Origin of the sequence: Phenylobacterium sp., from assembly GCF_025934275.1 — a bacterium.
In the GTDB taxonomy this organism is placed as follows: domain Bacteria; phylum Pseudomonadota; class Alphaproteobacteria; order Caulobacterales; family Caulobacteraceae; genus Phenylobacterium.
On the sequence record NZ_JAICYI010000007.1, the window covers coordinates 1 to 54,304 of the forward strand.

A 54,304-nucleotide genomic window follows, 5' to 3' on the forward strand; every position below is an offset into this window, starting at 1 on the left:
GCCGCCGGCTCGGCAGGCGTCCGTGCGGCGGGCTCGACCGGCGCCGGCCCGTCCTTGCTGGTGTCGATGTAGAGCGAGTCCTTCCTGGAGCAGGCGCCCACGAGCACCAGCCCCAGGAGGCTCGCCGCAAGGATCCGCCCCCGCATCCTCAAAGCTCCGTCCCGAGTCTCAAATCGTAGCAGAATTCAGGCGTCGCGCCACCGGAACGCGCCAGCTCGACGGATCGAGGAAGCCGAGAAAATGCGCCGGCCCGATCACCCGGACGCCGGCCGCGGCCTGCTGGCCGGCGATTTCGGCGCGCAGCCTGGCCATCTCGGTCCAGTGCTGCTTGGGTCGGTAGTGGTGCTCGGCGTGATAGCCGTTGTTGAGGAACAGGAGGTTGTAGACCGGCTCGTAGGTCGAGACCCCGGTCGCCAGCGGGTTCGAGGGCTCCGCGCCGAGGTGCTCGTAATAGGCGATCAGGAAGGAGAGCGACTGGCCGAGATAGTAGAACGGCGCCAGCACCAGCACGAACTCCCAGCGCAGGACGAGCAGCACCGCATAGACGCCGACCATGGCCCAGAACTCGTGCAGCGCCCGCTTCGCCTCGGCCGGCCGCTTCCTGCCGATCTCGCGCGCCACGGTGAACGGATCGTCGTCGCGCCAGAAGCCCATCAGGACATAGGACAGCATCGGCTCGGCCCGGCCGCCCGCGCCGTTGCGGTAGATCGAGATCGGATCGATCGTCCGGCCGCCGGCGTCTGGCCGGTCGGAGTTGCCGGCGTGGTGGCGCATGTGGACGTAGGCGTACATCGTCTGCGGCACGCCGTTCTCCAGCGTCAGCGCAAACTCGGTGATCCGGTTGGCGAGCTTCGAGGTGAAGAACGGGTTGTGGATGAAGTTGTGGCTGACCGAATCCTGGTTCCAGCCGATGGCGAAGGCGTAGAGCCCGGCGCCCAGGAGCCGCGCCGCCCAGGAGAGCTGCGGCCAGGCGAGGAAGAAGGCGACAAGCAGGCCAAGGTGCAGATAGACCAGCGCCGCGGGAATCGCGTCCCAGGCCGAATAGCGGAAGATCCGCCCGCCCGCCTTGCGCCTCGCCCGTGATCCGCCGGCCGCCATGGTGTTCCGATCCTAGGCCGCGAACGCCATGGAGACGTTCAGACCCCCGAACGCGAAGGCGTTGACCAGCGCATGCCGGGCGCCGATCGGCCTGACCTGCCCGACCACCACGTCCACGCCGTCGCACTCGGGATCGGGGGTGTTGTAGTTCAGCACCGGCGGCGCGAGCCCGGCCTTCAGCGCCTGCAGCGCGATCACCGCCTGCAGGGCGGCCGAGCCGCCGATCAGGTGGCCGTGGGCGCTCTTGGTGGCGATCACCGGATGGCGCGTCGCCCGCTCGCCGAACACCGCCCTGATCGAGGCCGCCTCGTTCTTGTCGTTGAGCGGCGTGCCGGTGCCGTGCGCCGAGATCAGCACCTCCTCGGCCTCGGCCAGTCCCGCCGCCGCCACCGCCTGGCGCATCGCGCCCGAAGTGCCTGCCAGGGACGGTTGGGTGAGATGGAAGGCGTCGGAGGTCATGCCGGCCCCCAGGTACTCGCCGAGGATCGGCGCGCCCCGCGCCTCGGCGTGGCGCATGTCCTCCAGGATCAGCGCCGCCCCGCCGTCGCCCATCACCATGCCGTCGCGGTCCCTGGAGAACGGCCGGCAGGTCTCGCCCGCGAGCGCCTGGATCGCCTGCCAGCCGGACATGCAGCCCGGCGTCGCGATCGCCTCGGAGCCGCCGACCACGGCCACGTCCGCCTGGCCCGAGGCGATCAGCCCCGCACCCTGCACGATGGCGTGCGCCGAGGAGGCGCAGGCCGAGGAGGTGGCGAACACCGGCCCGTGGACGCCGAACTGCATGGCGACCGCGCTGACCCCGCCGGAAACCATGATCTTCGGCACCGTGGCCGGATGCACCCGCGGGCTCTTCAGGCCGAAGAACCGCTCGTAGCTCTTCTCCAGCGTCTCCTGGCCGCCCTGGCCGTGGCCCAGCACGACGGCGGTCCGCTGGTCGAGCACGGGGCTGTCCAACAGGTCCGCCGCCTCCAGCGCCTCGGCCGCCGCGCAGAGCGCGATCAGCGCGAAGCGGTCCAGGAGACCCGAGACTTTGCGGCCGTGCTTGGCCTCGAAGGCGGCCTGGAAACCATCCGGCGTCAGCGCCGCGGGCAGGCTCACCGGCTCCGGCCCATGCTGGCCGCCGTCGAACAGGTGAGGGCCGATCGCCGAGCGGCCCTCGCGCGCGGCGTCCCAGTTGGCCGCGGCCGTGGTCCCCAGCGCGGAGACCGCGCCCAGGCCGGTGATGGCGATGCGTCGGCCCATCAGGCGGCCGCCTCGGCGTTGATCCGCGACAACAGGAAGTCGAGCATCTCGCCGAGCGTGCTCATCTGCGGCATGTCGCCTTCCTCGATGACCACGCCGTAGGTCTCCTCGAGCTCGAACAGCATGGAGATCACGTCCAGCGAGGAGATGCCGAGGTCTTCCAGCGTCGCGTCGCGCGTCAGCTTCTCGCGGTCGATGATGGCCTCCTTGGAGATCAGGTCGAGGAGGTCGGATTCGGTGGCTTTCATCTAAGGGGTCCTGCGGACGCGACGCCGGGCTCGCCCGGCGATCGGGAAAAAAGCGCATAGCGCGCGGGCGCACCGCGCGCCACGGGCGCGGCGGATTGAAGGCGCGGATGAGCGGCCGATCGCCTCATGCGTCGGCCTCCGGCTCGCCCTCGCCCAGGAGCCAGACGCCGGCCAGTATGGCGGCGCCGCCGAGCGCCTCGGCCAGCGTGACCGGTTCGCCGAACGCCGTCCAGCCGAGCGCGATCACCAGGATGTAGCCCAGCGCGGTCATCGGGAAGGCGGCGCTCAGGGTTAGGTTCGAGAGCACGATCATCCAGGCCGAGAAGGTGACGATCTCGCAGCCGATCCAGGCCTCGACCCAGGGCGAGCGGATCGCCGCAGCGAGCCAGGAGAGGCCGAACGCCCGGCCCATCAGCGCCTGCGCCGTGCGCTCGGCCAGGTACTGGTTGACCGCCCCCATCAGCGGCATGACCAGCCACAGGAGCGGCCGCACGGCGCGCGGCAACGGCAGGCTCCGGTGGGCCGCCGCGACGGTCATGCCGCCCCCCGGACCGGAACGGGATCCTCGGCCAGCAGCGGCGCGGCCCAGGCCAGCGCGCGGTTCACCAGCGGCCGGCGATGGCGGAAGTACATGTCCGCCCCGACCAGCCGCGAGCCCAGCCTGAGCTTGCTCTCATAGCCCGCCTGGCCGCTCTGGTAGCGGACGAGGCCGCGCTCCAGGCAGAGCCGCACATTGGTGAACCAGCTCACGAAGTAGAGGTTGAACGCCGGGCCACGGGCGCTCTCCATGCAGAAGAATTTGTCGAGCAGGGTCGTCCCGTCGGTCAGCAGCAGGTTGAAGCCGATCAGCGCCTCGCCCGCCCAGTAGAGGACGCAGAGCGCCCGCTCGCCCATCTGCCGCAGGACGCCGCTGAAATAGCCGGCGGTCAGGTCCTCGAACTGCAGGTCGGAACGCGCGCGGGTCTGGCGGTAGAGCTCGAGGATCCGCGGCTCGAGGCCCGCGAGGTCGTGCGCCACCTCGATGCGCAGCCGCGGCAGCACCTTCAGCTTGCGACGCATGTCCTTGCGCGTGGCCGGGCTGAGGCCGGCGAGATAGCCGTCGAGGTCGGGGAAAGCGATCGCCAGCTCGGCGGTGGGCATCCCCGGCGCCGGCTGATAGCCGATCGCGCCGGTCGCAGCCCGCCAGAGGCCGCGCTCGGCGGCCGGCGCGTCCTTGATCGCCAGCAGCCAGCCGCCCTCCTGCGCCGCCGCGGCCTCGAAGGCCTGCAGCAGGGCGAGCAGGACCTGCGCTCGGCCCTCGGCGGCCAGCTCCGGCGCAAAGCCCAGGCCCACGTCCTCCGTGCACGGCGAGCCGAGGCAGGCCATCCGCACGGTGAACGCCCGCGAGGCGACCTTGCGCGTGGCCGCCACCAGCCCGCGCCCGAGGCCCGACAGCGTGGTGTCCAAAGAGTAGTCGGTGAAGAACCCCGGGACGGTCGCGACCACGCGCCCGCCCTGCTCGGCGAGGACGTAGCGCCAGTCGAACCCCGCCAGTCCCGCCGCCTCCACCGCCGCCAGGTAGTCGAAGCCCTCCAGCGCGCCGGCGTGGCAGGCCCCCCAGGCCTCGCGGCCGATCTCGTGGATCGAGCGGACGACGCGCGCCTCAAGACCGGGTTCAGGCATCGGCGGCCTCGCGCAGCGGCCGGGGATCGCGCCGCGGCGCCGGCGGCGCGCCGCAGAAGTCGGCGGTGAGCTCGCCCACCAGGTCCCGTTGCCGATCGACGTGGATCATGTGGTAGCAGTCGTCCAGCAGGTGCAGCCGGACCGGGCCGCCCAGCACCTTCCGCAGCCGGTAGGCGTTGCGCGGATGGCTCATGTCGTCGTCGCGCGCGTGCAGGATCAGCGTCGGCTGGTGGATCAGAGGCCCCACCGCGTCGAGGTGGTCGGCGAGCCAGTGCATCTCGGCCATGGCGCCCAGCGGCACGCGGTCCAGCGCGCCCGGGATCACCGCGCCCTGCGCCGCGGCCATGCCGTCGCGCAGCCGCTCGTCCTTCAGGCCGAACGGATAGGGCTCGACGAAGCTCAGCCGGCGCACCAGCGGCAAGCCCGCGAACGGCTCCACGAGCGGCCGGACGCCGGAATACCAGCGCTTCATGTTCCAGCCGTCGTACTTGTAGGTCATCGAATAGACCGCCACGCCGGCGACCGACGGGTCCTCGGCCGCCAGCGCCAGGCCGAGCGCGCCGCCCACGCAGATGCCGGCGATGAACACCTCGTCGTGGTCGGCCCTCAACCCGCGGTAGGCCGCGCGCACCGAGCCCAGCCAGTCCTGCCAGGTGGTCTGCAGCAGGGTGGGTTCGTCCACCCCGTGGCCGGCGAGCAGCGGGGCGGCCACCGACAGCCCCCGCCGGTGCAGCCGCTTGGCCAGGAACTTCATCTCGCCGGGCGCGCCGGTCATCCCGTGCACCAGCAGCACGGCCTTGCCGAGTCCGCCCGTCAGCCGGAAGCTCAGGTCGCGGGTCGGGAGCTTGAAGTGCGTCATGCGCCTAGGCTCCCGAGACGCCGACGCAGATGACGCCGCCGAAGATCAGCAGCGCGCCCAGCTTTTGCCGCGGCGTCATCTTCTCCTTGAGCAGGACGAGCCCCGCGAGCGGCACGGTCGCGTAGGTCGCGGTCATCACCGGATAGGCCATGCTGAGCGGCGCCCGCTGCAGGACGTGAACCCAGGCGATGCTCTCGACCGCCCACAGCACGAGGCCCAGCCAGATCAGCGGCTGCAGCGCCACCCCGCGGACGAACCCGGGCGCGGCCTCCGCGCGGGCCGTCCCCGCCTTGAAGGCGAGCTGCTGCACGGTCTCGGCCGCGATGCAGAACGCCAGCAGCGCGAGCGCCGTGGGGACCAGCCTCGCCGCCGTCACGAGGGCAGCTCCGTGAAGAACGCCAGCAGCCTGAGATTCACCGCCTCGTTGATCGCCCGCGCGCCGGCCGCCGCGGGCCGGCGCCAGGGCTGGTCGATGAGCGCCTCGCCCTGTTTCAGCAGATACGCCGCCGGCCCGCCACCATAGACCGCCTTCGACCAGTCGCCGACCACGTCGGCCCCGATCAGCCTGCGCCCGGCCGCCGCGCAGGCGATGGCGGTCATCACGAACTCGAGGCTGGCCTGGCCCTGGTCCCAGTTGGTGACCGCCTCGGCCGGCCGCAGCACGTCCTTGTCGATCGTCACGTAGATCGCCCGGGTCGGGATCGCCGCCTCCAGCCGGGTGAAGAACGCCCGCTCGCCAAGCGCGGCGATCGTCGGCCAGGCGCGGCCTTCCAGCGCCACCTCCGCAGCCCCGTCCGGCGCGGTCCAGGCGAACAGGTCGAGGCGGTCCTCGGCGATCAGCGCCAGGTCGCCCTCGCGCGAGCGGGCGCGGCCGATGTCGGGGCTTGTGACGCCGATTGTGACCACGCGAGCCACGCCCGGCAGCCGCGCGGCGCGGCCGACCCACGAGCCGCAGTGGCGGCCCTGGGCGAAGCGCACCCAGTCCGGGTGGTTGTCGAAGTGCAGAACCGTCACCGGCTCGTCGGCCACGGCCGCGGCCCGCGCCAGCAGCAGCGGCGTCACATGGTGGAAGTCGCCGGAGCCGGCGAACACCACCTCCGCCTCGCCGCGCGGCGCAAGCTCCGAGGCGAGCCGGTCGCGCAGCGCCTCCAGCGTCGCCTCGCGGCCCCAAAGCCTCAGCGGCGGCCCCAGCTCGCGGGCCGCCAGAACGCGCCCGCCCGCCGCCAGCACCTGGGCGGTCAGCTCCGGCTGGTTCTCCAGCGCATCGTCGAGTTGCAGGAGGGCGGCGCGCATGCTGGCGATCAGGCTGCGCAGCGCCTCAGAAGGTGGTCGAGCAGGCGCAGGCCCAGGTCGATCTCTTCCTTGGTGATGTGCAGCGAGGGCGCGAGCGTGATGACGTTCTTGTGGTAGCCGCCGACGTCGAGCACCAGGCCGCAGGTCTTGCCGCCGCCGGCGTCGAGGTCGCCCTTCATCCCCTCCTCGGCCATCCGGTCGAGCAGCGCCTTGGCCGGCGTCCAGCCGTCCGCCTCGCAGATCTCGGCGCGCAGGGCGAGCCCCAGCCCGTCGACGTCGCCGATCTGCGGCCACCGGCTCTGCAGCTCCTTCAGCCCGTCCAGGAAATAGGCGCCCTTCTCCGCCACCGAGGTCGCGTAGTCGCCCTCGGCCAGCATCTTCATCACCTCCAGCCCCACGGCGGTGCCCATCGGATTGGAGTTGAAGGTCGAGTGCGTCGAGCCCGGCGGGAACACCTCGGGATTGATCAGCGCCTCGCGCGCCCAGAGGCCCGACAGCGGGTTGAGCCCGTTGGTGAGCGCCTTGCCGAACACCAGCACGTCCGGCTCGACACCGAAGTGCTCGATGGACCAGAGCTTGCCGGTCCGGAAGAAGCCCATCTGGATCTCGTCGACGACCAGCAGGATGCCGTAGCGGTCCAGCACCTTCTTCAGCTCGACGAAGAAGTTCTTCGGCGGCACGACGTAGCCGCCCGTGCCCTGGATCGGCTCGACGTAGAAGGCCGCGAACTCCGCCTGGCCGGTCTTGGTGTCCAAGACGCCGTTGTACTCGGTCTCGAACAGCCGGGCGAACTTGGCCACGCAGTGCGCGCCGTACTCCTCCTTGCTCATGCCCTTGGGCCCGCGGAAGTGGTACGGGAACTCGATGAACTGGGCCCGCTCGCCGAAGTGGCCGTAGCGGCGCCGGTAGCGGTAGGACGAGGTGATCGCCGAGGCGCCCAGGGTGCGGCCGTGGTAGCCGCCCTCGAAGGCGAACATCAGGCTCTTCCCGCCGCAGGCGTTGCGCACCAGCTTGAGCGAGTCCTCGACCGCCTGGGCGCCGCCGACGTTGAAGTGCACGCGGCCCTTGGCCCCGAACTTCCGCTCGGCGTCCTGGGCGATGATCGCGGCGAGCTCGACCTTCTCGCGATGCAGGTACTGGGAGGCGACCTGCGGCAGGGTGTCGAGCTGGCGCTTGGCGACCGCATTCAGCCGCGGATTGCGGTAGCCGAAGTTGACCGCCGAGTACCACATCTGCAGGTCGAGGAACTCGCGGCCCTCGGCGTCGTACAGATAGGAGCCGTCGCAGCCGGCGAAGAACTTGGGTTCGGGCAGGTAGTGCACCGTGTCGCCGAAGGAGCAGTAGGTCTCCTCCAGGCGTCGCAGTTCGGCTTCGTCCGCGGCGGGGGCGAGCGGCGCGTCGTACATGCTGTCGGAACTCCTTAGAGCGCGGTCGCGCGACGGGCCTCGACGAGGCCGCTCAAGGTCGCGGTGATGTCGTGGAAGGTCTCGAACGGGTGGTGGGTCTCGCCGCGTCCGGCGGCGTAGTCGGCGAGCGCCCCCTTGGCGAACAGGATGTCGGCGCGGTGGCTGACGCAGAAGTCGCTCCGCCCGTCGCCGATATAGACCAGCGTCTGGGCGGGCCCCATGCGGCCGGCCGCCGCCTCGCACTTGCAGACCCCGGCCCCGGCCGCGCAGCCCGCGCGCCGGTGCGGCTGGGCGAGCCGCCGGGCGTCCGGATCGCCCGCGAGCTCATTGGAGACGATCGGCAGGCCGGCCAAGCCGTGCCGGTCCAGGATGCGGCGGATGAAGCGGTCCACGCCGTCGGAGACGATGGTCAGCGGAACGGCGTGGTCGGCGCACCAGGCGGCGAAGGCGGGGAAGCCCGGATCGATCTCGACGGCGTCCAGCACCGCCTCGAGCTCGGCGTCGGAGCCCCGGATCAGCGCGATCTGGCCGCGCATGCAGGCCGCCGCGTCGATGCGCCCGGCGAGCCAGTCGGCCTCCAGCGCCTCCCACTCGGGCGCCGCGAGCCGGCTCAGGACGCGGTCGGTCGTGTCGACGACCGAGACGGTCCCGTCGAAATCGCAGAACACTTGCATACGCGGCGACGTCCTTCCCCCGGACATCAGCCCTATATTTCAAACCTGACGCGAACCTGACGCGGCGTTTCCCTCACGGGGACAGACCGCCGCAGCTCGCGCTCGCTCAAACACCTCGCCGGAGTAACAACCCCCCTCCTCCTCGATGGAGGAGGAAGGGTCTGTTTGGATGTCATCTCTGGTCCCCCCTCAGCGCCTCGGGCACCTCGACCTCGACGCGCAGGCCGGGCGCGCCGTCCTCGCGCTCGCCCAGCTGCAGGCGGCCGTTCAGGAGGCGCACCGCCTCGCCGACGATCGACAGCCCCAGCCCCGCCCCGCTCGGCGAGGCGGCCGGGCCGCGGTGGAACCGCTCCAGCACCTTGTCGCGCTCTCCTGGCGGGATTCCGGGCCCCGCGTCGGTGACCACCAGCCGGTGGCGCCCGGCGGCGCTCGACAGCCGCACCGCCACCTCCGAGCGTTCGGGGGCATGGTTGATCGCGTTCTCCACGAGGTTGGTGGCGATCAGCCGCAGCAGGTCCGGGTCGCCGCTGGTGAAGGCGCCGCGGCCCTCGAACGAGAGCTCCACCTTTCGGCGCGCCGCCACCGGCGCGAGGTCGGCCAGCGCCGCCACCGTCTCCTCGCGCAGGTCGCCGGCCTTGCCGGAGGGCGCGCGGCTCGCCTCCAGGCGGGCAAGCGTCAGCAGCCGGTCGGTGAGCGCCGAGGCGCGGTCGACGCTTTCCACCAGCTGGGCGGTCATCGCCTGGCGCTCGGCGGGATCGGCCTCGCCGGCGATCAACTGGGTCTGCAGCTTCACCGCCGCCAGCGGGGTGCGCAGCTGGTGGGCGGCGTCGTCGAGGAACCGGCGCTCGTGCTGCAGCGAGCGATCAATGCGCTCGAACAGCCGGTTGATAGAGCGGACCAGCGGGTGCAGGTCGCGCGGCCAGGGCTCGAGCGGCAGGGGCGAGAGGTCGCGCAGCGTCCGCCGCCCGATCTCCGCGATCAGCGTGCGCAGCGCCTGCAGCCCGTCGCTCAGGGAGAGCCAGATCAGCACGCCCGCGGTCGGGATGAGCAGCAGCAGCGGCAGCGCCAGGCCGAGCGCGATGCCCTGCACGAGCACCAGGCGGATGCCGCTGCGCTCGCCCACCTGCACCACGACGTTCTGCCTGGCGACGCGCAGCGAATAGACGCGCCAACGGTGCTTCGGACCGGCGATCTCGGAGAACCCGCTCTGCACTGGCGGGGCGACGAGCGGCGGTCCGGTGTCGGAGCGCATGACCAGCCGGCCGTCGCGCCAGATGCGGAACATCCGCCAGTCGGCGTAGGCGTCGAACGCCTGGCGTTCGTCGGGGCTGAGGATGGCGCTGTCCTCGACGCTGAGCTCCGAAAGGTTCTTGGCCTCGGCAGCTTCGGAGACCTCCTCGTCCACCAGGGCGCGCAGGACGTTGGCCCCGATGATCAGCTGGCCGTCATAGATCTCGTTGATCCGCTTCTGGGCGGTGAAGAAGGCGATCGAGCCCACCGCCAGCACGATCAGCAGGAACAGCAGCCCGATGCGGCCGAACAGCGCCGCCAGCAGCGAGGTCGAGCGTGCCAGCGGCCGGCGGGTCATGCTTCCTTCGGGATCGTGTAGCCGAGGCCGCGGGCGGTGACGATCAGCCCGGGGCCGAGCTTGCGCCTGAGGCCATAGACCGCGACCTCGATGGTGTTGCTCTCGACATCGGCGGTGTCGTCGTAGAGCGCGCCTTCCAGCTCCTCCTTGGAGACGAACTGGCCCATCCGCCGCATCAGAGCGGCGAGCACCTTGAACTCCTTGGCGGTGACGGCGACCGGCCCGCCGGCGTTGGCAACGGTGCGGGCGGCGAGGTCGACGCTGACGCCGTGGGCGGCGAGCGCATCCGACGTGCGCTGCTCGCGGCGGCGGATCTGGGCGCGGATGCGGGCCAGAAGCTCGTCGAGATCGAACGGCTTGACCACATAGTCGTCGGCGCCGGCGTCGAGACCCTCCACCTTCTGCTCCGGCCGGTCGCGGGCGGTGACGATGATCACCGGCGTCGCGTCGCGGCGGCCGCGGATGGTCTTCAGCGCCTGCAGTCCGGAGACGGTGGGAAGCCCGAGGTCCAGCAGGATCAGGGCGTAGGGGTTGGCCCGCGCCGCGGCGATCGCATCCTCGCCGGCGCCCACCACATCGACGGTGTAGCCCGCCCGCTGCAGGGCGCGCCGCAGGCCCTGCGCCAGCATCGGGTCGTCCTCGGCGATCAGCAGCCGCATGGGGCTTCAAGGCTTCCGCTCGTCCCGGCGAAGGCCGGGATCCAGATCTCGAACGCTCAGGCTAACCGGAGCGCCTCCGCGCATCCAGAACCCAGTCTCGGTCGACCCATCTGGGTCGCGGCCGGAGTTTATCCTCGCGCCGGCCGTGCGGCCGGACCCGGGGGCCGGGATGAGCGATACGCGAGCAAACGAAAGGGCGCCCCGCCGCGAAGCGGAGCGCCCTGCCGATGGGGTAGGCTTAGTCTCTAGAAGCGGTACTGAAGCTCGATGCCGTAGGTGCGGGGCGGCGTGATCAGGTAGCTGGTCGCGATCCCCTGGTCGGCCCCGGTGTTGAAGGGGCTGCCGCGTGACAGGACCGGCGTCGCGGTCAGGCCGTTCTGGCCGACCACATAGGCCGGAACGACGCCCGCCTGGCGCCCCGCCCCCGCGCCGCCTTCGAAGCCCACGTCGTTGAAGATGTTCTTCACGAAGGCGATGATGGTGTAGCGGTTGTCGCGGTCCTTCCAGGTCAGGCGCGCGTCCCACTGGTCGTAGGAGGGCGCCTCGTAATAGGACCGGTCGAAGATCGAGCCGAACTGCTTGTCGCGCCACACGTAATTGACGGAGCCGATCAGCGATCCGGGGCCGAAATCGAGCGTGTAGTTCACGTCGATGGCGACCTTGTTCTTCGGAGCCTGCGGGAGGTGGCTGCCCACGATGCTCTGTGGACGCTGGAAGCCCCCGTTGCCGGCCCCGATCACGCTCTGGACCGGAACGAAGCTGCCGTCCGGGTTGATGAAGAAGGCCCCGGCCCCGGTGAATATGTCGGCGGAGCAGGCGTTCGCCGTGCCCACCGCCGCCTGGCATTGCGCGAAGCTGATGTCCGGCTTGGCGTGCGAGTCGAGCGCGGCCGGGTCGGCCGGATCAACCACCCCGTCGCCCCGGGTCACGTGGGCGTCCAGGTAGGAGTAGTTCGCCAGGATCTGCAGGTGCTCGATCGGTTGCCAGACCGTCTCGAACTCGATGCCCTGCGACACAGCCTGTGGAATGTTGAAGAAGATGCTCTGCGGCTGGCCGAGGCCGCCGGCGGTCTGGGCGACCGTGAGCGGGATCTGGTCGTTGTTGTACTTGTAGTAGAAGGCCGCGATGTTCGCTTGGAAGGTCCGGCCGAAGTCCTTCTTCAGGCCGATTTCGAAGGCGTCGGCGTGCTCGGGATTGGTGATCGGCCGGGCGCCGAGCACCGTGTCGATGCCGATGCGGAAGCCGCCGGCCTTGTAACCGCGGCTGTAACGGAAGTAGGCCATGGTGCCGGGTTCCGGATCCCACTGCAGGCCCAAAGTCCCGGTGGTGGCCGACCACTTGGCCGCATAGTGGCGCGTGGCGAATCCGGTGGCGGGATCGACGACGCTGAGGGAGCTGACGCCCTGCGCGCCAGGCGCTCCCGGCGCGCCCGGGCCGCCCGGAACGAGGCCGCTGACCACGCTGGGCAGCTGCGTCAGGTCGATGAGGAAGTTGCCGACCACCTCCGGTCCGAAGCCGCCGGAGCACGCCGCCACGTCGGCGCAGAGCAGCCTAAGCGACTCGGAGCCGAATTTCCTGTCCCAGGTGTACCGAATGCCGACCGTCGTCTTCCAGTGCTCGGCGAAGTTCCAGTCGATCTGGCCGAACACGGCCTTCGACTGCGTCGTGAGCTCCGGCCGGTCGTCATAGATCCGGTTGTTGCCCGCCGGGAGCGGGCATTGGCCGGTGAACGCGCAGGTGTTGGCCAGGAAGGGCCCGCTGGTGATCGGCGCGCCCATGTCCATCAGCTGCGTGGAAACCGGCTGGACGTAGTGCTCGTCGTAATAATAGGCGCCCGCCAGCCACTGCAGCGGCCCCTTGTCCGTCGAGGCGATGTTGATCTCGTGGCTGATCCAGTTCAGCGCCTCGTGATAGGTGAAGGCATAGCGCGGGAACACGGTCGCGCCCGGGGACACGCCGGCACGTGTGAACAGCGGATATTGGAACGACAGCAGCGGCGCCTGCTGCACGGGCGTGGGGCCCGTCAAACCGTAGTTATAGTGCGTGCCGCCGGCGATGTATTTGATGTCGAAGGTGTCGAAGTGGTAGTTCCACTCGCTCGCGAACACCATCGTGCCGGTGAGCTTCACCTGATACGGCACGTCCGAGGTGAACTTGCGCGCATCGTCCAGGCCCGCGTTATGGCAGGCCTGCGCGACGGTGAGGCCGCCAGGCGCGGAGATGTTGCTGACCAGCGTCTGCGAGGTGGGCAGGCAGCCGTAGCCGGAGTTCGGCGCGATCCCGCCGCTGCTCGCCTCATAGACCGGGAAGAACGACGGATACCAGGTGCTGCGCGAACCGGGTCCGCCGCCCTGGTTGTGCCAGTCCTGCCAGGCCAGCTTCATCCAGCCGTCGAAGCGGTCGTTGAATTTGAACTTCAGCTGGCCCTCGACATACTTGGTGTCGATGATGTTGCCTTCGTCGGGCTGGCCGGGAATGGAGTTCTCGAACCAGCCGTCTTCCTGCTTGGTCCAGTTGAAGCCGACGCGGAAGTCGACGCCCGGGATCGCGGTCGGGCCCGAGGCGGCCCCTTCCAGGACGTGATAGTTGAAGCTCTGGTACTGGCCGCGGACCTCGGCGTACCAGTCGTCGGTGGGTCGCTTGGAGATCACGTTGATCGCCCCGCCGATGGCGTTGCGGCCGTAGAGCGTGCCCTGCGGGCCGCGCAGCACCTCGATGCGGTCGACGAACAGCGGCGTCTTGCCGGCTTCCGTCGTCGAGGAGGTGTAGATGCCGTCGGAATAGATGGCGACGGAGCCTTCGGCCGCGTGAACGTTGGTGTTCCGTCCGACGCCCCGCAGCGTGTTGCGGTCGTTCTGGACGTTGTACTCCAGGCCCGGCGTGAAGTTGGTCAGGTCGGTGATGGTGTTGACGCCGATCAGGTCGCGCTTCTCCGAGGTGAAGGCGGAGACGGCGACAGGGACGTCCTGCAGGCTCTGCTCGCGCTTCTCGGCGGTGACCACCAGCTCTTCGATGGTGTTCGACGCTGCGGCGGTCGCGCCGGTGCGGGTCTGGGCATGCGCCGTCGTCGCCAGCGCAGCAGCCACGACTGCGCCGGACGCCAGCAAGTGACGCTTCCACTGCATTGGAATTAGCCTCCCCAAGTGCGGTTGAGCGCTTGTTGTGTCGCGCTTCGGCAACGAGGCTGCGGCGCCTCGCCAACGCCGTCAACACATCCGTATGTTATCAATGTTCTGCAATAGAACGCGCGCAGGTTGTATGCCGCGGCCGAGCGAGAACTGCGCCTGCCCGACGTTTCGCCGCTCCGGCGCCACGCTCCTGTCCCAATCGGCGCGCCGCGCGTCGGCGCGGAAACCTGCGGGCGACGCCCGCGGCGCCGCTTGCGCGGCCCGCTCGCGCCCTGCGCTGCGCCCATGCGCGGCGCCTGTCGCCGACGCGCCTCGGCCCGGCCGAAGAGCGGCGCTGGGCGAGCGCAGCTTGCGGTAGAGCTAGCCCCGCGGACCCCAGACGCGGCGCTTCGCCGCCGTCGCACGCGGACCGCCCGCCGTGGCTTGCAGGTCACGCTTGGCCTCCGCGGCGGCCCCCCGCCCATTGCGGAGCCGCGCGGCTTTGGGCAAAGCTCGCCGGCGTATTCGGGCGGAGGCCGATTCCTATGTTTTCGCACATCATGGTCGGGACCAACGACCTGGACCGCGCCAAGTCGTTCTACGACCAGGTCCTGGGCACGCTGGGCGTGCCGCCCGGCCGGGTCGACCGTCACCGGGTGTTCTACATGACCTCGACCGGCGTCTTCGCCGTCACCCTGCCGATCGACGGCCAGCCCGCGACCCACGCCAACGGCGGCACCGTCGGCTTCGCCGCCGCCTCGCCCGCCCAGGCCGACGCCTGGCACGCCGCCGGCGTCGCCAACGGCGGGACCTCGATCGAGGACCCGCCCGGCGTGCGCGAGGGTCCGACCGGCAAGCTCTACCTCGCCTACCTGCGCGACCCGGACGGCAACAAGATCTGCGCCCTGCACCGCATCCCCGCCTGACGCGCGGATGACCGATGCCGTCGCCCCGACCCTGCAGGCGACCCTCGGCCAGGTGCGGGTGATCAGTTCCGAGCCCGGCCGCTCGGTGATCGAGTACCAGGTGGGACCGCAGATGTGCCATTCCGGCGGGGTGGCGCAAGGCGGCTTTGTCTGCGGCTGGATCGACGCGGCCATGGCGCATGCGTCGATCTCGCTGATGCCTGACATGACGCCGATGTCGCTGGAGCTGAAGGTGAGCTACTTCGCCCCGGCCCGGCCCGGCCCGGTCGTCGCCGAGGGCTGGATCGAGCGGCGAGGCCGGGCGACCTGCTTCGCCGAGGGCCGCCTCGTCGACGCCGAGGGCAAGGTGCTGGCCAAGGCCAGCTCGACCATCCGCCTGATCCCGCGCGAGGCCGTCGAGGCGAGCGCACGCCGCGCGATCGGCTGAGCCGCGTTCGCCCGCCATGCGGCGTTGTCAGGGCGCCGACCGGGGACTATCCTAGGTTTAGGCATCGGGGGGCCAGGACGGGACGCACGCCATGGAAGAATGGGCGCGGCTGCAGAACATCCGGCACTTCGAACGCGATCTCGAGCAGGAAACCGACCCGGAGAAGCGCCGCCGCCTGGCGCAGTTCATCGCCGACGAGCGCGCCCGCCTCGCCGAGGCCAAGCGCGGCAACCGCGCCAAGCCGGCCGCCGAGGACGTGAAGCCGGCCCCCTGACGCGACAACGCCTGCCGGGGTGGGCAGGCGTTCCGCGCCGCGAGGGAGGTCCGCGGCCAGTGGGACTTGCGGCTTGGCGGCCGCAGGCGGGTGGCGCCGAGGCGCCGCCCCTGCTGCCTGGCGGCCGCGAAGGTCGAACCCTCCGCTGCCTCGGCGGCCGCAGCCCTCGGGGAAAGGCCGCGGCCTGTCAGCCGCAATTCCAGTCTGTCTTCCGGTCGGCGGCTCGAGGTTGAGAGGAGAGAGGGGAGCAGGCCGGCGACAGGATCGGTTCTAGCCCCGCGGGGATGGCGCGGCCATTCCGGTCATCTCCTTACGGGCTTCTACCTAGGGAATCCGGCCCCGCGGCGCCCGAGCGCGGCCGCCCGCTCAGCGGATCGCGCCGACCATCGCGACCATCCCCACCAGCAGCGCGCCCAGGATCCAGGCGCCGGCCTTCCAGGCAAACGCCTCCTCCGGATAGTCGGCCATCCGCCTGCGGAGCTGCCGCAGCCACTCGCGCGCCACCTGGCCGGCGTCGTCCATGTCGAGCTCACGCCCGGCGCCGAACGCCGGCGGGACCAGGTCGAGCCGTTCGGCCAGCCGATGCGCGGCCAGGAGGATCCGCCGGGCGGCCCGCGCGGAGCTGCGGGCGACCCTCTCGCGGAGGCTGCGATCCTCCAGCACCTCGTCGTAAGGCATCAGGATCGGGATCGGCATGGCGCTGGCCCGCGCGCGCGGGCTCCCTGGCTTGACCTCCCGTCCGCAAGCCTCAACCCGCCAAGCGCCGCCGCTGTTCCGCCGCTCCGCCGGGCGCCTTAGAACGAGGCGCCATGACCACCTACGCCATCGCCCGCGCGGCCGATCCGGTCCGCGCCCACGAAGCCATCTGGGCCCACCTGCTGGCCTTCAACCAGGCCGCCGTGGGCGACGCCGAGGGGGCGCCGTTCGCCCTGGAGATCACCGCCGACGGCGACCCGGCCGTGCGCGGCGGGCTCTGGGCGGCCTCGCTGTGGGGCTCGTTCTACATCGGCCTGGTGATCACGCCGGCCGAGGCGCGCGGCCACGGGCTCGGCCGCGAGCTGATGCGACGCGCCGAGGCCGAGGCCCGCGCCCGCGGCTGCCGCCAGATGTGGCTCGACACCTTCGCCTTCCAGGCGCGGCCGTTCTACGAGCAGCTGGGCTTCACGCTGTTCGGCCAGATCGACGGCCCGCCGCCGATCTTCCCGCGCTACTTCATGCAGAAGCTGCTGGACTGACCCCGCCTCGCGGGCCTGGATTGCATCGGCGACCCGCCTCGCTCATCATCCGGGGCCGAACAGCAACGGGCGGGGGTGCGTTGTGGGAAGCGATCCAGGTCATCTGTCGAGCGGCGCGCTGGTCAGCGTCGTGATCGTGGCGGGGTTGATGCTGTGGCGGGTGGCGCGGATGGGCGCGCTCACCGGCCAGACGCGGCCGCTGGACATGGGCCGGCTGTGGATCGGGCCGCTGCTCTACATCGGCCTGGGCGCCCTGGTCATCGCCGCCCAGCCGCCGCAGGGCCTCGAGTGGCTGTGGCTGATCGCCGGCGCGGCCATCGGCGGCATGCTCGGCTGGTGGCGCGGCAAGACCATCGAGATCATCGTCCACCCGGGCCTGGGGACGCTCAGCGCCCGCACCTCGTCGGCCGGCGCGGTGTTCCTGATCGGCCTCATCGCGCTGCGCTACGGCCTTCGCTACCTGCTGGTGGGCGAGGCCGGTGCGCTGCACCTGACGGTCAAGGTGGTGACCAGCCTGTTCCTGGCCTTCGCGCTCGGACTGATGGTCATGCAGCGAGTGGAGATGACGCTCCGCGCCAACCGCCTGCTGACCGAGGCCACGGCCGCCGCAGGCCCGGGCGCGCTCCAGTCGGCCGCCCCGAACGTCCCGGCGGGCGGCCCCGACGGCGCGCCGGCCGCGGCGGCGACGGCGCGGGCCGGCATGTCGAGCCTGCAGCTCATCCTCATGGCCGCGGCGGTCTTCGCGGCCGTCGTCATCATCGGCCTCACCCTGCCCCGCTGAGCCTACGGCTCGCCGCGATCAGCGACGCCGCAGTCTCCACCGTGCCGATCCTTAACTGGCCCGGGCCTGCGTGGCGTGATCCCCCTGCGCGTGGGAGGTGACGCATGGGGGCGACATCGGTCCTGGCGGCAGGCGCAAGGCGCAGGCCCCCGCACCTCGCGGCCTGGGCCTGGCTGATCGCGGCGCTGGCGGCGCTCGCGGAGCGCCGCGCCGACGCCTTCGGCGTCCACGTCGCGGGCAGCGGCACGGCCGCCGCCGCCATGATCGCCCGCTCGGACGCCTGCGCCCACGCCCGCCCGCCTGCGGGCCGGCTCGAGACCCTCTACCGGCTAAACCACCCCACCACCGCCGAGCGCATCGCTGCGCTGCGCGCCATGGGCGGGCTGAGCCGCATCCTCCCTCGCTCATCCCCACGCAAGCGGGGACACAGGCAGCGGGACAGTGGAGATTCCGATCATCTTCCGGCTGCGGCGGTAGCTGCGGCAGTGCGGAAATGCGGCGTCAATGGAGGGCCGGCGCCTATGCTCAATCGGGGAGCGACCGCTCAATGCCCCCCCGCCGCGGCGCGCGCCCGCGATTCCTCGTACCGGGCGCCGGCGAGCTCATTGGCGAGCGAGTAGTTGCCTTCATGGCAGGCGTGCTCGTGCACCGGCTGGTCGGTCCGGTACCAGGAGAACTCCGCCAGCCACGGCGCGGCGTAGGTCTTCGGGTCGACCACCGTGAACTGGTAGAGGAGCTCGCGCTCCGAGATGGGCGTCAGGCGCTCGATCACCGTCGCCGAGCCCGGAACCAGGTAGTTCGGGAACCCGCGCTTGCGCTCGGAGTCGGGCAGGCCGACCGTCTCGATGACCAGGGTCGGGCCGTCCCAGTGGCCGACCGAGTCCCCCAGGCTCCAGGCGACCGCCTTCGGGCGGTGCGGACCGCGCAGCGGCACGATCCGCACCTCGTCGCCATACTCGGTGTGCAGCACCACGAAGCCGGGCGTGATCAGGATCTGCAGCGCGTTCTCGAAGACGAAGCTGGTGAGCGGCGGCACGCCGAGGCCGAACAGGCACCGCTCGTCGGGCGAGCGGTCCTCCGGATTGTCGAAGCTCCTGGGCTTGGCGTGCGCGGTCAGCTCGGCGCGCCCGGCGGCGGTCAGCGGCAGCTTGCCGTCGGCCGGCAGCACCACGGCGCGCGTGCGCCGCTGGCCGCGCACGATCGGCAGGCCGTCGCTGGCGGCGATGTCGGCCGGGGCTTCCGGGTCGAGGGTCGCCTCGAAGATCTTCGATATCTTCCCGCCCACGCTTGCCGCGATCTTCTTCGCCTCGGCCTCGGAGACGACCAGATCCGGCGTTTCGGGCGTCGATTCCATCGAGAGGATGATGTTCGCCGTCCAGGTTCCTTCCAGGCTGGGGCGGCCCCGGCTGGGCGGATAGGCATGGGTTGGGGGCCCGGCGGCGGCGGCCGGCGCATGCGCCACCGCGCAGGCCAGCAGCAATCCGGCGACGGCCAGTCTCATCCGCATGAAGGCTCCCCCGGCGCCGTCTGCCGATACCGATGTTCTAGGGCGGCGCCGCGGCCGTGTCGATCAACCGGCGCGGGCGTCCAGGAGCGGACATTCCGCCCGGCGCCAGACATTTGGGGAGCGCCGAACGTCCGATACGGCGGAGCTGGGTGCGTCGTGTTGAAGCCCTCATATGCATGACGACGCCGTCGCCAGGCGACGGGATGTGAGCCGTGAGGACGCGCAATGACCCATGAATACGGCGAGTCGATCAACCCGGAAGTGATCGAGGCCGCGGTCGTGATGACGCTCAAGCTACGGAGGGAAGCGCCAGGGGTCGCCCTGGAGACTCAGGTCGATCAAGCGGTCCACCTGTCCTTCTGCGCCTGCGTCATCGACGATGAGGATGCGATCGAGAAGGGCCTCTCGGGAACCCACGCGGCGATGATCGTCGAGGTCACGCGGCGGGTAGAGAGTTTGTTGGCCAATCCCCCGCCGACGGCGACGGAGAGGCGCTAGGGTAGGATCCGGCTCGCGTCGCCGCTCACGGGCTGAAGACGATGCGGAGGGTGGCCACGATACCGGCGGACGCGAGGGCGAGGCAGCCCAGGCGAACCGCAATCAGCGCCGCGAACCTTGCGTCCGAGTGGACGTAGTCCTCGATCACCACCTGGAGGCCCAACGCCGTGTGGTGGAAGAGGGCCAGCAGAAGGACAATCATCGCGAGGCTGGCGAGCGGCGTCTTCAGCCACGTGATGACCGCGTCGTAGTCGCCTCCGGCATGGGCGATGACCGAGCCCAGAAACCACACCGTGAGCGGCACAAGGGCGACGGCGGAAACCCGCTCCGCCCACCAGTGCTTGACGCCGCCTTTGGCCGAGCCAAGTCCCTCGGCCCGCGCCAGGGGCGAGCGCATATCCCTGCTGTCCACCGTTCTATCCCGCCAAGAGCAAGCTGACCGTCCAGGCCGCCACTGTAAGCGCCACGCTGCCCCCGACGACCGCCCATCCGGAGATGTAGATCGACCGCAGCTCGAAACCGTGAACGGTGTCCCAGACCAGGTGGCGGATGCCGCCGCACAGGTGCAGGAAGAAGGCGAAGGTGAAGCCGAACAACACGATCCGGCCGCCCCAGGAGGAGCCGACGCCATGTACCGCGCCGTAGGCTCGTGGCCCCATGGCCGCCGCGGTCAGCCAGATGACCAAGCCAACGGCTCCGAGACTCAAGACCACGCCGGTGATCCGGTTGGCGATCGACAGGACCGACGTCAATTGCGGCCGGTAGATCTGGATATTCGGCGACAGCGGCCGGCGCCGCGCGACCGTCACGTCCGAAATGCTCGGCTTTGAATTCACGGGTCAGCCCTCCCGCTCGACGACCATCTTCTTGATCTCGGCGATGGCCTTGCCCGGGTTCAAGCCCTTGGGACAGGTCCGGGTGCAGTTGAGGATGGTGTGGCACCGATAGAGGCGGAATGGGTCTTCGAGGGTGTCGAGGCGCTTTTCCTTGGCCTCGTCGCGGCTGTCGGCCAACCAGCGCCATGACTGCAGCAGGACGGCGGGACCGAGGAAGCGATCGCCATTCCACCAATGGCTCGGGCAGCCGGACGTGCAGCAAAAGCAGAGAATGCATTCGTAGTAGCCATCGACCTGGCTTCGCTCCTGCGGCGACTGAAGGCGTTCCTTCTCCGGCGTCGGCGTCGTGGCGTGGAGCCACGGTTCGATCATCTCGTATTGGGCGAAGAGATGGGTCGTGTCCGGGACGAGGTCCTTGATGACCGGCAGGTTCGCCAGCGGATAGATCGTCGCCGGCTTGCTCATGTCGGAGATGAACCGGGTGCAGGCGAGCCAATTGGTCCCGTCCAGGGTCATGGCGCACGATCCGCAGACGCCCTCGCGACAGGAGCGGCGGAAGGCGAGCGTCGAGTCCACCTTGTTCTTGATCCAGATGAGCGCGTCGAGGACCATCGGCCCGCAGTCGTCGAGGTCCACCTCGAAGGTGTCGATACGCGGATTTCCATCGCGCTCCGGGTCGTAGCGATAGACCTCGAACGTCTTGATCCGCGATGCGCCCGGAGGCGCCGGCCACGTCCGGCCCTTCTCGATGCGGGATTCCGGCGTCACCTTGAAGTTTCGCGGCACCGGAAAGCGCTTGAGCAGCGTGAAACGGGCGACCTGGTCCGAGGACTCGACGATCATCGTCGCTTCGCCCCAACTCTGACGCGCCCCCCGAGCTGTGAACTGGAGTGTAGGGCGGCGCTGGCCGAACGCGGTCCCGTTGTAGCGGCGTTCAAGGAAAACTGAACCGCAGCCAGGGCCCGACCGTTCCCTTGTTTTCGTGTACACCGCTTCAGCAACCTCGTCTCACGACATTTACGAAGGGGTCCTCATGCCTGGCGAGAAGCCCAGCTTCGCAGATCCCCTGCAGTTGCGCGAACAGGCGCTGTCGAGGTGGGATGACGAAGGGGGCGCCCTTCGCGACGGGCCGCAAGAAGGCGCGATACCTAGCGAACCGCGCCTGGTCGAAGACCCACGGCTGACCAATGCCGAGCTCGTGCAGCTGCGGGTCCGCGTGATTGCGCTGGAAAACCTGGTGATCGCCCTGCTCGCCGAGGGCCCCGATCGCCAGATCGCGGTCGCCCGCGAGATGGCCGCCTACATCTCGCCAAGGCCGGGTTGCACGCACCATCCTCTGACGATCCACGCCGCCTCCCATATGATCGATTTGATCGAGCGCGCCGGGTGCTTCCGAACAGAAGATGCGGAGGAGGAGGCGGACCGCGATGGCTGAGCGGTTCAAGGTCGGCGATCGGGTGAGCTGGAATTCCGAAGCGGGGCGCGTCAGCGGCACGATCATCGCGGTGCATACCCGCGACGTCGACTACAAGGGCCACACCCATCACGCGAGCCCCGAGACGCCGCAGTACGAGATCAAGAGCAGCAAGACAGATCACGTCGCCATGCACCTGGGCGCGGCGCTCAGCCGCTTGCGCCGCCAGGCGAAGTCCGACCGAGGCGGCTGATCGACCGGAAGGCGAACGGCCATGACCGACGACCCAACGAGGCTCGCGACGCCTGAGCCGTTGGAAACCGCCCTCAGCGGCGCCGACGACCGCCTGCTCCTCACCCACTGGCTTCCGCCACAAGAAGGCATTGTCCCGCGCGTGCGCTTCGGACGGCGCTGGATTAGCGTGCTATGGGCTCTGCCGCTGGGCGCGGCCGGGTTGGTCGTGCTGATCGCCATCGCCCAGAGCCTGCGTGAACTTCCTGGCGTGCAGGCGTTCATCAAGGCCAATCCGGGCATCGCCCAGGGCGCTCCATCCATAGATTCCGGATTCCCCTGGTGGCTGCAGCTTCAGCACTTCGCCAACATGGTCTTCATGCTCTTCATCATCCGGGCGGGCATGCAAATCCTGGCAGATCACCCAAGGCTCTATTGGAAGCGTGATTCCACGCCCGGGACCGACTGGTTCCGCTTCCAGAAGCCCGTTCCCAAGGGCCGGATCTGGACCTCGAAGGACGATTCCGTGACCATCCCGGCGTGGCTGGGCATTCCCGGCGTGCGCCATTCGCTGGGCCTCGCCCGTTGGTGGCACTTCTCGATGAACCTGCTGTGGGTGATCAACGGCGTGCTCTTCTACGTCCTGTTGTTCGCCACCGATCAATGGCGCAGGCTGGTGCCGCTGACGTGGGGCGTCTTTCCGGCGGCGCTATCGACGGCGATCCAATATGCGTCGCTGAACTTCCCGGTCGACCACAGCTGGACCCGCTACAACGGCCTTCAGCAGCTCAGCTATTTCGTCACCGTCTTCGTCGCCGCGCCGGTCTCGATCCTCACGGGACTGATGCAGAGCCCCGCGATCTCCAACCGACTGGGCGGGTTGGGCCGGCTCCTCAACCGACAGGCGATGCGGTCGGTCCACTTCATCTCCTTCGCGTGGTTCGTCGCCTTCATCCTGGCGCACGGGATCATGGTGTTCGTCACCGGCCTGCGAGAGAACACCAACCACATGTTCGCCGGCGTCGAGAACAATTCCTGGGCCGGGCTCCCGCTGTTCCTGGTGGCGATGGCCATCCTGGCGGCCGCTTGGATCCTCGCCTCGCCGTTCACGCTCAGGCATGCCCGGCTGGTGCAGCGGACGGGAGCCTTCATGATCGGCTGGCTGAAGGCCCTGGCCGAACACGGCGATCCCCGCTCGCAGCTCACCGAGAAGGACATTTCGCCGTTCTTCTGGCCGAACGGCACCATGCCGACGTCGGCGGAGTATGAGGCCCTGCTGGCGAACGACTTCGTCTCCTATCGCCTCCGGATCAGCGGCCTCGTCGAGGCTCCCCGGGAGTTTTCGTTGGCGGACCTCAAGGCCATGACCAAACAGGAGCAGATCACCAACCATTTCTGCATCCAGGGCTGGTCGGGCGTGGCCAAGTGGGGTGGCGTTCCGATGCGCGACATCCTGGATCTCGTTCGGCCGACGCCGGGGGCGCGCTACGCGGTTTTCTACTCCTTCGCCGACGGCGCGGACGGCGGGCGCTACTACGACGTCCACCAGCTGTTCAACATGCGCCACGACCTGACCCTCCTCGCCTACGAGATGAACGGCGGCCCCCTCAGCGTCCTGCACGGTGCGCCCCTCCGGCTGCGCTGCGAAAACGAGCTGGGCTTCAAGATGGTCAAGTGGATCGCGGCGATCGAGTTCGTGAGCGACTTCGCCCACCTGGGCGCCGGCCAGGGCGGCTACAACGAGGACCACGAGTTCTACGGCTATCGAATGCCGATCTGAGGGGATGTCGCCGGTGGTCGCGGCTCTCAGAGAGGATGCGGCGGCGAGTATGTCGGCGCGCGCATCAATTGGGAGGACTGCCAGGCCAGGAGCTTCCATTCGGAGCCGCGCGCGCGCCAGACCCGCATGTTCCGGAGGTGATAGACCTGCTGGTCGCCGGCCAGGCGAGCGTGACCCAGCATCATGCCAACCAGGATGATCACATCGCCGTCCACGCGATGGTCGGTCTCGGTCAGGTCGAAGTCGCCGGAATAGGTCAGCTCGTGGGAGCGCACCGCCGCCGTATAGGTGTGCTTGTCGTAAAGCGTCCCATCGCTGTTTATGTAGATGAACTTCTCGTCGAGAATCCGGTCCATGGCGTCCGCGTCGTTCTTGCGGATCGCGATACGGCGGACCTGTTCCAGTTGCCGAACTGCATCGAGCGCGATCCGCTCGCCATCGTTTTCTGACATTTGTCTGCACCCGTTCTCAGCGAAGTCGCCTCGCTCAATCGGGAGGAACGCTCATGGCGCCGCACGTACGGATTCGGCGGGCTGAGCCCTGGCCGTTGAAGGCGCGGACGCGACGCACATCGGAGGTCCGGGTCGACCACGGAGGTTCCTGGCAAAGCGCCTCCCGGCTGCGCCGGAGACGTAGGGCCGGAGACGTAGGGATGCAACCCGCCAAATCCTCTCGCGTTCCGATATATTTTCATGAGCCCGCCGCGGAACCGGATTCCCCGCCGATCACTTCAGACCATGGGCTCTGGCGCGCCTGGATTCTGGCGCACCTGGATCTCGATCCAATGTCGATGGCGCATCCAGGGATGTCGCGGCGACATCATTTTGGGCGATGCCGATGAGCAGCCAAATCGCCGCAGCAAATGTGAAGCTCAAGCGCGCCTATGAGCCCGCGGCGGAGAATGACGGCCCGCGGATATTGGTTGATCGACTGTGGCCGCGTGGCGTCTCCAAGGCCGAGGCGGCCCTGGACCGCTGGGAGAAGGACATCTCCCCCAGCACCACCTTGCGGAAGTGGTTCGGGCACGATCCGGCCCGCTGGGAGGAATTCCGCAGACGCTACGCCGCGGAGCTCCGCCAGCATCCCGAACTGTTGAGCAGTTTGCGCGCCTTGGCGCGAAAGCACCCGATCACCCTCGTCTATTCCGCCCATGACGAGGTCCACAATGACGCCGTCGTCCTGAGGGACCTCCTGCTGGGTCGCCCCCTGAAGCGCACATCCTCAGCTCACCGGTCTGGTTGATCGCCTACCCTCATTCCCGCCCACGGAGCGCCGCTCGACGCCCTCGAGGATCACCCCAGGAGCCGCCCAAATGGCTATTCGCCTTCAACAGATGCATCCCGCCATCGTCCATCTTCCTATCGCGCTGTTGCCGCTGGCGGTCGGCGCGGACGTTCTCGGACGCGCGGCCGGCAACCGGGGGCTTCTCTCGTTCGGGCAGAAGGCGATCTGCGTCGCGGCGGTCGGCGCGCTGGGCGCGCTCGCCAGCGGTCTCATCGCCGGGGAGGAGGTCAATGTCGAGGGCGAGTCTCGCGAGATGTTGATGACCCATCGCAACCTGAACCTGGCCGCGACCCTCGCGGCCACGGGGATGGCGATCTGGCGCGCCATGAATCGGCGGCCCAGCGCCGTCTACCTTGGCGTCGGCGTGGCCGGGATCGGGATCGTGGCTTACACCGCCTATCTTGGCGGCAAGCTCGTCTATGACACCGGCGTCGGGGTCGAGCCGGCTCACGGTGTCTATCGGGCCGATGCGCCGGCGCTGCGGGCCGGCCAGGCGCGCGCCTTCGTCAAGACGGCGGCGACGGATCTCGTGCATGGCGTGCAACACATGGCGCAGGAGGTGGGGAAAGGTCAGATCGTCCCGACCCTCGTGGCCGCCTACCGCAAGCGTCATGTCCCTGTGCAGTTAGCCGAGCCGGCCACGCCGGAGCCGTCGCACTCGCCTTCCACCACATACCCGAGTTGAAATCCGATCGCGGCCGTGGCGCGTGCGGCAGCTTCAATCGCCAAGATCGACTCGATGACCATCAGGGGGGCCATCCGGGCGCTTCCTGTCGGCGCCGGGTCGACGTCATCGACGCGTCGGGCCCTCCCCGTCCGTATCAAGTGCAACGCCGTGACGCCGATGTTCCTGCGGCCGCGCGAATGGCGCTGACGCAGTGATCCGCATCGTTTCAATCCACAAGGCTATCCTCGCCGGCGCGGCGGGGGCGATCGCGTGGGAAATCGTGCTGCGGCTGCTGCTTTTCGCCGGCCTGCCGTTGGTCGACATCGTCCGGGCCCTGGGCTCGGTCGTGGTTCCTGACGGGCCCACCTGGGCGTGGTGGACAGCCGGACTGCTCCTGCACACGCTGGTCGGGGTGATCTGGGCGGTGTTCTATGCCTACTTCTTCTGGTCCGTACTGGCCTGGCGACCGGTGTGGCAGGGGCTCGTCTTCGCGCTCATTCCGGCGGCGCTGGCGATACTCGTCGTCTATCCGCAGCTCCAGGCGATGCACGGCTCCGCGAGAGTCCTGCACATCCGCCCTTGGCAGTTGGTGGCCGAGACAAGCTGGCGTCAGCGAGGCGGTCTGCTGCTCGGCCACCTCGTCTTCGGTGCGGTCATGGGCGCCCTCTACACCCGCCCCGTCGGCTATCCCGCCGACCGGCCAAGACCCCCTACGCCCGCGCGAAAGAGGAGGCGAGCGCCCCCACGTAAAGTGCCGTCGCGGCCAGAGAGCGCCTTCATCTTCGCCACCGGCATCGAGTGCAGCTACCCGACCATCGAGGGCGGTCGCTGGCGCCGCGACCAGATGGCGGCGACAGGCCACTATCGGCGCTGGCAGACCGACTTTCAGCTATGCGTGGAACTGGGGCTCAGTCACCTGCGCTACGGGCCGCCCCTGCACCTGACCTTTCAGGGTCCAGGGCGCTACGACTGGTCCTTCACCGACCAGGTCATGGCGGCGATGCGCGAACTGGGGATCACGCCGATCATCGATCTATGCCATTTCGGCCTGCCGAACTGGTTGGGAAATTTCCAGAACCCCGAGGCGCCTGGCGCGCTCTGCGCCTACGCCGCCGCCTTCGCCAAGCGATATCCCTGGGTCCGCTTCTACACACCGGTCAACGAGATGTATGTCTGCGCCAAGCTCAGCGCGCTGAATGGCGCCTGGAATGAGCAGCGACAGGATGAGCGGTCCTTCCTGACTGCGGTGCGCCACCTGGCGAAGAGCAATATCCTGATGATGCAGGCGATCTTGCGGGAGCGCCCCGATGCGGTGTTCGCGAACAGCGAGAGCGGTGAATTCTACCAGGCCGCCTCGCCCGAGCCCGAGATCGTTCGGATCGCAAACTTCGAAAACCAGCGGCGCTTCCTGACGCTCGATCTGCTTTACGCACATCCGGTCGACGAGACCATGCGCCGCTATTTGCGCGATCAAGGGATGCCGGACGACGAGTACCACTGGTTCATGGCCCAGGAGACGCCGCGGCGCGCCATACTGGGCATCGACTACTATCTCTGGAATGAGCAGCTCATCGATACGGAAGGGCGCCCGCAAGCGCTCGGCGAGCTCTTCGGTTGGTACGTGGTCGCGGGTCAATATTGGGAACGCTACCGGCGCCCGATGATGCACACCGAGACCAACGTGATGGACGCGCGTGCGGCGCCGAGCTGGTTATGGCGTCAATGGTACAACATTCGCCTGATCCAGGCCGCCGGCGTGCCGGTCGTGGGTTTCACCTGGTACAGCCTCACGGACCAGGTCGACTGGGATATCGGCCTTACCAAGGCGCTCGGCAACGTGAACCCCGTCGGCCTGTTCGATCTCAATCGTGACCCGAGATCGGTTGCGCAGGCCTACAAGCATCTGATCGACACCTTTGGCGAGGAGCCGGCGATTCGGGAGTGCCCCGCGCTGAAGGAGCTCCTGCGATGATCAGCTTCGTGCGCGCCCACGGCTACGACCCCGGTCCGACGCAGCGCCCCATGCTGGCGGGCGCGATCACCGGCCTGCTGGCGAGCGTTCCCGGCGGCCTGGTGTTCGTGGGCTTCGGCTCGTTCCGCGTGCTCGTCGACGACGTCTTTCGAACGTCGAGGTCATGGACCGCGGTGCTCATGCTCGCGGCCTGCATCCTCGCCGGGCTGTTGTACGGCGCGGTCTTCCAACGGGCTGCGAACGACCGGCGCGCCGGCTGGCTCATAGGACTCGCCTACGGCTTCATCCTTTGGATCGCCGCGCCGGTCGTCACCCTTCCCCTGATCCAGAGGTCGGCGATGGCGGGGGGCGACGCCGCGGTCGGGTTTCTGGTCGCCTTCCTGACCTGGGGCCTTGTCGCCGGCCTGCTGTTTCCCTACGTGCACCGGCCGCTGCACGCCAACCTCGAGACGGTCAAGGGCGGCTCTTCCCAGCGCCTCGGTCCGGAGGCCGACATGTTGAAGCAGCCTCCAGCCCCGCAGCCCGTGTAAGACCCGGCGCCGTTAGCAGCCTACCCTCGCCGCGATGCCGCCACCGATGGAACATCTTCGATCCGTCTGCTGTTCCTCGCAGGCGAAGCTCCGAATCCGAAATGAGCGTGGAGCTTCGGCAAACGGATATCCAACCAGTCAGAGAACAACCTCGCCTGCGCAAGCCGCCGAAGCTCTGCCGCATGGAAGAGACAGACCAATGACTTCGCTTCATCCCAAGAGCACCGCGGTCATTGGGGGGCATCCCATCCACCCGATGCTGGTGAATTTCCCGATTACGTTCTTCACTGCAGCCCTGGCCACGGACATCGCCTACTGGCGAACCGCTGCGACGATTTGGGCGGTCGCCTCAACGTGGCTTCTCGGCGCCGGACTGGTCATGGCGGCGTTGGCTGCGATCGCCGGCCTGACGGACTTCCTGGGCAGTCGACAAATCCGGACGCTCAAGGCGGCCTGGCATCATATGATCGGGAATGTCTCGGCAGTTGTCTTGTCGCTGGTCAATTTCGTGCTCCACCTCCGAGGGGGCGACGCAGCGGTGCTGCCGACCGGGCTGGTCTTGTCGGCGATCGTGGTCGCCATCCTGCTGTTCACGGGATGGCTGGGCGGCGAAATGGTCTTTCGCCACGGAGTAGCGGTCGCGGACGACGCCGATCGCGGCCAATGAGCCGTCCTTGAGGCCTCCGGCCGGCGCAGCGCGAATTGTCTGCAATCCGCCAGGAGCGGTGCTACGCTCCGTCCCACGGACCGGACATTCAGCACATGGCGACGTCGCCTCGCCGCGCGGTTGACCGACACGGGGACCTTCCATGAACCCGTGGCAGCTCCTCGTGCTCGCGCTCGAATCCGCTGTCCAGACCGTCGGCGTCCGCGCGGGCGTTGAGCAGCCGGAATATCGCACGCTTCAGAAGGCCGGCCCGCTGGAGCTGCGCGAATACCCGCCCCGCATCGTCGCCGAGACCACAGTCATGGGGAACGCGGAGGCGGCGCGAAACGCGGGATTCCGTAGGGTCGCCGCCTACATCTTCGGCGCCAATCGCGGCCATCAGGAGGTCGCCATGACCTCGCCGGTCGTCCAGCGCGGGGGCGAGCAGATCGCCATGACATCGCCGGTGGTCCAGGCCCCGAGCGGGAAGGCATGGAAAATCCAGTTTGTCATGCCTGCCAGGTACACATTGGACACCCTGCCTCAGCCCGCCGACCCCGAAGTGCGCGTGCGCCAGGAGCCCGCCGCCCGTTACGCCGTCCTCCGCTTCACCGGCAGCCGCTCGGCGGCCGCCGTCGAATCCCGGACCCGGATCCTGTTGCAGCAGGCCGCGGCCCACGGCTGGCGGACCAAGGGCGCCCCCGTCGGCTGGTTCTACGATCCCCCTTGGACGCTCCCGCCGCTGCGCCGCAACGAAGTGGCCGTCGAACTGGACTAGCGGCCGCGGCCGCCGCTCACGGGCCGCATTCCGGATTTGCCGCAGGCGGCCAAATCTCTAAAGTGAAGCCCTTCCATGTAGACCTGCGCACCCGTAAAAGACGCTCAACAGCAGAGTTCAGCACAGGAACCTCACGATGACCCGCAAGCCGATCAGGTTCGCCCACGTCGTCTATCGCACCCGCCGCTTCGAAGAGATGATCGGATGGTATGAGACGGTGTTCGGCGCCAAGGTGCAGCATGAGAATCCCGTCATGGCCTTCCTGACCTATGATGACGAGCATCACAGGTTCGCCTTTATCAACCTGGCGGTGATTGATCCGAATGGAACGCCTGACACCGACAGACGCGGGAAGGTCGGTGTCGACCACGTCGCCTACACCGACGCATCGATTACGGATCTGCTGGAGAACTACTCCGAGCTGAAGGCGAGGGGCATCGCGCCTTATTGGTGCGTACACCATGGCCTCACGGCTTCGATGTACTACGCCGACCCGGACGGCAATCAGATGGAGTTCCAGGTCGACGCGTTTTCCAGCGACGCGTGCAACGCATTCATCCGCAGCGAGCAGATGGGTCTCAATCCGGTCGGGGTGGAGTTCGATCCGGAGGACTGGCTCGCCCGACTGCGCGGCGGCGCGCCGGAGTCCGACCTGCTCGTGCGCAAGATCCACGAGCCGATCTCGCCCATCCGCGGATTTGTCGCGTCCGCGTAAAGCTGCCGGGCCGGGCTCGGCGAGAGCGATGGTCGTGGCCGACGAAGGACCGCCTATCCACCCTTAGCTGGGCGGCCGCCGCACTCACGCCCGCCGAGCGGAACAGCCGTTCCAGCGGCCGGACAGCCCAGCCGACGGGGCTTGCAACCCGGAGCTCAGGCGCTGGCCTGATGCTCCGCCGCCTGCGCCATGACGCGGCGAAGGGCGCGGGGCGCGTACCAGAAGGTCCAGGCGGTGAGCAGGGCGATCGCGCCATAGCTGATTGGGCCGCTCACCAGCAGGAAGAGCTTGATCGAGATGAGGAAGACGAGCGTGCAGTTGATGGCGCTCGTAGCGATCAACCCGAACGCCCAAGCCAGGGTCATCACCGTCATGGCGCGGCGGTAGGCGGGGTCTGCGCTGATCGCCTCGATCGCCGCGGGGTCCTTCGCCCGGCGGCGCGCGCCGGCGCGGGCCAGAAAGTACATCAGCGGCCGGCCGATCGCGGCCGAGCCCAGGAATACCAGGCCGACAACAGCGCTCACGAGGTTCTCACGCAGCTGCAGGACCTTGACGCCCCCGCCGCCGGCGAAGGCCAGCAAGGACAGGGCGATGCCCGCCAGCACGAGGAGGGCGATGGCGTCGACCTTGCGCGCCCGCACGAACTCCGCGATCGACCAGATGAGTGGCGGGACCGAGGCGGCCATCAGCGCCCGAACATCGCCCAGGTCGTCGCGGGTCAGGCTGTAGATGGCGAACGGCAGGGCGAAGTTGGCGACGATCTCCAAGGCGGCCCTGGCGCCGTGGGCGCGGAGGTAGGCGGCGGCTCGCGCGCGCCGCGAAGGCGTGGTTGGCATCACGGGGCTCCCAAGGCGCGGCGCTCGGCGCCGCCGTCCACGAACACGACCTGAGCGGTCATCACCGAATTCTCGGCCCCTACGCACCAGGCGAGCGCTGCAGCGGCCTGGTCCGGGCGGCCGGGGAAGACGCCCGCCAGCGGGACCATCGCGGCCGCCTGGGCGCGCAGGTCCGGGTCGGCGAAGATCGGCGCCGCGGCCGGCGTGTCGAAAAAGCCCATGGCCACGACGTTCAGCGGAATGCCCGCCCCGGCCCACGGCGGCTCGATCGCGGTGCGCCGGCACCAGCTGTTCAGCGCGAGCTTGGCGGCGCCGTAGAGCGCCAGCGGGTCGTCCAGCCTGAACGCCTCGCGGCCGGCCGCGACGGCCGCGGGCTCGTCCATCGCCAGGCACGCCTCCAGAACCGTGGGGTCGGGCGTGCGCAGGCACGCGATCGAGGAGGTGGCGACGGCGCGCGGCGCCGGGCTTTGCCACAACAGCGGGCGAAGGCCCTCGAGCGTGGCGACAGCGCCGAAGAAGTTGAGCGCCAGGTGGATGTCCGGCATGCCGCCGCCGGCGTTGGCGACCACGCCGTCGAGCCGCCCGCCGCAGAGCCGGCCGACCTCTTCCACCAGGGCCGCTCGGCCCTCCGGCGTGGCGAGGTCAGCGGTCACGTCGGCGTCGTGGAGGTCGCAGGCGATCACCCGGCCCCCACCCTCGCGCAGGCGCCGCGCCGTTGCCGCCCCGATGCCGGAGGCGGCGCCGGTGACCGCATAGGTCCGGTCTTGATGCATGGCCGATCTCACCCGCTTTCGTACCGAACCGTACCGTTCGGTACGGCTTGATAACCCGGCTGCATCTGATAGGCAAGGGCCGGAACAGAGCCTCTGGCATCAAGCGCGGAGCGAGACCGGATGGGTGGCGCGGCGGGCGAGACCACGGCCAAGGAGGCGCGGCGGCGGGAGATCCTCGACGCCGCCTTCGCGGAATTCGCGGCCAAGGGCTATGGCGGGGCCAGCATGGCCGCCATCGCCCAGCGCGCGCGGGCCTCCAAGGAGACGCTCTACGCCTGGTTCGGCGACAAGGAGCGGCTGTTCACCACCCTGCTGGAGAGCCGGCTTGGGGGGATGAAGACCCGCACCGCCCTGGCCGCCACGGAAGAGCCCTCCGCCAGCCATGTCCTGCCGGTGCTCGCCGAGGACATCCTGCGCTTCATGCTGGAGATGGCCCCGCTCAGCGAGGCGATGGCGGCCGGTGCGGCCGGCGACCGCGCCCTGGAGCTGGCCGGCCAGGCGATTCGCCAGGAGCGGGGGCGTTTTGTCGACTACCTGCTGCGCTGCCGCGAGCGCGGGGAGATCGCCTTCGACGACGATCCGTTCGAGCTCGCCTCCCTGTTCGTGGCCATGGCCGAGGGCGAATGGAGCCTGCGGCTCAGCACCGGCATGACGCCGGCGCTGACCGACGAGATCATCGCCGAGCACGTCCGGCGCGTGACGCGGATCTTCCTGAAGGGCTTGGCCCCATAGAGCATCGCGCGGAATGGGTCGATTTTCCCCGCTGGCTCCGCGCCAGGAATAGGAGGTTCGAGGCTCCGCTGCGGATCCGCATCGCAAGCAGACCTCTCAACGAAAGAGACGCGTGACGAGCCGATGTGACCCCTACCCATAGTTCAGCACCGGCCCGAGCCAGCGCTCGGCCTCGGCGAGCGTCCAGCCCTTCCGGCGGGCGTAGTCCTCCACCTGGTCCTTCTCGATCCGGCCGACGCCGAAATAGAAGCTCTCCGGGTGCGAGAAGTAGAGGCCCGAGACCGCCGCGGGCGGGGTCATGGCCAGGCCCTCGGTGAGTTCGATGCCGGCGGCGGCGGTGGCGTCAAGCAGGCGGAACAAGGTCAGCTTCTCGGTGTGGTCGGGCTGGGCGGGGTAGCCGGGGGCGGGGCGGATGCCGCGATATTTCTCGGCGATCAGGGCCTCGACGTCGAACGGCTCGTCGGGGGCGTAGCCCCAGAGCTCGGTGCGCACGCGCCGGTGCAGGGCCTCGGCGAAGGCCTCGGCCAGCCGGTCGGCGACGGCGGTGGAGAGGATCGCCGAATAGTCGTCGCCCTTGGCGCGGAACTCGGCGGCCAGCTCCAGCTCGCCGTGGCCGGCGGTGACCGCAAAGCCGCCGATCCAGTCGGGCTTGGTCCCCACCGGCGCCACGAAATCGGCCAGCGCCATGTTCCTCTGCTCGCCCGATTTCAGCATCTGCTGGCGCAGCGTGTGCAGCCGGGCGAGCTCGGCGGTGCGGGTCTCGTCGGTGAAGAGCACGATGTCGTCGCCACAGGCGTTGGCCGGCCAGAAGCCCACGACCCCGCGCGCCTCCAGCAGCCCCTCCTGGATGATCTTCGCCAGCATCGCCTGGCCGTCGCGGAACAGCTCGCGCGCCGCCTCGCCGACCACGTCGTCCTCGAGGATGTCCGGGTAGCGGCCGACCAGCTCCCAGCTCGCGAAGAACGGCGTCCAGTCGATGTGGCGGGCGAGGTCGGCCAGCTCGTAGGGGGCGAAGGTGCGGGTCCCGGTGAACGTCGGCTTCGGCGGATCGTAGGCGGCCCAGTCGGGCGTCCAGGCGTTGGCCCGCGCCTGGGCGAGCGCGGCGCGCGCGCGCGTCCCCTGGCCGCGGGCGAAGGCGGCGCGCACCTTCTCGTAGTCGGCCGCGGTGTCGGCCAGGAACTTCGGCTTCTCGGTCGCCGACAACAGATTCGAGACCACCCCCACGGCGCGGCTGGCGTCCAGCACATAGACGGTGGGGCCGGCCTCGTAGCGGGGCGCGATCTTGACCGCCGTGTGGGTCTTCGAGGTCGTCGCTCCGCCGATCAGCAGCGGGACGGTGAAGCCGCGGCGCTGCATCTCGCCCGCCACGAAGGCCATCTCGTCGAGCGAGGGGGTGATCAGGCCCGAGAGGCCCACCAGGTCGCAGCCCTGCCGCTCGGCCTCGTCGAGGATGCGGTCGGCCGGGACCATCACGCCAAGGTCGATCACCTCGTAGTTGTTGCACTGCAGGACCACGCCCACGATGTTCTTGCCGATGTCGTGGACGTCGCCCTTGACGGTCGCCATGACGATCTTGCCGGCGTGCTCGCGCGGCTTGCCCTCCTTCTCGGCCTCCATGAACGGCAAGAGGTAGGCGACCGCCTGCTTCATCACCCGCGCCGACTTGACCACCTGCGGCAGGAACATCTTGCCCGAGCCGAACAGGTCGCCGACCACGTTCATGCCGTCCATCAGCGGGCCTTCGATGACGTGCAGCGGGCGCTCGGCCTTGGCGCGCGCCTCCTCGGTGTCGGCCTCGATGAAGTCGGTGATCCCGTGCACCAGGGCGTGGGAGAGCCGCGCCTCGACCGGCAGGCTGCGCCAGGCGAGCGCGGGCCCCTTGGCCTCCTGCTTGCCGCCCTTGTACTTGGGCGCGAGCTCCAGGAGCCGCTCGGTCGGATTGGGGGTCTTGGCCGACTTGCGGTTCAGCACCACGTCCTCGACCGCCTCGCGCAGCTCGGCGGGGATGTCGTCGTAGACCGGCAGCTCGCCGGCGTTGACGATGCCCATGTCCATGCCGGCGGCGATCGCGTGGTACAGGAACACCGAGTGGATCGCCCGGCGCACCGGCTCGTTGCCGCGGAAGCTGAACGAGACGTTGGAGACCCCGCCCGAGATCCGCGCGTGGGGGAGCATCTGCTTGATGCGCCGGGTCGCCTCGATGAAGTCGACGGCGTAGTTGTCGTGCTCCTCGATCCCGGTGGCGATGGCGAAGATATTCGGATCGAAGATGATGTCTTCCGGCGGAAATCCGATCTCTTCGGTCAGTATCCGATAGGCGCGCTCGCAGATCGCGACCTTGCGGCTCGCGGTATCCGCCTGCCCCTGTTCATCGAACGCCATGACCACGACCGCCGCGCCGTAGCGCAGGCACTTCTTCGCCTGCTCGACGAACTTCTCCTCGCCTTCCTTCATCGAGATCGAATTCACGATCGCCTTGCCCTGCACGCACTTCAGCCCGGCCTCGATCACGTCCCACTTCGAGCTGTCGATCATCACCGGCACGCGGGCGATATCCGGCTCGGCCGCCATCAGGTTGAGGAACGTCCGCATCGCCGCGACCGAGTCCAGCAGGCCTTCATCCATGTTGACGTCGAGGACCTGCGCGCCGGCCTCGACCTGCTGCCGCGCCACCGACAGCGCCGCGGGATAGTCCCCGTCCGCGACCAGCTTGCGGAAGCGCGCCGAGCCGGTGACGTTCGTCCGCTCGCCGATGTTGATGAAGGTGGGGCGCATCAGCTCGCTTTGGCCCGCCTGCGCGACGAACTGGAGGATGCCGCCGCCACCAGCCCCCGGAACACCCCCGCGCCGGGGTGGTCGGGCTCGAGCAGCTCCTGGTGCCACTGGATGCCCAGGGCGAAGCCGGCGCCCGCCAGCTCGATCGCCTCGACGGTCCCATCGGCGGCCCGCGCGCTGACCACGCAGCCGCCCGGCTCGACGACGGCCTCGTTGTGGAAGGTGTTGACCGTGAGCCGCTCGCCGACCAGCGCCGCGAGCCGGGTGCCGGCCACCGTGCGCACCTCGTGCGTGCGGCCCTTGTCGTTGTGGTCCGGCACGGAGGCGGTGAGTTTCGCCCCGTTCAGCGCCGCAAGCACCTGCATGCCGGCGCAGATCCCGAGCACCGGCTTGCCCGCGCCGAGGAAGCCGCGCACGAGCGCGATCTCCACGACCAGCCTATCCGCCTGCGGCGAGGCGGCCGGCGCGCCGGCGTACCAGTCGGCGGGCATGGCGTAGCGGCCGCCCACGGTCATCAGGGCGTCGAACCCTTCCAGCACCGGGCCCACCGTCGCCGGCTCGTACGGCACGCCGAATGCGAGGCCGCCGGCCCGCAGGACGCCCGCGAAATACCCCTTCGCCGCCTCGTAGCGCGTGCCGCCGCTGGAGGTGTTCTCGTCCATCAGCACCGCCACGCGGGGACGTCCTGCAGCCTGGGTCACTCCGGCCTCACCAGCGCGGGCAGGCCGTCGATGGAGAGGGCGTCCGATGCGTACCTTCGCTCGGCCCATTCCGCGAACGGGCGATGGTCCACGTAGCGCTTCAGCTGTTCGCGCTCGCCCTTGAACTCGAAGAACGGCACGCCCCAGCCGCAGCTGTCGGCGATCCGGTCGACGTCGACGACGATCACGGCGCGCGCCCGCTCGAAGGTGGAGAACAGGGCTTTGAGCTGCGCGAACCCCGCTTCGCCGAACGTGACCGCCCGCCCGCGTCCATGCAGCCGCAACACGTTGGCTGGCCCTTCGAAAGCGCAGAACATCAGGGTGATGCGGCCGTTCTCTCGCACGTGCGCCAAGGTCTCCGCCCCCGAGCCGCCGAGGTCGAGGTAGGCGATCGTCCGCTCGTCGATCACCGCCAGGCTGTCGTAGCCTTTCGGCGAGACGTTCACGTGCCCGTCCGCCCCCAGGGGCGCCGTCGCGACGAAGAATATCCTCTGGGCCATGATGAAGCGGATGAGCTTGTCGTCGAGCCGCGCGTGGACCGTGCTCATGAGGCGAGCTCGAAGGGCTCCAGGCCCGCGAGGCGCAGCGCCGTCGCCCGCTCGGGCACTGCTCGCGGCTTCAGGCCCCGCACCGCGTCGGCCACGTGCCGGATGTGCTCCGGCGTGGTCCCGCAGCAGCCGCCCAGGATATTGACGATGCCGGCCTCGGCCCACTCGTGCAGCTGATGGCCGGTCTGGTCCGGGGTCTCGTCGTACTCGCCCATGGCGTTGGGCAGGCCCGCGTTCGGGTAGGCGGAGACCAGGGTGTCGGCGATGCGGGCGAGCTCGGCGATGTGCGGCCGCATCAGCTCGGCCCCCAGCGCGCAGTTCAGGCCCACCGCGAAGGGCTTCGCATGCTTCACCGAGTTCCAGAACGCCTCCACCGTCTGGCCCGAGAGCGTGCGCCCCGAGCGGTCGGTGATGGTGCCGGAGATCCAGATCGGCAGCGGCTCATAGCCCTCGTCCTGCAGGTCCAGGATCGCCTTGATCGCGGCCTTGCAGTTCAAGGTGTCGGTGATGGTCTCGATCAGGAACAGGTCGACCCCGCCCTCGTGCAGCGCGCGCACCTGCTCGAGATAGGCCTGATAGACCTGATCGAACGTGACCTTGCGCGCGCCCGGATCGTTCACGTCGGAGCTCATCGAGAGCATCACCGGGAGCGGCCCGATCGAGCCGGCGATGAAGCGCGGCTTGTCCGGCTCCTTCGCGGTCCAGCGATCGGCGATCTCGCGGGCGATCCGCGCGCCCTCGAAGTTGACGTCGCGCACCGCGGCTTCCAGCCCGTACTCGGCCTGGGCGATCGAAGTGGCGGAGAAGGTGTTGGTTTCGCTGATGTCCGCGCCGGCGGCGAAATAGGCGTCATGCAGGCCGGCGATGATGTCGGGACGGGTGAGGCACAGGACGTCGTTGTCGCCCTTCAGCGGCAACCTATGATCCGCAAACCGCGCGCCCCGGTAGTCGGCCTCGGCGAGACGTTGCTTCTGGATCATCACGCCCCACGAGCCGTCGAGAATCAGGATGCGATCCTTGGCGGCCGCGTTCAGCGCGGCGATGCGTTCGGCCCGGGTCATGCCGCCGCCTCCTTCGGTTCCTTCGGGGATTCGCGCACGCCCAGCACCCGGCAGATGGCGTAGGTGAGCTCCGCCCGGTTCAGGGTGTAGAAGTGGAAGTCGCGGAAGCCTTCCTCAGCCAGCCTGGCGCACATCTCCGAGGCGACCGAGGCGGCGATCAGGCGGCGCGTCTCAGGATCCTGGTCCAGGCCTTCGAAAAGATTGGCCAGCCAGTTCGGAAGCGGCACGCCGATCGGGCCGGCCATGCGCTTCAGGCTCTTGAAGTTGGTCACCGGCATGATCCCGGGCACGATCGGGATCGTCACCCCGGCCTTGCGCACCCGGTCCATGAACCGCAGGAAATTGTCGAGATCGAAGAAGAAGTTGGTGATCCCGCGCGTGGCGCCGGCATCGACCTTGGCCTTCAGCACCTCGATGTCGCGCTCGAGCGAGCCGCTCTCGGGATGCGCGTGCGGATAGACGCCGACGCTGACCTCGAACGGCGCGACGGCGCGGATCGCCGCGGTGAGCTCGGTGGCGTTGTTGTAGCCGTCCGGGCGCGGCGCGTAGCGGCCGCCGATCTGGCCCGGCGGATCGCCGCGCAGGGCGACGACGTGGCGGATCCCGGCGGCCCAGTAATCGCGGATGACCTCGTCGACCTCCTCGCGGGCCGCTTCGACGCAGGTGAGGTGCGCGGCGGGCTTGAGCGCCGTCTCCTGCACCATGCGCACGACGGTGCGGTGGGTGCGATCGCGCGTCGATCCGCCCGCGCCGTAGGTCACCGAGACGAACGAAGGCTGCAGCGGCTCCAGCCTTCGGATCGCCTCCCACAGGCTGTCTTCCGCCTCCGGGGTCTTGGGCGGCGAGAACTCGAAGGAGACCCGGGGCCTGGGCGCGCCGCCCACGCCGGCGCGAGCGACCGGCCCCAACGCTGTGTCGGAGGGATTCATGCGGCGACCCTTCGGCCGGCGGCCGCCCGCTCGGCCGTCCAGATCTTCACGGTGAGCCCCGCTTCGCGGGCGGGCGGCAGGGTCTCGACGGCGATGTTCGCCAGCGACTCGGCGCCCAGCCAGCGGCGCATCTCGGCGTCGGAGAAGCCCAGCCGGCGATGCTGGTGCTGCTCGCGGAGGAACTCCAGCCTGTGCGGCGCGAAGTCGACGATGATCAGCTTGCCGTCGAGCGCGGTGATGCGCGCGGCCTCCTTCACCGCGGCGGCGGGATCGGCGAGATAGTGCAGCACCTGGTGAACCACCACGAGGTCAGCCCAGCCATCCGGCAGCCGCGTGCCGAAGATGTCGCCGTGGCGCAGCTCGCAGCCTTCCAGGCGGGCCTCGGCGACGTGGTTGCGGGCGATGTTCAGCATCTGCTGCGAGAGGTCGAGGCCAAGCGCGGTCTCGGCCCGCGGACCCAAGAGGGTGAGCATCCGCCCCGTGCCGGAGCCCAGGTCGACGAGCCGGCGATAGGGACCGGGCCCGGCCGCCTGCAGGATCGCCGACTCGACCGAGACCTCGGACACATAGAGCGAACGGATCTCGTCCCAGCGGGCGGCGTTGCGGGCGAAGTAGTCGGAGGCCTCGGCGGCCCGCTCGGCGAACACCGCCGTGAGCCGATCAGCGTCGCGCACCAGCGCCGGGTCGCGCACATCGAGCCTGGCCAGCACCTCGCGAACCAGCTCGCCCGCTTGCCCCCCTCCGGCGAGCCGGTAGAACACCCAGGCGCCGTCGGGAAAGCGCTCGACGAGGCCCGCTTCGGCGAGCAGTTTCAGGTGGCGCGAGACGCGGGGCTGGCTCTGGTCGAGGACGCGGCAGAGCTCGAGGACGGCCAGCTCCTCGCGCGCGAGCAGCGCCAGGATGCGCAGGCGCGTGGGCTCGCCCGCCGCGCGCAGCACATCGACAGCCTGGCCCGCCCTGAGCTTCATATGTCATATAAAGATATCTTTATGTCTTTATGTCAAGAGGCATGGCGCGGCGTCCCGCCCGGGCCTTGCTGGCGTCGCTCTCCAAGCCGACCTATAGCCCCGCTGGGGTGATAGATCATGCGCCGCGTCCTGATCGTCGGGAATTCGGGTGGCGGGAAGTCGACCTTGGCGCGCGCCCTGGGCGAGGCGCTCGGTCTGCCCGTGATCCACCTGGACGTGCTCTACTGGCAGCCGGCCTGGACGCCAACCGACGAGGCGACCTTCCGCGGCAAGGTGGCCGCGGCGCTCGCCGCCCCCAGCTGGATTTGCGACGGGAATTTCGGCGGCAGCTGGGACCTGCGCATGCCGAGGGCCGACACCATCGTATGGCTGGACATGCCGCGGCTCGTGTGTCTGGCGCGGGCGATCTGGCGGGCCGCGACCTACCGCGACGGCGCGCGCCCCGACATGGCCGAAGGCTGCCGCGAGAAGTTCGACCTCGACTTCTACCGATTCATCTGGAGTTACGACCGCAAGGTGAAGCCCCGGCTGCAGGCGGCGCTCGCGACGCACGGCGCGCGCGCCCGCCTGATCCGCCTGCGCAGCAACCGTGAGGTCGCCGCCTTCCTCGCACAAGCCGCGCCGGGTGACGGAGGGTCCGTCTTGCCAAACGGCGCCTCCGGGTCAGAGTGAGCCGCGAGCGAGTTCGGTTCGCCCGGGAGGATCACGCCATGCGTTTTGGGATCTTCTATGAGCACCAACTGCCGAAGCCCTGGAACGAGGGCGACGAGGCGCGGCTGTTCCACCAGGCCCTGGAGCAGGTCGTGCTCGCCGACCGCCTGGGCTACGACTACGCCTGGGAAGTCGAGCACCACTTCCTGGAGGAGTATTCCCACTCCTCCGCGCCGGAGGTGTTCCTGGCCGCCTGCGCGGCGCTGACCAAGACCATCCGCCTGGGCCACGGCATCCGCCAAGTCATCCCCAACTACAACCACCCGGCCCGTACGGCCGAGGGCCTGGGCACCCTCGACATCCTGTCCGATGGCCGGCTGGAGTTCGGGATCGGCGAGGGCGCGACGCGCCTGGAGCTCGGCGGCTTCAAGATCCCGGCCAAGGAGAAGCGGGCGCTGGCGCTCGAGGCCGGCCGCGAGATCGCCAACATGATGGCGATGAGCCCGTACCCCGGCTACGAGGGGCAGGGCTTCTCCTTCCCCTGCCGCAACATCGTCCCCAAGCCCGTCCAGAAACCGCATCCGCCGATGTGGATGGCCTGCACCAACCGCGACACCATCAAGGTGGCGGCGGCCAATGGCCTGGGCGCGCTCGCCTTCTCGTTCGTCGATCCCGACGAGGCCCGCACCTGGGCCGAGGTCTACTATGGCATCATCAAGTCCGAAGAGTGCGTGCCGCTCGGCCACAGCGTGAACGCGAACCTGGCCATGGTCTCCAATTTCTCGGTCCACCCCGACCGCGACGAAGCGATCCGGCGCGGCCAGGAGGGCTTCGAGTTCTTCGGCTATGCGGTCAACGCCCTCGTCGCGCACGACGCCATCCCGGGCCGATCCACCCTGTTCGAGGATTTCCAGAAGTCGCGCGCCAAGAGCGACGAGGAGATCATCGCCGCCCGCAAGGCGAGCCAGCGCAACGCCAACGGCATCGGCACGCCCGACGACATCCGCGACCACATCCGCGCCTTCCAGGCGGCCGGCGTCGATCAGGTGATCTTCCTGCAGCAGGCCGGTCGCAACAGACACGAGCACATCTGCGCCTCGCTCGAGCTGTTCGCCGCCGAAGTCATGGGCGAGTTCAAGGCCGAAGCCGCCGAGCGGGAGGCGAAGAAGGCAAGTGAGCTCGCCCCCTTCATCGAAGCCGCCATGGCCCGCAAGCGGTGGATGGTCCCGCTCGCCGAGCACGAGATCCCGGTGGTCCCCGCCTCGCGCCCGCGCGCCCAGATCAACGAGGCCGTCCGGTAGTCGCGGGCTTCAGGTCCACAGCGGGCGCACCTCGACGACGCCGTGCTCCGAGGCTGGGCAGCGCTGGGCCCAGGCGAGCGCCGCCGCCATGTCGGTCGCCTCGATGAGGTAGAAGCCGGCCACCTGCTCCTTGGTCTCCGCGAACGGACCGTCCATGACGACGGTCTTGCCGCCCTTGGTCTGAATTGTCTTGGCCGTCTCGCTCAGCGCCAGCCGGCCGCTCGCCACCAGCCGCCCCTCGTCCGCCAGCGCCTTGGTGAAGGCCTCATAGGCCGCCATGTGGCGGGCCTGGACGTCCGCGGGGAAGCTCGCCCATTGGCCCTCCTCGGCGTTCAGCATCAGCATGTATCGCATCGTTCGTCTCCATCTCGCCGGACGCCCAGGCGCGCCGGTCGCCAGGATGACGGCGCGCCGCCAGCTCGGCCGACATTTTTCGCAAGCTTGACTTCGTAACAGCGTTCGGCGTCTAAGGGCCGCAGGTGGGCGGCGCGGCGGCCGGATCAATCCAGCTCACCCGAAGCCCCGTGCGGCGCGCCTCGCGCCGGCGGCCTGCGGCTGCGGCCGCATCCCGGTTCCGGACTTCCGATGAAACCCCGACCGCTCTGGCGCGAGCGCGACTTCCGCCGCCTGTGGATCGCGCAGTCCGTTTCCGACTTCGGCGCGCGGATCACCCGCGAAGGCCTGCCGATGATGGCCGTGCTGGGGCTCGCCGCCTCGCCGGCCCAGCTCGGCCTCCTCGCCGCGCTGGCCAGCGGGCCCACGCTGATCGCGGGCCTCGCGGCCGGCGGCCTGGTGGACGCCCGGCGGCGGCGCCCGCTGCTGGTCGCCGCCGACCTCGTCCGCGCCGCCGTGCTCGTCACCATCCCCCTCGCCGCCTGGATGCACGCGCTGACCATCTGGCAGGTCTACGCCGCCGCCGCCCTCGTCGCCGGGGCCAGCGCCGTCTTCGACATCGCCGACCATGCCTACCTGCCGACCCTGGTCGAGCGGGCGCGGCTCACCGAAGCCAACAGCCGGATGGCCGCCACGGAATCCCTGGCCGAGATGGGCGGCCCCGCGCTCGCCGGCGCCCTGTTCCAGTGGTTGACCGCGCCCTTCGCGGTGGCGGTCAATGCGGCGACCTACCTGGCCTCCGCCGTCTTCCTCGCGCGCATCGAGGCGCCGGAGCCCGCGCCCGAACCCGAGCGACGGCGGCGCCGGCGGCTGGAGGGCCTGCGCACCGGGCTGGCGACCGCCTGGGAGCACCCGGTCGTGCGGCCGATGCTGGTCACGGCCGCCGTGAGCGGCCTGTTCGGCGGCGTGTTCAGCGCCACCTACATGATCTTCGCCCTGAACACCCTGGGCCTGCGCCCGGCGCTTCTGGGCCTGATCATCGCCTGCGGCGGGGCCGCCTCGCTGGCGGGCTCGGCGATCGCGCGCCCCCTGTCCGAGCGGATCGGCATCGGCCCGGCGATCATCGCCTCGGGGTTGATCGCGGGCGCGTCCAGCCTGCTGGCGCCACTCGCGGGCCTGGCGGGAGCATTGAGTGCGGCCTCCCTGATCGGCGCCCAGCTCCTGGGCGACTCGTTCGGCGTCGCGGTCATCATCCTGGCGGTGAGCCTGCGCCAGAGCCTGATTGCGCCGGAGCGCCTCGGCCGGACCGGGGCGGCGTTCCAGGCGATGGCCGGCGGCGGCGCGCTGATCGGAGCGCTGGGCGGGGGTTGGGTCGCCCAGACGATCGGGGTCCAGGCCGCGCTCTTCATCGCCGCCGCCGGCCTGGCGCTCGCGCCGCTCATCGGCCTCGTCTCGCCGCTGCGCGATTTTCGAAAGATTCCGGCGGCTTCGGCCTGAGGCCGGAAACATACGGCGTCGCTTGTTGGTTAGAGCGGTCAGCGCCCGTGACGGCGCGTCTCTGTCTCGAGGGAGAAAACGATGAAAACCTTTGCTCTGGCGGCCGCCGCGCTCGCCATGGCCTTGACCGCAGGCGCCGCCGACGCCAAGGCCCGCCACCACCACGCCAGGCATCACCACCATCGCGGGGCCGGCATGGCCGTGGCTTCGCCGCCGCAGCCGATCCCCTACGCGCAACTGGATTCGTACCTCAAGGCCTCGCCGAGGGTGCGCGCGTCGCGTGACTGGTGGTCGGGCTCCAGCTTCGCCTCCACGGGCACGAGCGCCAACGCCTCGACGACCACCGAGACGCCGGCGGCGCCGGCGGCGAGCACCACCGAGACAACGCCCGGCGCATCGACGGGGGCCACGGCTCCGAACCAGACGACCGGCGCCTCCACGGCGCCCGGATCGCCGGTCAACCCGACTCCTCCGGCGACACCGCAGCCGCAGTCGACCTCGCCGCAATAGGACGCTTCCAAGAACGCCTCCCGCCCCGGCGGGAGGCGTCGATCCGGCCGCCCGCCGCGCTCTACCGGGTGAACTTCTGGAACTTGATGCGGTGGGGGATAAGGCTGTCGGTTCCCAGCCGGCGCTTCTTGTCGTCCTCGTAGGCCTCGAAGTTGCCCTCGAACCACTCCACGTGGCTGTCGCCCTCAAAGGCCAGGATGTGGGTGGCGAGCCGATCGAGGAACCAGCGGTCGTGGCTGATCACCACCGCACAGCCGGGGAAGTCCTCCAGCGCGCTCTCCAGCGCCTGCAAGGTTTCCACGTCGAGGTCGTTGGTCGGCTCGTCGAGCAGGATCACGTTGCCGCCGGCGGCCAGGGTCTTGGCCAGGTGCACGCGGTTGCGCTCGCCGCCTGAGAGCAGGCCCACCTTCTTCTGCTGGTCCGCGCCCTTGAAGTTGAACGAGCCGACATAGGCGCGAGACGGGATTTCACGGCCGCCGACCTTCATGATGTCGAGGCCGCCGGAGATCTCCTGCCAGACGTTGTGGTTCGGGTTGAGGCTGTCGCGGCTCTGGTCGACGTAGGCAAGCTTCACCGTTTCTCCGAGCTTCACGGCGCCCGCGTCCGGCTGCTCCTGGCCGGTGATGATCTTGAACAGCGTCGACTTGCCCGCGCCGTTCGGCCCGATCACGCCCACGATGCCGCCCGGCGGCAGCTTGAACGTGAGATCCTTGAACAGACACTTGTCGCCATACGCCTTCTCCAGGCCCTGCGCCTCGATCACCGCATTGCCGAGTCGAGGGCCCGGCGGGATCTGGATCTGGGCGAAGGTCTGCTTCTGACGCTCGGCGGCGTTGACCAGCTCGTCGAAGGCGGCGAGGCGCGCCTTGGACTTCGAGCGCCGGGCCGAGGGCGAGGAGCGCACCCACTCCAGCTCGCGCTCGATGGTCCGCTTCTTGCCCGCCTCCTCGCGCTCCTCCTGGGCGACGCGTTTGGCCTTCTGCTCCAGCCACGAGGAGTAGTTCCCCTCGTAGGGGATGCCCTTCCCCCGATCGAGCTCCAGCGTCCACTTGGTCACCTGGTCCAGGAAGTAGCGGTCGTGGGTGACCAGGATCACGCAGCCCGGGAAGACCTCCAGGTGATGCTGCAGCCACGCCACGCTCTCGGCGTCGAGGTGGTTGGTGGGCTCATCGAGCAGCAGCATGTCGGGCTTGGAGAGCAGCAGGCGGGCGAGCGCCACGCGCCGCCGCTCGCCGCCGGAGAGGTTGTCCACCTTCCAGTCGTTGGGCGGGCAGCGCAGGGCGTCCATCGCCATCTCGATGCGACTGTCGATGTCCCAGAGATCGCCCGCGTCCAGCTTCTCCTGCAGCGCGGTCATCTCCTCCATCAGCTCGTCCGAGTAGTCCTCGCCGAGCCTGGCCGCGATGGTGTTGTACTCATCAAACAGGCGCTTCTCCTCGCACCACGCGATCACGTTGCCCCAGACGTCGAGCTGATCATCGAGTTGCGGCTCCTGCTCCAGGTAGCCGCGCTTCACCCCATCGGCGGCGAACGCCTCGCCGGAGAAGTCCTTGTCGAGGCCGGCCATGATCTTCAGGAGCGTCGACTTGCCGGAGCCGTTGACGCCGACCACGCCGATCTTGGCGTCGGGGTAGAACGACAGCCAGATGTTCTCGAACACCTTCTTGCCGCCCGGATAGGCCTTCGTCAGGCCCTGCATCTGGAAAATGTATTGCTGCGCCATCTGGCGTCCGGTCGCTCGCTGGGTTGAGAGGGAATGCGGGGCAGGCAGATAGAGGCGGCCTGTCGTCTTCGCAACCGGCGGAGCTGGCTCGACCGTAGGAACCCGGCCGCCGGTCTTCGCGTAAGTCCCTGCGAGACGGGGCGAATTTCGCCTCCTCACCGGTGACACGCAAAGAGGACGAGACCATGCACAAGGATCAGATCAAGGGCACGGCGAAGGACGTGAAGGGCTCCGTGAAGGAGGCCGCCGGCCGCGCCATGGACGACCCCGAAATGGAAGCCAAGGGTAAGGCCGAGAAGGTCACGGGCAAGATGCAGAAGGGCGTCGGCGACGTGAAGAACGCCGCCCGCAACGCGCTGAAGCACTAGGCTAGACCCTTCCGTTGGGCGCAGGGCCGCAGCCCCGGCTGCGGCCCTCTTCTGTTGCGCGGCGGGACGGCGCGGCTAAGGTTCAGCGTTTCAGGAGTCCGGGGGCGTTCGATGTGGAAGGGGATCGCGCTGGCGGCAGCGGCGATGTTGACCATGGCTGAGACCGGCCAAGCGCAGCCTTTGACGCCCTATTCCTCGGCGGCGGACGAACAGGCGGCCATGACCGCGGGCGCGATCACCTCGCAAGCCCTGGTGCGCCTCGACATCGGCCGTATCCACGAGATCGACCGGGCCGGGCCCAAGCTCAACAGCGTCATCGTGATCAATCCGCACGCGCTCGACGAAGCCCGCGCCATGGACCGCGAGCGTCGGGCCGGGCATCTGCGCGGGCCCCTGCACGGCGTGCCGATCCTGCTGAAGGACAACATCGAGACCGCCGACGGAATGCCGACCACGGCGGGATCGCTGGCGCTCGCGGCCAACCTGACCGGCAGGGACGCGCCGATCGTGGCGCGCCTGCGCGCGGCCGGAGCGGTCATCCTGGGCAAGACCAACCTCTCGGAGTGGGCGAATTTCCGCTCGACCCGCTCGATCTCCGGCTGGAGCGCGGTGGGCGGGCTGGTGCGCAATCCGCACGGCCTCGACCGCACCGCTTGCGGCTCCAGCTCGGGATCGGGGGCGGCGGTGGCGGCCGGCATCGCCGCGCTCGCCATCGGCACCGAGACCGACGGCTCGGTCACCTGTCCGGCCGCGATGAACGGGATCGTCGGCCTGAAGCCCACCGTCGGGCTGGTCTCGCGCCGCTTCATCGTGCCGATCTCGCCCGAGCAGGACACCGCGGGTCCGATGACCCGCACGGTGGCCGACGCCGCCGCCTTGCTCGCGGCCATCGCGGGCTCGGACGCCGCCGATCCGGCCACCAAGGAGGCCGATGCGCACAAGGCCGACTACGTCGCCCTCCTCGACCCGAAGGCTCTGGCCGGGGTCCGCATCGGCGTGGTCCACGGCGTGGTGCGCGACTCCCCGCAGACCGAAGCCATGTTCCAATCGGCGCTCGAGGCCATGAAACGGGCGGGGGCCGTGCTCGTCGACGTCAAGAGCCCTGACGAGGCGACGGTCGAGAAGATCGACGAAGGCGAGTTCGACGCCCTCGAGACCGAGTTCAAGGCGGCGATCGACGCCTATCTCGCGACGACGCCGGCGGCGGTGAAGACCCGGACGCTCGCCGAAATCATCGCCTTCAACAAGGCCGAGCCGCGCGAGATGCCGCTGTTCGGCCAGGAGATCTTCGAGCAGGCGCAGGCCAAACCGCCGATCACCGACCCGGCCTACCTGGAGAAGCGGGCCACGCTGCGCCGCCTTGCCCGCGAGGCGCTCGACAAGATGCTGGCCGAGGGCAAGGTCGCCGCGCTGGTGGCGCCCAGCGGCGGGCCACCCTCGATCGTGGATCCGGTGAACGGCAGCCGCTTCTTCGGCTCCTTCTCCAGCCTGCCGGCGGTCTCCGGCTATCCGCACCTGACGGTGCCGATGGGCGGCGTGGACGGACTGCCGGTCGGCCTTTCCATCGTCGGTCCGGCCTGGTCGGAGGCCCGGCTGCTGGCGATCGGCTTCGCCTTCGAGCAGGCGACCCACGCCCGGTTCCATCCGAGCTTCCAGGCCAGCCAGGCGCTGCGCCCGGACGTCGCCCGGGCCTACGATCCCCGCTGATCGGGACGTTGCGGCTCGGCAGCGGGCGCGCAGGAAGTGATGACGCCTCGGGCCGAAGGCTGCTACGAGGAGCGTTCGCCGCTTCGGCGGCGGGCGTAAGTGGACGAAGGACGCGACCCCTGGCCAGACTCTGGAACTCCTCAGGCCTTCCTGCCGGCAAGCGCGTTGCGAAAGCCAAAGGCCGCGAACGCCACGCCGCCCTGGTGCTCGCCGCCTCCTCCAGTGTGGAGAAGCGCCAGGCCCGCCGCGCGCTCGGGCTGGGCGCGCCGGGATCGGCCAGGCTCGTCAAGTTCAACCCGGGCGAGGTGCCGGCGTTCGGCGGCGTCGAGCCGGCGAGCTTCCACCTGCTCGACACGACCATGATGTATGCGCCCCGCTCGGGCGGCGTGAAGCGTTACCTCACCGCCAAACGGGCGTGGCTGGAGCGGCGGCGGCCCGACATCCGCGAGACCCTGGTGGTGCCGGGCGCCCACACCCGCGCCGAAGGCCCGGGGCTGGTCACCGTGGCCGCCGCGCGCCTGCCGTTCGGCGACGGTTACCGGATGCCGGCCAGCGTCAACAAGTGGGAGACGGTGCTGAAGGTCCTGCAGCCGGACATCATCGAGGCCGGCGACGTCTTCGTGCCCGGCCATGCGGCGCTGGAGGCCGGCGACGCCCTGGGCGTGCCGGTGGTCGGCGTCTGCCACACCGACGCCGCGGCGCTGGCGGCGTTGCACCTCGGCGATTGGGCCGAGGCCCCGACCTTCAACTTCTGGGCCCAGGCCTACTCCCGCTTCGACCAGGTGGTGGCGCCGAGCTACCACACCGCCGCGCGCCTCGCGGACGCCGGCGTCGATCGGGTGAGCGTTCAGCCTTTCGGCGTCGACACCGACCTCTTCCATCCGAGCCGCGGCGACCGTGCGCGGCTGGTCCGGCGCCTTGGCGTGCCCGCCGAGAGCCGGCTGCTGGTCTTCGCCGGCCGTCCCGCCCGCGAGAAGAACGTCGAGAGCATGATCGAGGCTGTCGAACGGCTAGGCGATCCCTACCGGCTGGTTCTGGTCGGCGCGGGCCACGGCTCGAAGCCGTCGTCGCAGGTCCTTTGCCTCGACTTCGAGCGCGAGCCTCAGAAGCTCGCCGGCCTGATCGCCTCCTGCGACGCCTTCCTGCACGCAAACGAGAACGAGATCTTCGGCCTGGTCGTGCTGGAGGCGATGGCCGCCGGCCTGCCGGTGGTGGGGCCCAACAAAGGCGGCGTCGGCGAGCTGATCGACGACAGCGTCGGCCAGCATGCCCGCAGCTCGGATCCCGACCACCTCGCCCAGGCGATCGAGGCTCTGTTCGCCCGCGACGTGATCGCGATCGGCAAGGCCGCCCGGCTGCGCGCCGAGACGCGCCACACCTGGGACCGCACCTTCGAGGGGCTCACCAAGCTCTACGCCGACCTGATCGGCCGCGCGCCCCACCGCGCAGCGCTGGCGCTCACGGCTTAGGCTTCCCCTCCCGTCCACGGGAAGGGCTCTCTTTCGCTGCGCGGGACAGGAAGGCTACCGGCCTCTGGGCAGGTCCTTGAAAGCCACCTCCTTGTCGACGCGGATGTCTTGCGGCAGGCCCAGCACCCGCTCGGCGATGATGTTCTTCAGGATCTCGTCGGTGCCGCCCGCGATCCGCATGGCGGGCGCGCTGAGCAGGGAGGCCTGGAAGGCGGCGTGGAGCGGAGCAAGCTGCGGGTCGCTGACGATCCCGTACTGATCCAGCATCTCGAGCGCGGTCGCCGCCAGGTCCTGCATCTGCATGGCCGAGACGATCTTGCCGATCGAGTTCTCCGGCCCCGGCGTCTCGCCGCGGGAGAGCGCCGTCAGGGTGCGGTTGCGGGTGTGCTTCAGGCCCTCGGTGGCCACGTACCAGTCGGCGATCTTCTCGCGCAGCGCCTGGTCCTTGATGGCCGGAGCGCCGTCGAGACCGCCGACGTCGCGCGCCGCCTCCATGAATTCCCGCCAGCCCGCGCCGGAGGGTCCGCCGACCGCCAGCCGCTCGTTCATCAGGGTGACCAGGGAGACGCGCCAGCCGTCGTTGACCGCCCCGACCCGCTGGCTGTCCTTCACGCGCACGTTGGTGAAGAACACCTCGTTGAACCCCGATCCGCCCGACATCTGGTGGATGGGCCTGACCTCGATGCCCGGATCGTGCATGTCGACCCAGAACATGGTCAGGCCTTTGTGCTTCGGGGCGTCTGGATCGGTCCGCGTGACGACAATCCCGTAGTCCGAGAACTGGGCGCCGGTCGTCCACACCTTTTGGCCGGAGATGATCCAGTCACCGGAGCCGTCGCTCGCCCGCTCCGCACGAGTCCGGGCGGCCGCCACGTCCGAGCCGCCGGAGGGCTCGGAGAACAGCTGGCACCAGATCTCCTCGCCGCGCAGCGCCGGGCCGACGAAACGCTTCTTGGTGTCCTCGTCGGCGAACGCCATCACCGTCGGCACGCACATGCCGAGCCCGATCTGAAAGGGGTTCGGCGGCACCGGGCGCCGGGCTTCCTCCTGATTGAAGATCACCTGCTGGATCGGCGTTCCGCCGGGGGCGCCCCACTCCTTCGGCCAGGTGATCTGGGCGTAGCCCGCGGCGGCCTTCTTGGCCTGCCAGGCCTTGGACGCGGCCATGCTGTCGCCGCCGCCCTCCCAGTCATCCGCCACCGCGGACTTGGGCGCGTTCTTCGCAAGCCATTCGCGGACACCGGCGCGGTAGGCTGCTTCTTCGGGGGTGTCGTTGAAGTCCATAGCGTGATCCTCAGGCCGCGTTGCGCCGTTCCAGCTGCGAGACCAGGCGCTCCTTCCAGGCTCGCGGGGCGCCGGCCACCAGCCGCAACTGCTGCGCGCGCTTGTAGTAGAGGTGGCAGTCCATCTCCCAGGTGTAGCCGATCCCGCCATGGGTCTGGATGTTCTCCTTGGCGGCGAACCAATAAGCCTCGGAGGCGGCGATGCGGGCGGCCGCGGCGGCGAGGCTGAGCTCGGCCGCATCGGTGTTGAGCGCCCAGGCCCCGTAGTAGCTGTTGGAGCGGGCGAGCTCGTTCTTCACGTAAACATCGGCCAGCTTGTGCTTGATGGCCTGATAGGAGCCGATCGGGCGGCCGAAGGCGTAGCGCTCCAGCGCATAGGTCTTGGCGGCCTCCAGGCACTTGTCCGCCCCGCCGAGCTGCTCGAACGCCAGCAGCACCGCCGCGCGATCGAAGATCTGCTCCACCAGCGAGAAGCCTTCCCCCGCGGGCCCGAGGCGCTCGGCGGGCGCATCCTTGAAGGTGAGCTTGGCGGCGTCGCGCGCGGGATCGAGCGTCGAGACCGCCTCGCGCGCCACGCCCGGGCCATCCAGGCGGACGAGGAAGAGCCCGGCCTTGCCGCCCTCCTTCGCGAGCACGACCGCGAGATCGGCGATGTCGCCGTCGGCGACCGGGATCTTGGCGCCGGCGAGCTTGCCCCCGGAGACCGATGTCTGCACGGCCCCGGGCGTCAGCGGGCCCGGGCCCTCCGACGTCGCCATGCAGCCGATGATCTCGCCGGCGGCGATCTTCGGCAGGATCTCGGCTTTCTGCGCCTCCGAGCCCGCCAGCATGACCGCTTCGGCGAGGAAGTAGACGGTCGATGCGAAGGGAATTGGGGCCACGGCCCGGCCCAACTCCTCGGCGATGACGCAGAGCTCCAGGTGTCCAAGGCCCAACCCGCCATTCGCTTCCGGAATGGCCGCGCCCAGCCAGCCCTGGCCGGCCACCGCCGTCCAGAGGTCGGCGTCGTAGGCCTTCGCCTCGTCATCCAGCACCTTGCGGACCCGGCTGGCCGGAGAATTCGCCTCGAGGAACTTCCGGGCCTCGGACTTGAGGAACTTTTGCTCGTCGGAGAAGTCGAAGTTCATGCCGGGCCGTCCGCTTGTGGTCGCCCGACCATGACGCCGGGCGCGGGAGCTGAAAAGCGTGACCTCGCGTCATCGGCTTCCGAACTCCGCCGCCAGGGACTAGATGACCGGGATGCGTACAGAGACCCCCCAGCCGATCCGGCTCGCCGACTACCGTCCCCCCGCGTTCCTCATCGACGAGGTGCGCCTGGATTTCGACCTTTCGCCGAACGCCACCCGCGTGAAGGCGAAGCTGCAGGTGCGCCGCAACGGCGAGCACAAGGAGGCGCTGAAGCTCAACGGCGAACGCCTGAAGCTCGTTTCGGTCGCGATCGACGGGCGACGGCTGGCGGAGGGGGAGCGCCAGGTCGACAGCGAGTTCTTGACGGTCCCGAGCCCTCCCGACGAGTTCGTGCTGGAGACCGATGTCGAGATCGACCCCGCGAACAATAAGGCCCTCGAGGGCCTCTACATGTCGGCCGGTCGCTTCTGCACCCAATGCGAGGCGGAGGGGTTCCGCAAGATCACCTACTGGCCCGACCGGCCCGACGTGCTGTCGCGCTTCACCGTGCGCATCGAGGCGGACAGGGCCTACCCGCGGCTGCTCTCCAACGGCAACCTGATCGAGTCAGGCGAGCTTCCGGGCGGACGCCACTACGCGGTCTGGAACGATCCCTTCCCGAAGCCCTGCTATCTGTTCGCCTTGGTCGCCGGCGAGCTCGATGTGCTGGAGGACAAGCTTGTCACCATGAGCGGCCGCACGGTCGATCTCCGCATCTACGTCGATCCCGGCATGGCGCCGCGCGCCGCCTACGCCATGGATGCGCTGAAGCGCGCCATGAAGTGGGACGAGGAGACCTTTGGCCGCGAATACGACCTCGACCTGTTCATGATCGTCGCGGTCCGCGACTTCAACTTCGGGGCGATGGAGAACAAGGGGCTGAACATCTTCAACTCCTCGCTGCTGCTGGCCGACCCCGAGACCGCCACCGACATGGACTACGAGCGCATCGAAAGCGTCGTCGCCCACGAGTACTTCCACAACTGGACGGGCGACCGGATCACCTGCCGCGACTGGTTCCAACTGTGCCTCAAGGAGGGCCTCACCGTCTTTCGCGACCAGAGCTTCTCGGCCGACCAACGCGGCCACGCCGTGCAGCGGATCAAGGACGTCAAGGCGCTCCGTGCGCGGCAGTTCGCCGAAGACCAGGGGCCGCTCGCCCATCCGGTGCGGCCGTCCAGCTACCTGAAGATCGACAACTTCTACACCGCGACCATCTACGAGAAGGGCGCCGAGGTGATCCGGATGCTGCGGACCCTCATCGGACCGCAGCTGTTCCGGAAAGGGATGGACCTCTACTTCGAGCGTTGGGACGGGCACGCCACGACGGTCGAGGAGTTCATCCGCTGCTTCGCCGAAGCCTCCGGGCACGACCTCGCGCCGTTCTTCGCCTGGTACGAGCAGGCGGGCACGCCGCGCCTCAGCCTCGCCTCCCGCTACGACGCGGCGGCCCGGACCCTCGAGCTGGAGCTCCGCCAGGAGACGTCGCCCACGCCTGGCCAGCCGAACAAGAAGCCCCTTCCCGTGCCGCTGCGGATCGGCCTGCTCGACCACGACGGCCGCACGCTGGCGTTCGAACGCGGCGGCGAGGCGCTGGATGAGACCGTCATCGTTCTGGACGAGGCCAAGGCGAAGGTGACGCTGGCCGGCGTCGATCGGCCGCCGGTCATCTCGGCGCTGCGCGGGTTCTCCGCCCCCGTCGTTCTCGCCACGGACGCCGAGCCGAAGGACCGCTACATCCTGCTGGCCGCCGACGCGGACCTCTTCAATCGCTGGGAGGCCGGCCAGGCGCTGGCGCGCGAACTGATCCTGGCCCGCGCCAGCGGCAAGGCTGACGAGGTCGGCGAGGAACGCTTCGCCGAGGCCATGGGTCGCGCGCTCTCGGATCAGGCGGCCGACCCTGCGTTCAAGGCGCTGCTGCTCGCCCTGCCCTCCGAGCCCGACCTGGCGCTGGTCATGAGCCCGGCCGATCCGGCTGTAATCCACGAGGCGCGCGAGGCGCTCCGGAGCCGCCTTGCGGCGCACTTGGAGGAGGCGCTCCGCCGCCTGCACACGGGCTTCCAGGAAGCGGGCGAGTTCTCGCCTGACGCCGCCGCCGCCGGCCGCCGCGCCCTGCGCAACGCCGCGCTCGACATGCTGGCCGCCAATCCCACCGCGCGCACGGCGGAGCTGGCCGACGGTCATTATCGCGGCGCCGGCAACATGACCGACGCGATCGGCGGCCTCACCGCGCTCATGCTGATGGGCGGTCCCGAATACGAGAAGGAGTTGGCGGACTTCTACCAGCGCTGGCAGTCCGAGCCGCTGGTGGTCGACAAGTGGTTCGCCTTGCAGGCTCGCGACCCCGACGAGAGCGCGCTCGGCCGGGTCGTCGGGCTCACCGCGCATCCCGCGTTCGATTCCAAGAACCCCAATCGGCTGCGGGCGCTGGTCTCGACCTTCGCCAATTTCAATCCGGTCCGGTTCCACGACCCGAGCGGGGCGGGTTACCGCTTCCTGGCCGACCAGATCCTGGCGACGGACCGCTTCAACCCGATGGTGGCGGCCCGCCTGGTGGACCCGCTCGGCGGCTGGCGCCGCTACAAGCCCGAGCTCGGCGCGCTGATGAGGGGCGAGCTGCAGCGGATCCTGGACA

At 69.5% G+C, this 54,304-nt stretch carries 56 protein-coding genes (1 of these 56 cut by a window edge); 25 read left to right on the forward strand and 31 right to left on the reverse strand.

Going from position 1 to position 54,304, the window contains the following annotated elements; translation table 11 throughout:
- Window positions 1–168: 168 nt before the first annotated feature.
- The 13 genes from Q0W60_RS03110 to Q0W60_RS03170 form a co-directional block, all read right to left on the reverse strand.
- Window positions 169–1,098 carry a fatty acid desaturase gene (locus tag Q0W60_RS03110; protein WP_297692466.1) on the reverse strand — a complete coding sequence of 310 codons (930 nt, stop codon included), beginning with the start codon at window positions 1,096–1,098 and terminating at the stop codon, window positions 169–171.
- A gap of 12 nt (window positions 1,099–1,110) precedes the next feature.
- Entirely contained in the window at window positions 1,111–2,340 is a 1,230-nt protein-coding gene (locus Q0W60_RS03115) for a beta-ketoacyl-[acyl-carrier-protein] synthase family protein (protein ID WP_297692468.1), read from the reverse strand.
- Complete coding sequence (locus tag Q0W60_RS03120) at window positions 2,340–2,588, reverse strand: phosphopantetheine-binding protein (protein ID WP_297692470.1); 249 nt, start codon at window positions 2,586–2,588, stop codon at window positions 2,340–2,342. The genes Q0W60_RS03115 and Q0W60_RS03120 overlap by 1 nt, the downstream gene beginning before the upstream one ends.
- Before the next feature lie 124 nt (window positions 2,589–2,712).
- Complete coding sequence (locus Q0W60_RS03125) at window positions 2,713–3,126, reverse strand: hypothetical protein (protein ID WP_297692472.1); 414 nt, start codon at window positions 3,124–3,126, stop codon at window positions 2,713–2,715.
- Window positions 3,123–4,250 (reverse strand): GNAT family N-acetyltransferase, encoded by a 1,128-nt coding sequence (locus tag Q0W60_RS03130; protein WP_297692474.1) that lies wholly within the window; start codon window positions 4,248–4,250, stop codon window positions 3,123–3,125. Before Q0W60_RS03130 ends, Q0W60_RS03125 begins: the two co-directional genes overlap by 4 nt.
- Window positions 4,243–5,109 carry an alpha/beta fold hydrolase gene (locus Q0W60_RS03135; protein ID WP_297692475.1) on the reverse strand — a complete coding sequence of 289 codons (867 nt, stop codon included), beginning with the start codon at window positions 5,107–5,109 and terminating at the stop codon, window positions 4,243–4,245. The genes Q0W60_RS03130 and Q0W60_RS03135 overlap by 8 nt, the downstream gene beginning before the upstream one ends.
- A 4-nt stretch (window positions 5,110–5,113) precedes the next feature.
- Window positions 5,114–5,485 carry a permease gene (locus Q0W60_RS03140; protein WP_297692477.1) on the reverse strand — a complete coding sequence of 124 codons (372 nt, stop codon included), beginning with the start codon at window positions 5,483–5,485 and terminating at the stop codon, window positions 5,114–5,116.
- Window positions 5,482–6,402 (reverse strand): arginase family protein, encoded by a 921-nt coding sequence (locus tag Q0W60_RS03145; protein WP_297692479.1) that lies wholly within the window; start codon window positions 6,400–6,402, stop codon window positions 5,482–5,484. Before Q0W60_RS03145 ends, Q0W60_RS03140 begins: the two co-directional genes overlap by 4 nt.
- Window positions 6,403–6,410: 8 nt before the next feature.
- Window positions 6,411–7,808: an aminotransferase class III-fold pyridoxal phosphate-dependent enzyme gene (locus Q0W60_RS03150; protein WP_297692481.1), complete on the reverse strand. Its 1,398-nt coding sequence runs from the start codon at window positions 7,806–7,808 to the stop codon at window positions 6,411–6,413.
- 14 nt (window positions 7,809–7,822) lie between these two features.
- Entirely contained in the window at window positions 7,823–8,482 is a 660-nt protein-coding gene (locus Q0W60_RS03155; RefSeq protein ID WP_297692483.1) for an MtnX-like HAD-IB family phosphatase, read from the reverse strand.
- A gap of 172 nt (window positions 8,483–8,654) precedes the next feature.
- The gene (locus tag Q0W60_RS03160; RefSeq protein ID WP_297692485.1) at window positions 8,655–10,070 is read right to left on the reverse strand and encodes an ATP-binding protein; all 1,416 of its coding nucleotides are present in this window, start codon (window positions 10,068–10,070) and stop codon (window positions 8,655–8,657) included.
- Window positions 10,067–10,729 carry a response regulator transcription factor gene (locus tag Q0W60_RS03165; protein ID WP_297692487.1) on the reverse strand — a complete coding sequence of 221 codons (663 nt, stop codon included), beginning with the start codon at window positions 10,727–10,729 and terminating at the stop codon, window positions 10,067–10,069. The genes Q0W60_RS03160 and Q0W60_RS03165 overlap by 4 nt, the downstream gene beginning before the upstream one ends.
- A 245-nt stretch (window positions 10,730–10,974) precedes the next feature.
- Window positions 10,975–13,854 carry a TonB-dependent receptor gene (locus Q0W60_RS03170; protein WP_297692489.1) on the reverse strand — a complete coding sequence of 960 codons (2,880 nt, stop codon included), beginning with the start codon at window positions 13,852–13,854 and terminating at the stop codon, window positions 10,975–10,977.
- A gap of 527 nt (window positions 13,855–14,381) precedes the next feature.
- Here Q0W60_RS03170 and Q0W60_RS03175 point away from each other — a divergent pair.
- The 3 genes from Q0W60_RS03175 (at window position 14,382) to Q0W60_RS03185 (ending at window position 15,463) form a co-directional block, all read left to right on the forward strand.
- Window positions 14,382–14,762 carry a VOC family protein gene (locus Q0W60_RS03175; protein WP_297692491.1) on the forward strand — a complete coding sequence of 127 codons (381 nt, stop codon included), beginning with the start codon at window positions 14,382–14,384 and terminating at the stop codon, window positions 14,760–14,762.
- A gap of 7 nt (window positions 14,763–14,769) precedes the next feature.
- The gene (locus Q0W60_RS03180; protein ID WP_297692493.1) at window positions 14,770–15,189 is read left to right on the forward strand and encodes a PaaI family thioesterase; all 420 of its coding nucleotides are present in this window, start codon (window positions 14,770–14,772) and stop codon (window positions 15,187–15,189) included.
- Window positions 15,190–15,280: 91 nt separating this feature from the next.
- Window positions 15,281–15,463, forward strand: a complete 183-nt coding sequence (locus tag Q0W60_RS03185) for a hypothetical protein (RefSeq protein ID WP_297692495.1) — start codon at window positions 15,281–15,283, stop codon at window positions 15,461–15,463.
- 366 nt (window positions 15,464–15,829) lie between these two features.
- On the opposite strand, the gene Q0W60_RS03190 is transcribed toward Q0W60_RS03185, so the two are convergent.
- Window positions 15,830–16,159, reverse strand: coding sequence for a hypothetical protein (locus Q0W60_RS03190; RefSeq protein ID WP_297692497.1), 330 nt, complete (start codon window positions 16,157–16,159; stop codon window positions 15,830–15,832).
- A 113-nt stretch (window positions 16,160–16,272) separates the two neighbouring features.
- On the opposite strand from Q0W60_RS03190, the gene Q0W60_RS03195 reads away from it, so the two are divergent.
- Both Q0W60_RS03195 and Q0W60_RS03200 read left to right on the forward strand, forming a co-directional pair.
- Window positions 16,273–16,698, forward strand: coding sequence for a GNAT family N-acetyltransferase (locus tag Q0W60_RS03195; RefSeq protein ID WP_297692498.1), 426 nt, complete (start codon window positions 16,273–16,275; stop codon window positions 16,696–16,698).
- Window positions 16,699–16,780: 82 nt separating this feature from the next.
- Window positions 16,781–17,479, forward strand: a complete 699-nt coding sequence (locus Q0W60_RS03200) for a CcdC protein domain-containing protein (RefSeq protein ID WP_297692500.1) — start codon at window positions 16,781–16,783, stop codon at window positions 17,477–17,479.
- Window positions 17,480–18,023: 544 nt separating this feature from the next.
- On the opposite strand, the gene Q0W60_RS03205 is transcribed toward Q0W60_RS03200, so the two are convergent.
- Window positions 18,024–18,986 (reverse strand): hypothetical protein, encoded by a 963-nt coding sequence (locus Q0W60_RS03205; RefSeq protein WP_297692502.1) that lies wholly within the window; start codon window positions 18,984–18,986, stop codon window positions 18,024–18,026.
- 225 nt (window positions 18,987–19,211) lie between these two features.
- Here Q0W60_RS03205 and Q0W60_RS03210 point away from each other — a divergent pair, with 225 nt between their 5' ends.
- The gene (locus Q0W60_RS03210) at window positions 19,212–19,484 is read left to right on the forward strand and encodes a hypothetical protein (protein WP_297692503.1); all 273 of its coding nucleotides are present in this window, start codon (window positions 19,212–19,214) and stop codon (window positions 19,482–19,484) included.
- 25 nt (window positions 19,485–19,509) lie between these two features.
- Here the strand turns inward: Q0W60_RS03210 and sdhD are convergent, their stop codons facing one another.
- From sdhD to Q0W60_RS03225, 3 genes are read right to left on the reverse strand one after another with little or no spacing between them, the layout of a single operon-like run.
- Window positions 19,510–19,896: a succinate dehydrogenase, hydrophobic membrane anchor protein gene (gene sdhD / locus Q0W60_RS03215; protein ID WP_297692505.1), complete on the reverse strand. Its 387-nt coding sequence runs from the start codon at window positions 19,894–19,896 to the stop codon at window positions 19,510–19,512.
- Window positions 19,897–19,900: 4 nt separating this feature from the next.
- Window positions 19,901–20,320 (reverse strand): succinate dehydrogenase, cytochrome b556 subunit, encoded by a 420-nt coding sequence (sdhC, locus tag Q0W60_RS03220; RefSeq protein ID WP_297692507.1) that lies wholly within the window; start codon window positions 20,318–20,320, stop codon window positions 19,901–19,903.
- Window positions 20,321–20,323: 3 nt separating this feature from the next.
- On the reverse strand, window positions 20,324–21,163 hold the full coding sequence (locus tag Q0W60_RS03225) for a succinate dehydrogenase iron-sulfur subunit (protein ID WP_297692509.1): 840 nt from the start codon (window positions 21,161–21,163) through the stop codon (window positions 20,324–20,326).
- 190 nt (window positions 21,164–21,353) lie between these two features.
- On the opposite strand from Q0W60_RS03225, the gene Q0W60_RS03230 reads away from it, so the two are divergent.
- Genes Q0W60_RS03230 through Q0W60_RS03240 form a run of 3 tightly spaced genes read left to right on the forward strand, consistent with a single transcriptional unit; the run spans window position 21,354 to window position 23,745 of the window.
- On the forward strand, window positions 21,354–21,755 hold the full coding sequence (locus Q0W60_RS03230; protein ID WP_297692511.1) for a hypothetical protein: 402 nt from the start codon (window positions 21,354–21,356) through the stop codon (window positions 21,753–21,755).
- Window positions 21,748–21,987 carry a DUF2945 domain-containing protein gene (locus tag Q0W60_RS03235; RefSeq protein ID WP_297692513.1) on the forward strand — a complete coding sequence of 80 codons (240 nt, stop codon included), beginning with the start codon at window positions 21,748–21,750 and terminating at the stop codon, window positions 21,985–21,987. Before Q0W60_RS03230 ends, Q0W60_RS03235 begins: the two co-directional genes overlap by 8 nt.
- A 21-nt stretch (window positions 21,988–22,008) precedes the next feature.
- Complete coding sequence (locus Q0W60_RS03240; protein ID WP_297692515.1) at window positions 22,009–23,745, forward strand: molybdopterin-dependent oxidoreductase; 1,737 nt, start codon at window positions 22,009–22,011, stop codon at window positions 23,743–23,745.
- A gap of 26 nt (window positions 23,746–23,771) precedes the next feature.
- On the opposite strand, the gene Q0W60_RS03245 is transcribed toward Q0W60_RS03240, so the two are convergent.
- Entirely contained in the window at window positions 23,772–24,197 is a 426-nt protein-coding gene (locus Q0W60_RS03245; protein WP_297692516.1) for a nuclear transport factor 2 family protein, read from the reverse strand.
- Window positions 24,198–24,582: 385 nt separating this feature from the next.
- On the opposite strand from Q0W60_RS03245, the gene Q0W60_RS03250 reads away from it, so the two are divergent.
- The 7 genes from Q0W60_RS03250 (at window position 24,583) to Q0W60_RS03280 (ending at window position 30,337) form a co-directional block, all read left to right on the forward strand.
- Window positions 24,583–24,987, forward strand: a complete 405-nt coding sequence (locus tag Q0W60_RS03250) for a DUF488 domain-containing protein (RefSeq protein ID WP_297692518.1) — start codon at window positions 24,583–24,585, stop codon at window positions 24,985–24,987.
- 91 nt (window positions 24,988–25,078) lie between these two features.
- On the forward strand, window positions 25,079–25,714 hold the full coding sequence (locus tag Q0W60_RS03255) for a DUF2231 domain-containing protein (protein ID WP_297692520.1): 636 nt from the start codon (window positions 25,079–25,081) through the stop codon (window positions 25,712–25,714).
- A gap of 193 nt (window positions 25,715–25,907) precedes the next feature.
- A complete protein-coding gene (locus Q0W60_RS03260) occupies window positions 25,908–27,668 on the forward strand; it encodes a family 1 glycosylhydrolase (protein ID WP_297692522.1) in 1,761 nt (586 codons plus the stop codon).
- On the forward strand, window positions 27,665–28,198 hold the full coding sequence (locus Q0W60_RS03265) for a hypothetical protein (RefSeq protein ID WP_297692524.1): 534 nt from the start codon (window positions 27,665–27,667) through the stop codon (window positions 28,196–28,198). The genes Q0W60_RS03260 and Q0W60_RS03265 overlap by 4 nt, the downstream gene beginning before the upstream one ends.
- 199 nt (window positions 28,199–28,397) lie before the next feature.
- Complete coding sequence (locus tag Q0W60_RS03270; protein WP_297692526.1) at window positions 28,398–28,865, forward strand: DUF2231 domain-containing protein; 468 nt, start codon at window positions 28,398–28,400, stop codon at window positions 28,863–28,865.
- 142 nt (window positions 28,866–29,007) lie between these two features.
- Complete coding sequence (locus Q0W60_RS03275; protein ID WP_297692528.1) at window positions 29,008–29,622, forward strand: heme-binding protein; 615 nt, start codon at window positions 29,008–29,010, stop codon at window positions 29,620–29,622.
- A gap of 136 nt (window positions 29,623–29,758) precedes the next feature.
- Window positions 29,759–30,337 (forward strand): VOC family protein, encoded by a 579-nt coding sequence (locus tag Q0W60_RS03280; RefSeq protein WP_297692530.1) that lies wholly within the window; start codon window positions 29,759–29,761, stop codon window positions 30,335–30,337.
- A 155-nt stretch (window positions 30,338–30,492) separates the two neighbouring features.
- On the opposite strand, the gene Q0W60_RS03285 is transcribed toward Q0W60_RS03280, so the two are convergent.
- Both Q0W60_RS03285 and Q0W60_RS03290 read right to left on the reverse strand, forming a co-directional pair.
- Complete coding sequence (locus Q0W60_RS03285; RefSeq protein WP_297692532.1) at window positions 30,493–31,173, reverse strand: VC0807 family protein; 681 nt, start codon at window positions 31,171–31,173, stop codon at window positions 30,493–30,495.
- The gene (locus Q0W60_RS03290; protein WP_297692534.1) at window positions 31,173–31,946 is read right to left on the reverse strand and encodes an SDR family oxidoreductase; all 774 of its coding nucleotides are present in this window, start codon (window positions 31,944–31,946) and stop codon (window positions 31,173–31,175) included. The genes Q0W60_RS03285 and Q0W60_RS03290 overlap by 1 nt, the downstream gene beginning before the upstream one ends.
- A gap of 120 nt (window positions 31,947–32,066) precedes the next feature.
- Here Q0W60_RS03290 and Q0W60_RS03295 point away from each other — a divergent pair, with 120 nt between their 5' ends.
- Window positions 32,067–32,678, forward strand: coding sequence for a TetR/AcrR family transcriptional regulator (locus Q0W60_RS03295; protein ID WP_297692536.1), 612 nt, complete (start codon window positions 32,067–32,069; stop codon window positions 32,676–32,678).
- A gap of 132 nt (window positions 32,679–32,810) precedes the next feature.
- Here the strand turns inward: Q0W60_RS03295 and metH are convergent, their stop codons facing one another.
- From metH to Q0W60_RS03325, 6 genes are read right to left on the reverse strand one after another with little or no spacing between them, the layout of a single operon-like run.
- The gene (gene metH, locus Q0W60_RS03300) at window positions 32,811–35,453 is read right to left on the reverse strand and encodes a methionine synthase (RefSeq protein ID WP_297692538.1); all 2,643 of its coding nucleotides are present in this window, start codon (window positions 35,451–35,453) and stop codon (window positions 32,811–32,813) included.
- A complete protein-coding gene (locus tag Q0W60_RS03305; protein ID WP_297692540.1) occupies window positions 35,453–36,154 on the reverse strand; it encodes a gamma-glutamyl-gamma-aminobutyrate hydrolase family protein in 702 nt (233 codons plus the stop codon). The genes metH and Q0W60_RS03305 overlap by 1 nt, the downstream gene beginning before the upstream one ends.
- Window positions 36,151–36,702: a pyridoxamine 5'-phosphate oxidase family protein gene (locus Q0W60_RS03310; RefSeq protein WP_297692542.1), complete on the reverse strand. Its 552-nt coding sequence runs from the start codon at window positions 36,700–36,702 to the stop codon at window positions 36,151–36,153. The genes Q0W60_RS03305 and Q0W60_RS03310 overlap by 4 nt, the downstream gene beginning before the upstream one ends.
- Entirely contained in the window at window positions 36,699–37,763 is a 1,065-nt protein-coding gene (locus Q0W60_RS03315) for a homocysteine S-methyltransferase family protein (protein ID WP_297692544.1), read from the reverse strand. The genes Q0W60_RS03310 and Q0W60_RS03315 overlap by 4 nt, the downstream gene beginning before the upstream one ends.
- Window positions 37,760–38,692: a methylenetetrahydrofolate reductase [NAD(P)H] gene (gene metF / locus Q0W60_RS03320; protein ID WP_297692546.1), complete on the reverse strand. Its 933-nt coding sequence runs from the start codon at window positions 38,690–38,692 to the stop codon at window positions 37,760–37,762. Before metF ends, Q0W60_RS03315 begins: the two co-directional genes overlap by 4 nt.
- Window positions 38,689–39,660 carry a metalloregulator ArsR/SmtB family transcription factor gene (locus Q0W60_RS03325; RefSeq protein ID WP_297692548.1) on the reverse strand — a complete coding sequence of 324 codons (972 nt, stop codon included), beginning with the start codon at window positions 39,658–39,660 and terminating at the stop codon, window positions 38,689–38,691. The genes metF and Q0W60_RS03325 overlap by 4 nt, the downstream gene beginning before the upstream one ends.
- Before the next feature lie 117 nt (window positions 39,661–39,777).
- Between Q0W60_RS03325 and Q0W60_RS03330 the strand changes: the two genes are divergently transcribed.
- The gene (locus Q0W60_RS03330; RefSeq protein WP_297692550.1) at window positions 39,778–40,332 is read left to right on the forward strand and encodes a hypothetical protein; all 555 of its coding nucleotides are present in this window, start codon (window positions 39,778–39,780) and stop codon (window positions 40,330–40,332) included.
- Between the two features lie 38 nt (window positions 40,333–40,370).
- A complete protein-coding gene (locus Q0W60_RS03335; RefSeq protein WP_297692551.1) occupies window positions 40,371–41,612 on the forward strand; it encodes an LLM class flavin-dependent oxidoreductase in 1,242 nt (413 codons plus the stop codon).
- Window positions 41,613–41,621: 9 nt separating this feature from the next.
- On the opposite strand, the gene Q0W60_RS03340 is transcribed toward Q0W60_RS03335, so the two are convergent.
- Window positions 41,622–41,966, reverse strand: a complete 345-nt coding sequence (locus Q0W60_RS03340) for a YciI family protein (RefSeq protein ID WP_297692552.1) — start codon at window positions 41,964–41,966, stop codon at window positions 41,622–41,624.
- Between the two features lie 231 nt (window positions 41,967–42,197).
- Here Q0W60_RS03340 and Q0W60_RS03345 point away from each other — a divergent pair, with 231 nt between their 5' ends.
- A complete protein-coding gene (locus Q0W60_RS03345; RefSeq protein ID WP_297692554.1) occupies window positions 42,198–43,442 on the forward strand; it encodes an MFS transporter in 1,245 nt (414 codons plus the stop codon).
- Window positions 43,443–43,523: 81 nt separating this feature from the next.
- On the forward strand, window positions 43,524–43,952 hold the full coding sequence (locus Q0W60_RS03350; protein WP_297692556.1) for a hypothetical protein: 429 nt from the start codon (window positions 43,524–43,526) through the stop codon (window positions 43,950–43,952).
- A gap of 61 nt (window positions 43,953–44,013) precedes the next feature.
- Here Q0W60_RS03350 and ettA read toward each other — a convergent pair whose 3' ends face one another.
- Window positions 44,014–45,675 carry an energy-dependent translational throttle protein EttA gene (ettA, locus tag Q0W60_RS03355; RefSeq protein WP_297692558.1) on the reverse strand — a complete coding sequence of 554 codons (1,662 nt, stop codon included), beginning with the start codon at window positions 45,673–45,675 and terminating at the stop codon, window positions 44,014–44,016.
- A gap of 185 nt (window positions 45,676–45,860) precedes the next feature.
- Between ettA and Q0W60_RS03360 the strand changes: the two genes are divergently transcribed.
- The 3 genes from Q0W60_RS03360 (at window position 45,861) to Q0W60_RS03370 (ending at window position 49,219) form a co-directional block, all read left to right on the forward strand.
- On the forward strand, window positions 45,861–46,043 hold the full coding sequence (locus Q0W60_RS03360; RefSeq protein ID WP_297692560.1) for a CsbD family protein: 183 nt from the start codon (window positions 45,861–45,863) through the stop codon (window positions 46,041–46,043).
- A 111-nt stretch (window positions 46,044–46,154) separates the two neighbouring features.
- Complete coding sequence (locus tag Q0W60_RS03365; RefSeq protein WP_297692562.1) at window positions 46,155–47,750, forward strand: amidase; 1,596 nt, start codon at window positions 46,155–46,157, stop codon at window positions 47,748–47,750.
- A gap of 203 nt (window positions 47,751–47,953) precedes the next feature.
- Window positions 47,954–49,219 carry a glycosyltransferase gene (locus tag Q0W60_RS03370; protein WP_297692564.1) on the forward strand — a complete coding sequence of 422 codons (1,266 nt, stop codon included), beginning with the start codon at window positions 47,954–47,956 and terminating at the stop codon, window positions 49,217–49,219.
- Between the two features lie 54 nt (window positions 49,220–49,273).
- Here Q0W60_RS03370 and Q0W60_RS03375 read toward each other — a convergent pair whose 3' ends face one another.
- Complete coding sequence (locus tag Q0W60_RS03375; RefSeq protein ID WP_297692565.1) at window positions 49,274–50,503, reverse strand: acyl-CoA dehydrogenase family protein; 1,230 nt, start codon at window positions 50,501–50,503, stop codon at window positions 49,274–49,276.
- A 10-nt stretch (window positions 50,504–50,513) separates the two neighbouring features.
- Entirely contained in the window at window positions 50,514–51,629 is a 1,116-nt protein-coding gene (locus Q0W60_RS03380; RefSeq protein WP_297692567.1) for an acyl-CoA dehydrogenase family protein, read from the reverse strand.
- A 112-nt stretch (window positions 51,630–51,741) separates the two neighbouring features.
- On the opposite strand from Q0W60_RS03380, the gene pepN reads away from it, so the two are divergent.
- Window positions 51,742–54,304, forward strand: partial view of an aminopeptidase N gene (pepN, locus tag Q0W60_RS03385; protein ID WP_297692569.1) — the 5' portion only. The gene runs 68 nt beyond the window's last position; only the first 2,563 of its 2,631 coding nucleotides appear in the window; its start codon is at window positions 51,742–51,744; its stop codon lies beyond the right edge, outside the window.

Bases quoted from the DNA above. Each gene is read 5' to 3' on its own strand.
- Q0W60_RS03120 (WP_297692470.1), bottom strand. From the start codon at position 2,588: ATGAAAGCCACCGAATCCGACCTCCTCGACCTGATCTCCAAGGAGGCC.
- Q0W60_RS03360 (WP_297692560.1), top strand. From the start codon at position 45,861: ATGCACAAGGATCAGATCAAGGGCACGGCGAAGGACGTGAAGGGCTCC.
- Q0W60_RS03255 (WP_297692520.1), top strand. From the start codon at position 25,079: ATGCATCCCGCCATCGTCCATCTTCCTATCGCGCTGTTGCCGCTGGCG.
- metH (WP_297692538.1), bottom strand. From the start codon at position 35,453: ATGCGCCCCACCTTCATCAACATCGGCGAGCGGACGAACGTCACCGGC.
- Q0W60_RS03135 (WP_297692475.1), bottom strand. From the start codon at position 5,109: ATGACGCACTTCAAGCTCCCGACCCGCGACCTGAGCTTCCGGCTGACG.
- Q0W60_RS03280 (WP_297692530.1), top strand. From the start codon at position 29,759: ATGACCCGCAAGCCGATCAGGTTCGCCCACGTCGTCTATCGCACCCGC.
- ettA (WP_297692558.1), bottom strand. From the start codon at position 45,675: ATGGCGCAGCAATACATTTTCCAGATGCAGGGCCTGACGAAGGCCTAT.
- Q0W60_RS03270 (WP_297692526.1), top strand. From the start codon at position 28,398: ATGACTTCGCTTCATCCCAAGAGCACCGCGGTCATTGGGGGGCATCCC.
- Q0W60_RS03170 (WP_297692489.1), bottom strand. From the start codon at position 13,854: ATGCAGTGGAAGCGTCACTTGCTGGCGTCCGGCGCAGTCGTGGCTGCT.
- Q0W60_RS03340 (WP_297692552.1), bottom strand. From the start codon at position 41,966: ATGCGATACATGCTGATGCTGAACGCCGAGGAGGGCCAATGGGCGAGC.
- Q0W60_RS03160 (WP_297692485.1), bottom strand. From the start codon at position 10,070: ATGACCCGCCGGCCGCTGGCACGCTCGACCTCGCTGCTGGCGGCGCTG.
- Q0W60_RS03145 (WP_297692479.1), bottom strand. From the start codon at position 6,402: ATGCGCGCCGCCCTCCTGCAACTCGACGATGCGCTGGAGAACCAGCCG.
- Q0W60_RS03275 (WP_297692528.1), top strand. From the start codon at position 29,008: ATGAACCCGTGGCAGCTCCTCGTGCTCGCGCTCGAATCCGCTGTCCAG.
- metF (WP_297692546.1), bottom strand. From the start codon at position 38,692: ATGAATCCCTCCGACACAGCGTTGGGGCCGGTCGCTCGCGCCGGCGTG.
- Q0W60_RS03125 (WP_297692472.1), bottom strand. From the start codon at position 3,126: ATGACCGTCGCGGCGGCCCACCGGAGCCTGCCGTTGCCGCGCGCCGTG.
- Q0W60_RS03195 (WP_297692498.1), top strand. From the start codon at position 16,273: ATGACCACCTACGCCATCGCCCGCGCGGCCGATCCGGTCCGCGCCCAC.
- Q0W60_RS03110 (WP_297692466.1), bottom strand. From the start codon at position 1,098: ATGGCGGCCGGCGGATCACGGGCGAGGCGCAAGGCGGGCGGGCGGATC.
- Q0W60_RS03130 (WP_297692474.1), bottom strand. From the start codon at position 4,250: ATGCCTGAACCCGGTCTTGAGGCGCGCGTCGTCCGCTCGATCCACGAG.
- Q0W60_RS03295 (WP_297692536.1), top strand. From the start codon at position 32,067: ATGGGTGGCGCGGCGGGCGAGACCACGGCCAAGGAGGCGCGGCGGCGG.
- Q0W60_RS03230 (WP_297692511.1), top strand. From the start codon at position 21,354: ATGCCTGGCGAGAAGCCCAGCTTCGCAGATCCCCTGCAGTTGCGCGAA.
- Q0W60_RS03345 (WP_297692554.1), top strand. From the start codon at position 42,198: ATGAAACCCCGACCGCTCTGGCGCGAGCGCGACTTCCGCCGCCTGTGG.
- Q0W60_RS03350 (WP_297692556.1), top strand. From the start codon at position 43,524: ATGAAAACCTTTGCTCTGGCGGCCGCCGCGCTCGCCATGGCCTTGACC.
- Q0W60_RS03330 (WP_297692550.1), top strand. From the start codon at position 39,778: ATGCGCCGCGTCCTGATCGTCGGGAATTCGGGTGGCGGGAAGTCGACC.
- Q0W60_RS03245 (WP_297692516.1), bottom strand. From the start codon at position 24,197: ATGTCAGAAAACGATGGCGAGCGGATCGCGCTCGATGCAGTTCGGCAA.
- Q0W60_RS03205 (WP_297692502.1), bottom strand. From the start codon at position 18,986: ATGCGGATGAGACTGGCCGTCGCCGGATTGCTGCTGGCCTGCGCGGTG.
- Q0W60_RS03290 (WP_297692534.1), bottom strand. From the start codon at position 31,946: ATGCATCAAGACCGGACCTATGCGGTCACCGGCGCCGCCTCCGGCATC.
- Q0W60_RS03380 (WP_297692567.1), bottom strand. From the start codon at position 51,629: ATGAACTTCGACTTCTCCGACGAGCAAAAGTTCCTCAAGTCCGAGGCC.
- Q0W60_RS03180 (WP_297692493.1), top strand. From the start codon at position 14,770: ATGACCGATGCCGTCGCCCCGACCCTGCAGGCGACCCTCGGCCAGGTG.
- Q0W60_RS03265 (WP_297692524.1), top strand. From the start codon at position 27,665: ATGATCAGCTTCGTGCGCGCCCACGGCTACGACCCCGGTCCGACGCAG.
- Q0W60_RS03285 (WP_297692532.1), bottom strand. From the start codon at position 31,173: ATGCCAACCACGCCTTCGCGGCGCGCGCGAGCCGCCGCCTACCTCCGC.
- Q0W60_RS03185 (WP_297692495.1), top strand. From the start codon at position 15,281: ATGGAAGAATGGGCGCGGCTGCAGAACATCCGGCACTTCGAACGCGAT.
- Q0W60_RS03325 (WP_297692548.1), bottom strand. From the start codon at position 39,660: ATGAAGCTCAGGGCGGGCCAGGCTGTCGATGTGCTGCGCGCGGCGGGC.
- Q0W60_RS03240 (WP_297692515.1), top strand. From the start codon at position 22,009: ATGACCGACGACCCAACGAGGCTCGCGACGCCTGAGCCGTTGGAAACC.
- Q0W60_RS03150 (WP_297692481.1), bottom strand. From the start codon at position 7,808: ATGTACGACGCGCCGCTCGCCCCCGCCGCGGACGAAGCCGAACTGCGA.
- Q0W60_RS03165 (WP_297692487.1), bottom strand. From the start codon at position 10,729: ATGCGGCTGCTGATCGCCGAGGACGACCCGATGCTGGCGCAGGGCCTG.
- Q0W60_RS03190 (WP_297692497.1), bottom strand. From the start codon at position 16,159: ATGCCGATCCCGATCCTGATGCCTTACGACGAGGTGCTGGAGGATCGC.
- Q0W60_RS03115 (WP_297692468.1), bottom strand. From the start codon at position 2,340: ATGGGCCGACGCATCGCCATCACCGGCCTGGGCGCGGTCTCCGCGCTG.
- Q0W60_RS03315 (WP_297692544.1), bottom strand. From the start codon at position 37,763: ATGACCCGGGCCGAACGCATCGCCGCGCTGAACGCGGCCGCCAAGGAT.
- Q0W60_RS03365 (WP_297692562.1), top strand. From the start codon at position 46,155: ATGTGGAAGGGGATCGCGCTGGCGGCAGCGGCGATGTTGACCATGGCT.
- Q0W60_RS03235 (WP_297692513.1), top strand. From the start codon at position 21,748: ATGGCTGAGCGGTTCAAGGTCGGCGATCGGGTGAGCTGGAATTCCGAA.
- Q0W60_RS03250 (WP_297692518.1), top strand. From the start codon at position 24,583: ATGAGCAGCCAAATCGCCGCAGCAAATGTGAAGCTCAAGCGCGCCTAT.
- Q0W60_RS03375 (WP_297692565.1), bottom strand. From the start codon at position 50,503: ATGGACTTCAACGACACCCCCGAAGAAGCAGCCTACCGCGCCGGTGTC.
- Q0W60_RS03210 (WP_297692503.1), top strand. From the start codon at position 19,212: ATGACCCATGAATACGGCGAGTCGATCAACCCGGAAGTGATCGAGGCC.
- Q0W60_RS03335 (WP_297692551.1), top strand. From the start codon at position 40,371: ATGCGTTTTGGGATCTTCTATGAGCACCAACTGCCGAAGCCCTGGAAC.
- Q0W60_RS03225 (WP_297692509.1), bottom strand. From the start codon at position 21,163: ATGATCGTCGAGTCCTCGGACCAGGTCGCCCGTTTCACGCTGCTCAAG.
- Q0W60_RS03310 (WP_297692542.1), bottom strand. From the start codon at position 36,702: ATGAGCACGGTCCACGCGCGGCTCGACGACAAGCTCATCCGCTTCATC.
- Q0W60_RS03175 (WP_297692491.1), top strand. From the start codon at position 14,382: ATGTTTTCGCACATCATGGTCGGGACCAACGACCTGGACCGCGCCAAG.
- Q0W60_RS03155 (WP_297692483.1), bottom strand. From the start codon at position 8,482: ATGCAAGTGTTCTGCGATTTCGACGGGACCGTCTCGGTCGTCGACACG.